Here is a 52,780-nt window from a genome sequence, read left to right on the forward strand (position 1 = left end):
CTATTTTTAAGGATATTACCGGAAAAACATTACTTGAATACGTAACTCAGATCCGAATAGATAACGCTTGCATTATGCTGCAGGAAACGAATATTAGGATTCACGAGATTGCCAAACGAGTCGGCTTTGAAAGCCCCTCCTATTTCGGCGCTACCTTTTTCAAACGCACCGGGCTCACTCCTAACCAATATCGTACGCACGCGAAAAAGGGATCACTATCATGAATACGCTGAAGAAGTTTTTCAAAAATTTATCCTTGCTGCAGAAGTTATTACTCATGTTTCTTACGGTAACGATAACCCCTCTATTGTTCATTACGATATTCTTCTACGATCGTACAGAGCAACGGCTGTTGGAATTGACATACGAAAATATGTCGAGCAGCAACCAACAAATCAACAGCAACGTAAATGCTCAACTGGATAGTCTTCGCCAAATTTCATCTCTGATTTATACGGATGAAGCCCTACAAGTTTATCTAACGCAAACCTACACAACCGACTATTCTACCGTCGAAGCCTACCGATATATCGATGGACTCTTATACAGCATGCTGACCGCGAACAACAACCTTGCTAGCATCAACCTTTATGTCTACAATAAAACACTCCCGGAGGATGGTCTGTTTCTCAAACATATCACTCCTGAGAATCTGCCGATTCAGTATCTCACTCAATTGCTTGAAACCTATGGCAACAATATATTCAGCAACGTAATCCAGGACAAAAGCGGGAAAAACGTGATTTATCTTGGGCGAATTCTCAACTTTAATAATCAAAACCAACATTACGGGATGTTGACGATCGGTCTCTATGAAGAACTGCTCTACAGGTTAATCGAAAAAGAAGAGCAAAACAAAAGCGTCTACTTGCTCAATGAAAAAAATCAAATTATCTCCGCATCCGATAAATCGCTCTTAAACCTACCGTTCAGCGAAGCCATCGGCCCTGACCTGTCTAGCAATCAAAAAGTCGTCACCATCAATGGACATCCCAATTTGCTCGTATATAACACCATGCAGCATGGTTGGAAAACAGTCTCTCTCACGCCAATTGACGAAATCATGCGTTCATCTCGTAAAACGGCTATGCAAATCGTCGTCATTGCGTCTTTTAGTCTCGGCCTTTCTCTCTTAATGATCGTTGTCATCGCCAAATATTTCTCGCACCGTCTGCGTAAGTTAAACCGTCAAGCATTGAGAGTAGAGCAAGGAAATTTCATCATCTTGGCCGATGATTTCAGCAAGGATGAAATCGGTCAATTAGGCACGGCTTTCAATAAGATGAGCGCACGTCTCAAAGAGTTGATCGATACGCTGTACGTCAAGGAAATTGCCAAGCGCGACGCGGAACTTTATGCCTTGCAAAGTCAGATCAATCCGCATTTTCTTTATAATACGCTGTCGGGTATTTCCTCTCTGGCGATCCAAAACAGCGATATTGAAGTAAGCAAAATCGTGAACCATCTCGCAAGATTCTATCAAACCTCGCTGAATATGGGGCATCAATATATTACGTTGGATAAAGAACTTGCCCTTACCAAACACTATCTTGCCATCCAGCATATGCGCTTTGATGATAGCTTTATCGAACACTGGGAAATTGACCAAAGCTTATCATCCCATGAAACGTTAAAATTGTTGTTACAACCTTTTGTGGAAAACGCTATTAATCACGCCATAGTTGATGATCATACATGCTTGAACATTACCATTCGGGTTTATCAATCCATACAAGTCGCCGGTGTTCCAGCGCTTTTCCTTGAAATAGAAGACGATGGTTGCGGTATGTCTTCCGATCAAGTAGGAACACTGTTATCCAAAGAATCGAAAGCCGGTTATGGGATAAAAAACGTACATGAACGCGTACAGCTTGCTTACGGAAAAAGCTATGGTGTTACCATTCGCAGTCAAGTCGGAAGCGGCACGAAAATTATCATCATGCTGCCTTTGCAACATAGGATCTAAACAATTGTACGCAACAAACAACCCCTAGCGCTCGAACGTTGCGTTCAAGTCTAGGGGTTTATTTACAAGTTCGAAGATGTATCGCATCATCACTTACGGGTCTTACTGTCCAAGTCCTCGCGTTTCACTGGATTGACGCGGCTGATCCAATGATCCCTATTCATAAATTTTACTGTGTTTATGCGAGATGAAATATTGTCCTTTGTTAGCCCGGATGGCTCTACTTCCTGGCCCCCTGCGTTATTACCACTCGGATTATCAGGTCCCTTATTTTCTTTACGAGGAGGAAGGCCTCTACCATTGTGCTTACCTCTGTTCCATACTCTGCCTTTACTCATTTCGCATCTCCATCTATTTAGAATTCTTTGTTTATTATGCTTTCTAACAAGTATACCCCATCTGCCGCATGCCCTACTTATGTTTATTTTCAATTAGACGACCGTTCTCTAAATAAAGAACACGATCACACAGCGGCAGTACCCGTTCGTCGTGCGTAACCATAATTCCGCTCTTACCCCGTTCCTTTGCCTCTCTGGCAATCATCCGTACGATGTCCATTCCTCTTGAGGCATCCAGACTCGCCGTCGGCTCGTCCGCCATTAGCACGGCCGGATCATTCATGAGTGCTCTTGCGATTGCGACGCGCTGACGCTCACCACCTGATAATTTGTGAGGATAAGCACTTCTACGGTGGTCTAAACCCAGCTTATGAAGCAGCTTCTTGATGCGTTCATTCGCCTTCACTTTGTTCATGTTCCCTAACTTTGCGACCAGCATCAACTGTTCTTCCACCTTCAAGTATGGAATCAAGTTGGCACTTTGAAAAATAAATCCAATCTTGTTCAGGCGTATATCGGACAGCGCCTGCTTCTGTTTACCGGCTATCGCCTCTCCATCCAGCAATACTCCACCGCTCGTAGGCTCAAGGAGTGCGCCAGCAATCGATAGAAACGTGCTCTTGCCGGATCCGGACGGTCCCATAACTGCCACAAGTTCCCCTTCCGAAACTTGCAAATTCAGGCGATCGAGTACCGTTCGCTGCATACCGCCATCCTCGAAGGTATGCGTAATATTGTCCAGGATAAGTCTGTGTCTCATGCTGCACTCCTCCCTATCGCATCCACGGCGTCAATTCTGGTTACTTTCCAAACGGAAAGCAGTGATCCGGCAAGCGACATCACAATAAACGCACCGCCAGTAAACGCCAATGTGGAGGGTTGAAGCAGAAAAGGCATGCCGCCAGGCAAGAGAGCTTTAATTACTTGGATAAGCAGTATGCTGATAATTAGACTCCCTGTCGATAAAAGCAACACTTGAAGGGAAACGCTTCGCACAAGGTAAACAGTTCGTGTTCCGATCGCCTTCAAAACACCAAATTGACTACTCTTCTGGATCGTGATGACATAGAAGAACACTGCTAGGACAAAGGAAGAAATCAGAAACAAGAAGATGATCATCATCCAAAGCGAGCCCTGCTCCTCCTTGTAACCCGGAATGGCCATAACGGCTTGTGATTGGGTAACGATCTCTGAGTCCGGCAAGGTTGCAGCAAGCTGCTTTGCTTGGTGCTTATTCGCCTTTACGGCTATCGCATTATAGGTCTTGCCGTCTCCGGATTCTCCTGACTCCGTTCGCGCTGCAGTCTCCAACTGAAGCTGCTGCCAGTCGTGCTCATTCAGAAATACCGCCGGCGAATGGCTGTAAGATTCATGGCTGACAAAACCGCTAACCGTCCATTTCAAGCCTGAAGCCTGATCTACTAGAACAGTACCGAGGCCAATCCCTGAATCCTTCAGTTTGTGATCTACAAGTACACTTCCAGCCCCGCCCGATGTGATAGGCTCGCCTTCGGTCGCCTTGGGCATCAGCCAGCCCACCGGATTTATTCCAAGAAGCGTCACGTCTAGCTTCCCAGTTGTCCCCTCCGCCGTCATGGTAGTCATCTTGACGCCAAGTGGCTGCACGTTCTCTTGTCCTGTGATTAAGCCCGCTTGTATCCGTACTTGTTCGCTGAGACGTGACCGGGTGAAGCGATGATTCGAATCCTTCTCCATAATAAAATGTGTAGCGTCCATATTTTGAATCGATGCCGCGTTATCATAGGCGAGCCCTCTCGCAAGCCCGGTAACGAACAGAACCAGGAACGTGACAAGCAGCATAATAATCGCGATTAGCGAATAACGGACTTTAGCGAACCTCATTTCTCGAATGGCCAGATACATGTTGCTTCCCTCCTCTTGGATGTCTCCAGTTTAGGAAGCGAATATAAATGGCGCATAAATAACAAATTACAATTTGGGAATCGTCACCGTAAAGCTGGTGCCTGCCCCTTGCATGCTGCTCACTTCGATAGTTCCCTCGTGCAGCTGCACAATCCTCTTCACAATGGCCAGCCCCAAGCCTGTTCGACCCGAAGTACGTTCCCGAGCGCGATCGACACGGTAGAACCGATCGAATAGAAAGGGTAAATGCTCGGAAGCAATCCCTTCTCCATTATCCGAAATAACCACATGGATATGCGACTGCATTTCCTCAGCACGCACTTCGATGCTTCGGCCCAATGGAATATGGTTTACCGCATTACTCAGCAAATTTGTCCATACTTGCATCAGAAGCACTTCATCGCCATAAACCGAAATGGATTCCGGAACGGATAGCTTTAGTAATAATTCCTTCCCATCCAGCTGCCATTGCAACATTTCCACGCCTTGACGGATATGTCGGCGTAAGGAGAAGTGCTTCTTGTTCAGCGCCTCTTCTCCTTGTTCTAGCGTAGAGAGCAGCAACAGCTGTTTGCTCAGCATGGAGAGGTGGCGGCTTTCAGCCTCAACAATGGAAGCGTATTGTTGGCGTTCTTCTTCCGGCAAATCCCCTTGCGCTAATACCTTAGCAAATCCTTGGATGGAGGTAAGCGGCGATTGGATTTCATGCGATACATTGGATACAAATTGCTGGCGTGCCAGATCGACCCGCTCCAGTTCCCGGCTCATCGTCATAAAATGCTCAGCTAGCTGACCAATTTCATCACGTCTTCCCGTCGTTAGACGAAGATTGTAGTTTCCTTGTGCAAGACGTTTGGTCGCTTCGGTTAACCTCGTAATTGGATTGACAATATAGCGAGTGCTCGCCAAGAAGAATAATAGGCTGATGATGATGGTCAGCAATCCGACTAAGGCAAAGAAGGTACGGAGCTCTCCGAACTGCAGCAGTACATCCGGTCGCATGAACAAAGCGTAAGTCTTTCCCGATGCTTGGATGGGCACGCCTACCGTATTGCTTAAGCGGTTATCGAAGAAGCCCGTGATGAACGGCTTATTTGGAAACTGCGCCACACCGTGGTAGATGCCACCTCCAAGAACGATTCTGATGTCTTGCTTGTCTAGATTCTGCTCCCGGAAGGTTCTCCCATAAAAACGAGACTCTTCTTGCCCATCCGTCACATAGATCTCGTACCCTAAAGCGGCCGCATTACCAAGATATCGCTCCATATCCTCCGGATCAGATTCAATAAAGTTTTTCATATGCTCGGCAATGGATACAAGCTTCTCATCGTTAAACGGTTTGAGCTTTATATGGTAATAAATATTAGAAGCGATGAATCCCAACATACTGCTGGCTAAGATAACAGCTAATATAATCAGAAACACGCGAGAGTACAGACTTTTCATTTGGCTGTCACCACAATTTTGTAGCCGATGCCTCGAACCGTCTGAATAACAAAATCATCCGCGTAATCGGCAAAACGCTGGCGTAGTCTGTTGATATGTACATTAACCGTGTTGTCGTCTCCTTCATAATCCTGACCCCATACGAGACGGATCAACTCGTCACGGGAAAATAGACGCCCTGGGTACTGGGCCAGCTGGGCCAGCAGCTCAAATTCTTTCATCGGCAGTAAAATAATAGATTGACCGTCGTTCACTTCAACGTTTTTGCGATCTATGGTAATACGATGCATTCGAATGATGTCATTCGCCGCCCGGTTATAGCGGCGGAACAGCGCCTTAACCCGGAAGTACAGCTCTTCCGGCTCGAATGGCTTGGTCACGTAGTCATCCGTTCCTTTTAGATAGCCTTGTTCTTTATCTGATAGCTGGTCCTTGGCAGTGAGCAAAATAATCGGGATGTCGTAATGCTGCCGAATATGCTCACACAACTCAAACCCGTCCATATGCGGCATCATCACATCTATGATAGCGATATCTATCGTTGAACGTTCCATAACCTCTACCGCCTCGGCCCAGTCGCGAGCTTCATGCACGCTATATCCTTCACGGGTCATGACGTAACGCACCAGCGCTCTAATATTTGGATCATCGTCTGCCAGCAGCAGGTGGTTCAACGTGATAACCTCCCATTTCAAAAGAATTCGCCCTACTTGTGGTACGGTTCTCCCCGGTTAATCTTCACCGCCCGATACACCTGCTCCAGAAGCACCAACCGCATGAGCTGGTGCGGCAAGGTCATGCGCCCGAAGCTGAGCTTCTGCTGGGCGCGCTTCAGCACGGCGGGCGCGAGGCCGTTGCTCCCGCCAATAACAAAAGCCACGTGGCTCCGCCCATACGTGGCTAAATGATCGAGCTGGCCGGCGAGGTCCTCGCTCGACCATAGCTCCCCGTCCAGCGCCAGCGCGACAACATGCGCGTCTGGCTTAATAACCGCGAGCAAGCGCTCACCCTCGCGCTCGCGAACAATGGCTTCCTCGGCGGCGCTCATCGTCTCGGGCGCCCGCTCGTCCGCTACTTCCGTGAGCGTGAGCTTCACGTACGGGCCAAGACGCTTCGCGTATTCGGCGATGCCGAGCACGAGATATTTTTCCTTCAGCTTCCCGACAGCAGCGATTTGAATATGCACCGGCTACACCACCAAATACTCGGCAATGTGATCGCACAGCTCGCAAGTGGCTGGCGCTTCCCATTCCGTGAACTTCGTCGTCACCAAATCCACGATATCCGGTGCATCCTCGTATTCATCCACAAATTTATCAATCGCCAGCTCCACATGCTCTTTACACACACAATACATCTGCCAGATCCCCCAATTGTAGTCTGTATCCTATTATGCCCTTGCCCTATACTCGGTTAATGCCTTGTTCTTTCCCTATTCTCGGTTCGTGCCTTGTTCTTGCCTTGTTCTTTCCCTATTCTCCGCCTAATGCTCGGTTATTGCCCCATATCCACGCAAAGAGATCAGCCCGTCGTAACGCAAGCCCGCACTTCCGAGCTTGCACGAGCTGATCCGCTTCGCGACTATACCGTTATTCTTCCGTCTTCTCCGCCAGCTTAAACGTTGTCGTTTGCTTCTTACCGTCTCGGTAGAAGGTCACTTCAATGTTATCGCCGATCGTCTTCTTGCCGTACAAATATTTACGCAGCTCCATCGTGCTGCTGATCGACTCATTGTCCAGCTTCACGATGACATCGTTGAACGCAAGACCCGCTTCCTCCGCCGGACCGACCGCTTGCAGAACAATAACGCCCTGCTTCACTTCGTCCGGAAGCTTCAGATCGCCTTGCGGCAGCATCACGCCTTCGTCTTCTCCGCCCGCAGCAGCACCATCGCCGGACTCAGAACCTTCCGTAGACGGCTCCTGATCCGCGCCGCCTGCACTGTCATCAGCATCGCCATTACCCTGAGCTACAGCCGACTGCTGTGCCATGTACAAGCCCAGATCCATCGTATATACGCCTAAGTAAGGACGCTTCACTTTGCCATACTCCAGTAAGCTTTGCACAATCGGCATCGCAATATGCGAAGGAATCGCAAAACCGACGCCTTCCACACCGTACTCCGCAATCTTCATGCTGTTGATGCCGACTACGTTGCCGTCCAGATCAATCAATGGACCGCCACTGTTGCCCTGATTAATGGACGCGTCAATTTGAATAACTTCCTGTTCCCAGTCATAGTTGCCGTCTTGGCTGAGCGACACGGGAATAATCCGTTTCGTCTTGCTCACAATGCCCATCGTCAATGAATCGCTGAGTCCAAGCGGATTTCCAATTGCCATGACCCATTGACCGGCGCGCAAGCCTTCGGATTCCCCGAACTCCGCTACCGTATCAATGCCGTCCGCATCAATCTCCAGCACAGCCAGATCCGTAATCGCATCGGTACCGACAACCTTCGCATTCCGCGTTTCGCCATTGCTCAGCACGGCTTTTACCGCAACCGCATCTTCAATAACGTGATTGTTCGTAATGATATGCGCCTTGCCTTTGACCTTCTCGAAAATAAACCCAGAGCCCAGTGCTGCTTGCTGCAGTTGAGCAGAGCCATCTCCGCCATCAGTCCCTGCCGCATCATTGCCGTCTGAAGTACCGCCGGGCGCATCGCTTTCAGGCTGAGCCTGCTCATTAATAATACTAACGACAGCCGGCCGCATCTTCGCCGCAGCCGAGATCGTCTTCTCAAGCGGATCATTGCTCATGCCCACATTAGTCACGCCTGCTACCGCCGATATCGAACCTTCACTGCGATCAAAGCCCGTAAACAAACCAAATACCAGCACCGCAGCCAGTGCACTAACCACCGAAGAAGCTACGGCCACACGCACAGGCGTCCAACGGATGCCGCTCCCACGCTTGCTAAACGAAACGTCGCGGCTCGTAGACCGAATTCGACGCGATACACGTGTTGAATAGAAATCATCATCAAACAAGCTCATCTATAATCGCTCCTCTCGATGTCATCCTGACATCAAGACCATTATTTTACGAATCTAGGAATGATATCGGTAGAACGGTCTACAATAATAATAGAACAAGGTGAAACGGCTGCTGCCGTCCGTTAATTGTTAATAAACGAATAGATGAAGGAGCGAATCTCATGAAATCCAGAAGTTCCTCAGCCCTTGACCATCTCAATCTGGTAGCCAAGCTTGCCGACCTCAAAGAAGATCATTACCGCACCCTGCTTACCCTCAGTGCGATGACAGAGCTGCTCATGGATAAAGGCATACTCACCCAAGACGAACTTGAACGTAAAATCACTTCGCTCGATTCCGAGCTGGACGAGCTTATCGTCGGCGCACTTCATCCCATGCCGTAGGCCGGTCATGGTACGTCTCACGCAGCGGATGTTCATCCCGTTTGAAGAAGAAGCCGTTGTTCTCCAAGATGCCGTTTACCGTCAGCTTAGCCAGGTCCATCAAATTATGGTCCAAGCTCAGATGCGCCAGATAAACCCGCTTCGTTCGATCCGTCATCAGCTGGCATAACGCTTCTCCGGCCGCTTCATTGGACAAATGTCCGATATCGCTTAGGATCCGCCGCTTAATGTTCCATGGGTAACGCCCCATCCGCAGCATGTTGACATCATGGTTCGACTCTAGCACTAGCACATCGGAATCTTCTATCATCCGTCTTACCTTATCGCTGACATAGCCAAGGTCTGTTGCCAGACTCAGCTTCACATCATCATCTTGGAAAACATACCCGACCGGCTCGGCCGCATCATGCGAAATCGCATACGATGTCGTTCGCATTGCGCCGAACTTCGCGGTTTCACCTGTTTCCATAATGACACGCTGTTCGCTTGTTATGGTACCGACATGGCGCTCAAGTGCCCCCCATGTCGCTTCATTCGCATAGATTGGCACATTGTGCTTCCTAGCAAATGCACCAAGCCCTTTTATATGATCGGAATGCTCATGCGTAACGAGAATCGCATCGATTTCATGACCGGCGACACCCCGCTCCCGCATGAGCTCCTCGAGCTTCTTCGCACTTAAACCTGCATCAATAAGCACGGTAGCATCTTCGCACTGCACAATCGTGGCATTTCCTGTCGAACCGCTCCCAAGTACCGTAAATCGAAGTCCCATACTTCTTCTAAACCTGCCCTTTCCCCTGCTCCCCAAACCCGCCGAAGTTTCGACGAGGCACTGCGAAACCCCACTTATTCCGTCACAACTTCCCCACTGATCGCATTCATGTAGTACTGTCCGCCATCTTCCAGCAGCACGCGCCAAGTCGGCGCCGAAACCTGTGTATTGGAGTCAAAAATCTGTCCGTGATAGCCCAGCTTGATCTCCCCAATGACGGCCCCGTTCTGCAGCTGATTCTCAATTAAGCTTGTCACCACTTTAGTGGCCGACAAAACCGACTGTGAAGTCGAATTCTGTGGCGGCAGCAGCTCGACAAGGTCCTGCCTGTAAGCCGTAATCTTCTGATTCCTGTAGTCGTAATAGAGCTCAAGCTTAGCATCGAACATCGGTCGCCCTTCAACCATCCGGTACAAAATAAACTCATCCTCATGAACCGTTCCAAGCGCATAATTCTCAAGCTCCGGAATGATGCCTCCCAGGCTCGCTTGCAGCTCTTTCTCCTCGAAGACGACTTTACTGTCCACCGGTTTCTTCAGTTCATGACGCTCGCCTTTACCGAGCTTTGTTTGGATCTGGTACGTCAAATCCCGCAGCTCAGGTGTCTCCGACGGGATACTTGTGGCAAGCTTAATCTTCTTCTCTTCCATAAGAGCCTGCGTTTCCTGCCGCAAATCACTCACATCCGCGCTCGTTCGCAGCCCTTCCCGGATGTTGGACCAGAGCTGGTACCCAAGCACGAGATTCAGCAGCAAAAATGCAAAAATCAACACACTTTTCGCCCTGCCCCAGTCCATTCCTTCATCTCCTTCAACTACGATCCTAATAAGCTCTCGATATGATCTTAGCCTCGCTTAGGGGTTCTCCGCAGAACTGCCGACATTACTGCCGACATTACTCGCATTCCCTCCGCCGCTAGCCTTATTATCTGCAGCACCCGGCATACCTGCTATATCATCATGCGCTGGGACGGCGCTACCGCTTCCTGCACTTGCGTCCGTGACTTCACCGGCAGCACCCGCTCCCACTTCACTTCCATCTTGTCCATCGCTTGCTTTCGTGCCTTCAAGACTGATTAAGCTGCTGATATGTCCGGATAATGGTCCGTCACTCAGTTGTGCAATACCGCTCGAAGCGGCATTATCAACCGGTTCATCCAATCTGCCGCCGGCACCGCCGGCATTGCTCGTCTTCTGTAGCGGCGCACCGCCCGGCTCACCGGGCTTCGGCTTGTAACCGCCGGGAATCGCTTGAAGCAGGTTCTCTTGGGTGCCGTCTACGAGACGGACAGCCCAGATAGGTTCCAGCTTCATCACATTCTTCTCGGTTGATATAGCCAGCAGCGCAGGGTAGATCGCAGTCACTTCCAATCTGCGTTTGTAGTTCTTAAACGCATTCTCCAGCATATCGCCGCCCGGCAGCCAGCGGATATCCCGCTGTTGCGCTTTCTTCTGCAGAGTGAGCAGTGAGCGTTCATACTCCGAAACGACACCTTGCTGCAACCGCAGCCTCATGCTGCCGAACATGAACGGCTCCTGTGGGATAATCGGATACGAGCCATAATACTGCTGGAATCGCAGCACCTGTACACTCTCGAATGTGCCCGCATGCGTGAAGCGATGCATACCATCCCAGCCGCCATGCTTGTTAATGAACTGAATGGCCGCATATACGTTCTGACTCTCGTTATCGTCTTGACCTTGCACCGATACGGGGTCCGTAAAGCTAATCCATCGTCCATTCTGCTCCACCTGCAGCCCGCGTTTGCCATCTGTATAGATCTGCGACCCGCCTTGGTCACTGATTACCCGCGTAACGCCGGGATCAACGAACAAATACCGCTGCATTTGCTCCGGTGAATACGTTTCATAGCCCACGATCTGCTGCATCGACTCCACAGGTCCATCCGGCGTATAGAGATCATCGCCGACTTTCCTGTAGTTCGTCTGATACTCGCCGTAACCGACATACATCTGTACGTCTTGTGCCGTTAAATCCGCTTTCACCGACTCATAGACGGTCAAGTTATCGCTGCTGAAGAAATACGTTCGGATTTCATCCCGATCACTGCTTTTATAAATCCAGATCCGGTTGACGACATCATCCATAAATGTCGCATCGCCTTCCAGCTTCAATACTTTGCTTAACAGCTCAACGGGAACGCCGCGCCCGAACCGCAGTTCAAGCCCCTCATCGCGATTGCGGATTTCATCCCAATCGACAACGACAGCCGCGCTCCGCTGGAAGCCTTTAAACTCACGGCTTTTGATCTTGCCGAAGATCAAGTTATAGAAATTCGAGGCCGGGTACAGAAGCGTATGTTTCCCTTTGCCCAGATGCAGCACCATGTCTTCCGGAAAAATAACGTTCTCGATCTTCTCCTCTTGCCCCATAGGCTCGGCCGGCACGTAATCCTGCTGCGGCGAAGTGGTTACACCGAGGCCGGGCATGCTGTATGCAAGCATATAACTTTGAATCAGACTGAGAATAACGAGCGCTGTGAGCAACGCGGTCTTCAGCTTGTCCATCATGCGCTCTCACCTCCGCCGGCCTGCACAGGCAGGATGACCGTTACCGTCGTGCCTTCATTAAGCTCAGAATCAAGCGCAATGGAGCCGCCATGTGCCTTCACAATTTCCCGGGCAATGGACAAGCCCAGACCGGTACCGCCCATGTTGCGCGAGCGGGCTTTGTCGACCCGATAGAACCGATCGAAGATTCGGCCAAGATCCCGTTTCGGGATACCGATTCCCGTATCCTTCACGCTAATTGCAATAGATGCCGGCTCAAGTCGGCGTGCCATAATTTCAATGCGTCCACCGTCGAGCGTATATTTAATCGCGTTTGAAACGAGATTATCAAGCACTTGATCGATCTGGTCACGATCGAGCCAGATGGACGTGATCGCATCTTCTACGCGAACCGACGCCTTAATCGTCTTCTTCCGCAGCTGGAAGGAGAAACGGTCAGCCACTTCCTCCAGCATATCCGGCACATTCGTCTGCTGCCGCCGCAAGGGAGCTTGATTGGAATCCAGCCGCGAGAGATGCAGCAGGTCCGTTACGAGCCGAATCATCCGCTCTGTCTCATTCCGGATAACGCCGACGAATCGCTGACCAAGCTCTCGCTCATCCATCGCGCCATCGTCAAGCGCCTCCGCATAACTCTTGATTGTCGTGAGCGGTGTTCGCAGCTCATGCGATACATTCGCTACGAACTCGCGCCGCGATTGCTCAAGCCGTTCCTGCTCCGTGACATCCTGCAGCACCGCAATCGTACCGCTTATGCCTTGATCTCGGCGATGAATCGGCGTCAGCGTCACACGCATCAGCTCTTCCTCGTCGCCTTCGGTCTCCAGATGATAGAGAATAGCCGACGGCTCATTCCCCTTCTGCAATCCCGTAAGCTGCGCTTCGTCCATACCGAACAAGTCGGTCAGGCGAATGCCTTCGCAATCATCCCGGCGCAGCATTTCCTGAGCTCGCCGATTCGTGATAATAACAATACCGCGTTCATCGGCGGCCACAACCCCGTCGCTCATATTGGCCAGAATCGAAGAAATCTTCTCTTTCTCTTCTTCCGTTGCCGATAGCGCATCGCGTAAGCGCATCGTCATATCGTTAAACACTTCGCTTAATCGGCCGATCTCGTCATTGCCGAGTACAGGTACCTGCTGATCGAACCGACCTTCCGCAACTGCCGCAGCCTGGCGGGTCAGTGCTTTAATCGGATTCGTAATCGTATGGGCGAGCAGAATGCCGAGTACGCCTGTCAATCCAAGCGCGAAGAGCATCCCGGACATGAAGATGCGGTTAATCCGGTCAACCGTCGAATAGAGCTCTTTCATCGAAGCGACCAGATAAATCGCGCCTACCGTTTTCTCCCCGTCTACAATCGGCTTGGCAATAATTTTCTTGCGCAAACCATCCTCATCGATAATTTCCTCTTCGTTATCGCGAATCCCCTGCAGCGCCCGGCTGACAGCAAGCGACGTATTCTTCTTGCCGATATAGGACTGATGCGACTGCATGGAGGTGGCCAGCACCTTCCCGCTCGCATCTAAGATTTGAATTTCAGCTTCGCTAATGCTGAACAAGCTGCTAACAAGCACCCTGAGATACTCCTCAGTCGAGTTCTCTTCGGAGCTGCCTGTTTTGTCCAACCGATTGGACAGCGTTTGCGCCGATAATTTCGAGAGCAGATTCGCCTGCTCGTTCATGTTATTCGTAAATGTCGATGTCAGCGAGGTCTTCATCGTGCTGATAAAATAAACACCGATCAGCTGCATGGCTATGAGAATCAGCAGCACATAAATAATAATCAGTTTAACTTGAATGGTTCGGAAAAACCGTATCCCGTTCATCCGTACCCGAACCCTCCGGATTTCGGATTACGCATCAAGTAACCGAGTCCACGTCGGGTCAAAATATATTCCGGCCGGCTCGGATCATCCTCGATCTTCTCCCGAAGTCTCCGAATCGTAACATCCACGGTACGGACATCGCCGAAATACTCAAATCCCCATACCGCCTGCAGCAAATGCTCGCGCGTCATCACCTTCCCGCAGTTGCGGGCCAAATAATAAACGAGCTCGTACTCGCGATGTGTCAGATCGAGCGGTTCATTGTCTTTATAGACGACATACATATCGGTATCGATAAACAAGTTGAAAATCCCCAGCCCCTGCTTGTCCTCAGCAGCAGCCGAAGCGCCGTTACCTGCCGCAGCAGCCGCAGATGAAGAAGCATCATTCTTCTGACGCCGCAAATGCGCTTTCACTCGGGCAAGCAGCTCACGTGTACTGAACGGCTTCGTTACATAATCGTCCGCCCCAAGCTCAAGGCCAAGCACCTTATCCAGCTCGGTATCTTTGGCTGTCAGCATAATGATCGGCGTTTGCAGACGCGCGCGCACTTCTCGGCACACGTCCATGCCATCCTTTACGGGCAGCATCAAATCAAGCAATATTAAATCCGGCAGCTCTTCGAACGCGAGCCTTACCGCTTCACCACCGTCGAAGGCGCAAATGACTTGATAGCCTTCCTTCTCGAGGTTGAATTTTATAATGTCCGCAATCGGTTGTTCATCATCAACGACTAATATTTTTCCGTGCATCGCTACACCGCCTGTCGCTTAGCAATCTCCTTCTATTCTACCATAGGAACTGTCTTAGTTCCCAATGAAAGTTCCCTCATATGAGGGGAGAATTGGTCGATTTTCCGCGGATTTTGTGACTTTCCTCTGAACGCAAAAACACTGCCGGACCATAAAGGCCGAGCAGTGTTTCGTATGGTCTGCGATTGCTTCGCTTACAGGTACTTAAGCGGGTTTTGCAATGCGCCGTTCTTATGAACCTCAAAGTGCAAATGCGTGCCGAAGGAGTGCCCTGTATTACCCATAATGCCGATCCGTTGACCCTTCTCAACCGTCTGACCACGCTTGACGGAAATTTTGCTAAGATGGCCGTAAACTGTTTCATAGCCGTTATGGTGATTGATAATGATACAGTTGCCAAGCCCCGGACGTTGACCGGTGAAGCTGACTGTACCGTTGTCTGCTGCCATAATGTTTTTGTTTCCTACCATATCAACGCCGCGGTGTAACGCGCCCCAACGCTGACCGAAGCTGCTAGTGAGACGCGCGCCGGTTACCGGCCAGCTGAAGCGACCGCTGCCTTCGCTAAGCATAACCTTCGTTCCTTTCATGACAATCGCCGGAACGGATGGCTTCAGAACAACTTCACTGATCAGCTCTTCACTCATCAAGTAGCCATTCTGCTTCACTAAGCGGTACACCAATTGCTTCTTCCCGCTCTGGCCTTGGCGTATGACCTTCGACTGGCCTGCTTTCATATTGCTGTTCTTCTGCACGACCGTAGCCGGTTCAATCGATTCGGTTTCCGTGACATTCTCGACCGTTTCGACCGTCACCTGCGGCTGAAGCACCGTAAGATCAAGCACGTCCCCGACTTTAATCATATCATCTTTAATCCATTTGTTACGTTCGTAGATGACCTGAGGCGAAATATCGAACTTGTGTGCGATACACCCTACACAGTCACCATCTTGGACCGTATACGAAGTCGGTTTCACAGTTCCTTTAATAAGCTGCAAATACAACTGCTCAGGATCCGCAATGTCCGTCGGCTGCACTTCTGCTTCTTTAGTCGCAACCTTCTCGACAAATTTCACAGATTTCAATGCCGATTTGGACTTCAAGCTGCCGTCAGCGGAGTAGGCTAATGCGGTCACTTCCGCCTTACCGGCTTTCACTTTCGGCGAATATTTACCTTCTACCCGCTTGAGCAGCGCAGTAGCCGTAGCCTTGTCCTTCACAACGCCGATTCGTTTGCCGTCTACAACGAGCTCTACGCCCGTAGCATGTGAAGCAAGCAGCCCTTCAAGCTTCTGCAAAGTCGCCGCTGAATCCGGTTTGGCATTGTAAGCGCTTTTATCGCTGTATGTGATCGTACCTGCATCAAGCACCATATGTATGCCTGTGTTTTTCTCCTGAATCTGCTTCTCTTTGTTGCTAATCCACTCTTCAACCTGGGTCTCTGAGCCTACTTCTCCAATCAGCTTGCCATTATGATAAACTTCGACATAATCTACGGTGTGTGCTTGTACATAATGACTGCCGCTAAAGCCTGCAATCGTCAATAAAGCTACTGCGCTTACCGCTAGAAATAACGGTTTCTTGCTCAGTAATCGGTGTTTCGTATTGCCTTGCGTGCTATTTGGGTTGACGGTCCGAAAAGTCTGTCGGAATGAGTTCCATACCTTCCGGATGCGACCCCTCTCATTAAAAAAGGCCATGATCGTCTCCTTTTCGCGTTATGGTCCATAACTTTGTTGGGATCGGGCAATGTAAAACCTACATTGCCAGGGTACGAATTCTACTTTATCATAACGCTGCATTCCGATTCAACCAAACGACCCTGGGCTTGACATTAATATTTGCTCAGAATTGCCAGCATTGCGTCGTATTCTGTCCGATCTAGGTATTGCGCCATGAGCTGTTGGACCTGGGTCATTTCTGCGTCTGTCAGCCCATCCTCCATCAACTTCGATATGTTCTGCCATGCGTCCTGCGGGAGCTTCGTCAATGTATCGAACAGCTTCTCCTTATCGGAATCGCTGATTTGCGATTTCGCTGAGTTAATCTCATCTGTCGACATTGCAACCTCGTCATCCGATGAAGAAGCAACGCCGCTGCCTGCTTTCGTCCCGCTCCCGCCACCGATATCACTAAGTTCACCGCTCGGAGTCTGCTCAAACGCATCGACCGAAGCAGGTGAATCGCTATTCTTTGACGTCGAATCATCGTTCTTATCCGAGCTGCTTCCTGTTTTCACATCTGCATCTTTATCCTTCGCTGAAGAATCCGTATCCGCTGAGTTTCCTTTCTGCTTCACGACGGGGTCCGCTCCCCATAACCCGCCCCAAACGCCGTTCAGCGCAAAAGGCTTCTGTTCGAGCGGCACATTAAACTGCTTCAGCAGCGTCTCGACATAGCTGTTAACGATATAGCCTGTCGTCCAGATCGATAGAAAACTGATCAGCAGTCCCGCTGCGATCGTTTTCGCCAGCCACCCTGTCATTTTCCACATGATTATCACCCTCCTATGCAAAGGCATTTTCGCCCATACTTCTTAGTATGGGCACCTGGTACAGGAACCATTCACATTCGCAGCCCCCAATTAGGCAAAAAAAGAAGAGGACCGCGATTTCTCGCAGTCCTCTGAATAGGTAATTAATTAAACGTAGATCGGTACAACCGGATTCGTTTGCTCCCGGTTACGTCCCACGGAGAAGATCGCAATCGGAATACCTGTAAGCTCGGATACCCGCTCCACGTAGCGGCGCGTGTTCTCTGGCAGATCAGCCAAGGTCTTCGCATTAGTGATATCTTCGCTCCAGCCTGGCAATTCTTCGTACACCGCTTCACACTCGGAGACCAGCTTCAAGCTCGCAGGATAATGATTAATGATTTCGCCGCGCAGTTTGTAGCCCGTGCAAATTTTAACCGTTTCCAGACCCGAAAGCACGTCAAGCGAGTTCAAGGATAAGCCTGTAATTCCGCTAACGCGGCGTGCATGGCGGACAACAACTGTGTCGAACCAGCCTACGCGGCGCGGACGGCCTGTAACCGTACCGTATTCAAAACCTTTCTCACGGATCCAATCGCCGGTCTCATTGCTGAGCTCGGTTGGGAATGGGCCGTCACCCACACGCGTCGTGTACGCTTTGGCAACACCAATAACTTGTTGGATCTTCGAAGGTCCAACGCCGGAACCGATACAAACGCCGCCAGCTGTCGGGTTCGAAGACGTAACGTACGGATAAGTACCTTGGTCGATATCAAGCATTACGCCTTGTGCACCTTCGAACAGAATACGTTTGCCTTCGTCGATTGCATCGTTCAGCACAACGGAAGTGTCTGTTACGTAAGAACGAAGCGTCTCGGCATAACCCAAGTACTCAGCAAGAATCGTGTCAACGTCCAGCTTCTCGCCGTTGTAAACTTGCTCGATGACTTGGTTCTTCTCGATAACCATACGGCGAAGCTTCGTTTCGAACTCTTCTGCATCAAGCAGGTCGGCGACACGAATACCGTTACGCGCTGCTTTGTCCATGTAGCAAGGGCCGATGCCTTTGCGAGTCGTTCCGATCTTGTTATCGCCTTTACGCTCTTCTTCAAGGCCGTCAAGCACAAGGTGATACGGCATGATCAGATGCGCGCGGTCACTGATTTTCAAATTCTCCGAGGAGAATCCATTGTCATGTATATAGTTAATTTCATCAATCAGTGCGGACGGATTGATAACCATACCGTTACCGATGACGCACACTTTATTTTCATTGAAAATGCCCGATGGAATCATCGTGAGCTTATATTTCTTATTGCCGATCATAATGGTATGACCTGCGTTGTTTCCCCCCTGGTACCGGGCTACAACATCAGCACCGTCCGCCAGAAAGTCGGTGATTTTTCCTTTGCCTTCGTCTCCCCACTGGGTTCCGACTACAACTACCGTTGACATGGATATACCCCCATTACAAGTTTTGCACGCACTGCCGAGGTGAAATTATAAAAACAACATAATAGCTACCAGCTTTAGACAGCATGATTAGTTTAGCAGTCTGCAGTGGTAAAGTCAACGAAAAGCGAACAATTGTAAGGTCCTATATCGCATTGTTCGGAATTTCGATAAATGTGGGACAGAACCCTTCCTTATTAGGAGGCGTGGCCCGGTTCTTGGTGCGAACGGTCTAAACCAACGAATTTATTGAAGTTCTTCAAGAAGGCCAGTTCGACGGTTCCTACGGGACCGTTACGCTGTTTAGCAATGATGATCTCGATGATATTCTTCTTCTCGGATTCCTTATCATAGTAGTCATCCCGGTATAGGAACGCTACAATATCGGCATCTTGCTCGATTGATCCGGATTCCCGAAGGTCAGACATCATCGGACGCTTGTCCTGCCGCTGCTCAACACCCCGGCTGAGCTGTGACAGTGCGATAACCGGCACTTCAAGCTCACGGGCGATTTGCTTCAATGTACGGGAGATCTCGGATACTTCCTGTTGACGGTTCTCGCCGGCTTTGCCGCGCCCTTGAATGAGCTGCAAGTAGTCGATCAGAATCATGCCAAGTCCGCGCTCTTTCTTAAGTCGACGGCATTTCGCCCGAATATCCGATACGGTAATACCCGGCGTATCATCAATGAAGATTTGCGCTTCAGATAATGAACCGATCGCCATCGTTAGCTTTTCCCAATCGTCGCCTTCCAAATACCCGGTACGCAATCGGCCCGCATCTACGTTGGATTCCGCACAAATCATACGCTGCACCAGCTGGGCAGCCGACATCTCAAGACTGAAGATGGCGACTGTTTCCCGCGCCCGTACACCGACGTTCTGCGCAATATTAAGGGCGAAAGCCGTCTTACCTACGGATGGCCGTGCCGCCACAATAATAAGGTCATTTTTCTGGAAGCCCGCGGTCATCTTGTCCAAGTCGGTAAATCCGGACGGAATGCCTGTTGAGCCGCCTTTATTCGAATATAGCTGCTCCACTTTCTCGAATACTTCCATGAGCACGTCGCGAATGGATATGAATCCGGTGCTTGAACGACGGTTCGACAGCTCCATGATGCGGGCTTCCGCTTCACTAAGCATCGCTCCGACATTCTCAGCCGCGGCATAGCCTTCCGAAACGATGTTCGTCGCTGTCCGAATGAGGCGGCGAAGCATCGATTTCTCTTCAACGATCTGCGCATAGTAATCGACATTTGCAGCTGTTGGAACCGCGTTACCCAGCTTGGCCAGATAACTGACGCCGCCGATTTCCTCCAGCTGCTGTCGATCTTGCAAATAAGCAGTCAAGGTTACCAAGTCAATCGGCTGGCTCGCTTCACCAAGCTCCACCATCGCTTCAAACAGCAGCTGATGCGACGGCAAGTAGAAGTCTTCGCTGCGCAGCCGCTCCATCGCCGTTATTAAAGCTTCCGTTTGCAATAAGACAGCACCGAGTACCGCTTGCTCTGCTTCCATATTCTGCGGCGGTATTCGGTCAAAACTCATCTCATTACTCATTGGTTCGCATGACTCCCCTTTTGATTGCTTTTATTCCTCTGTAGCATGTACACTAAGCTTCGCTTTCACTTCTGGATGGAGCTTTAGCAAAACTTGCGTAACGCCAAGCGTGCGAATTGGTTCTTCCAGTTCAATCTTACGTTTGTCTACTTTGACGCCTTGCGCCTCAAGCGACTCCGCGATTTGTTTGCTTGTAATAGCGCCGAACAAACGGCCGCCTTCTCCGGCTTTCGTTTTCACAATAATTTTCATCGCTTCCAGACGTTCTGCAAGCGCCTTGGCATCTTCTTTTTCTTTCTCTTTCTTCTTCTGCTCGGACGCCTTCTGCACATCAAGCGTCTTCAGGTTGCCATCGGAAGCCAGCTTCGCCAAGTTCTTCGGAAATAGGAAGTTGCGTACATACCCTTCCGACACCTCTTTAACCTCACCCTTCTTACCTTGCCCCTTCACATCTTGCAGAAAAATTACTTTCATTCGAATAACCCCTCTTCCTTATCAAGTTCTTGCAGCACCTGCTTCAGTCGCTGTGCTACTTCCACTACAGTTCCTTCTTGCTGCGCGGCTGCGTTCGTTAAATGTCCGCCTCCGCCCATGCGCTCCATGACCACTTGCACATTCATGTGGCCCAGTGAACGGGCACTGATGCCAATCAAACCGTCCGGCCGCTCTCCTATGACGAAAGATGCGAGCACATCGGTCATATTAAGCAGCGTATCCGCCGTCTGAGCAATGAGCAGCTGCGAATACTGCCGGCCTTGCTCAGTCATAGCGATGGCGATATGGTCATATACGATTTCAGCCTGCTTAATAATCTCTGCCTTCTTAATGTATTCGGTCAAGTCTTCTTTCAGCATCCGCTGAATCAAGGTTGAATCCGCTCCATTGCGGCGCAGGAACGATGCCGCTTCAAAGGTACGCGAGCCTGTGCGAAGCGAGAAGCTCTTCGTGTCCACGGTGATTCCCGCGAGCAGCGCTGTCGCTTCTCTAACATCTAGGAGCACACGATCGTTAATATATTGCAGCAGCTCCGTGATAAGCTCGCAAGTCGAGGATGCATAGGGCTCCATATAGACCAGAATCGCATTCGCGATAAATTCTTCTCCGCGTCTATGGTGATCGACCACTACGATTTTGTCGGTTTGCGTGAGCAGCTTCGGCTCTTTCACCATCGATGCTTTATGCGTATCGACGACGACGACGAGCGTGTTTCCGTTAATCAGCTCTTTGGCCTGTTCAGGCGTTATGAACCTCTTTGCAATCCGCTCTTCTTCTCTCAGCATCTCCATCATTTTCTGGATGGAAGGATTAACGCCCTCCAGCACGATGTACGCTTCTTTATTAAAGAGCATAGCAGCCTTCAGTACGCCAATGGAAGCGCCGATCGCATCCATATCCGGCATTTTATGCCCCATAATGACGACACGGTCGCTGTCCTTGATCAAATCACGCAGCGCATGCGCGACAACCCTCGCCCGAACGCGCGTCCGTTTCTCAACGGCGTTGGACTTCCCGCCATAGAATGACTGCCGCTGTCCGACCTTCACAGCGGCCTGGTCGCCACCGCGTCCAAGCGCATAGTCGAGGCTCGTTTGCGCCCAGTGCCCGAGCTCCACAACGCTTTCAGCGCCTGCAGCGAAGCCGATGCTGAGCGTCATCGGAATCTTATTCTCCGCGGTAATCTCCCGCACCTCATCGAGAAGGACAAACCGCGACAGCTCCAGCTGCTTGAGCGTACGCATGTCGGTAATAACCAAGTATCGGTCAGACGTGAGCCGTTTCAAATACACATGGAACTTGTTCGCCCAATCCGTAATTTCCGCAGTCGCCTTCGAAAGCAGCGTGCTGCGCTGTTGATCGTCCATGCCTTGCGTAACCTCATCGAGGTTATCCATCATCACGATGCCAAGCGCAAGCTTCTCTTCTTCATACCGCTTAGCCAGCTGCCAGCGCTGCGTCATATCACGAATGTAGAGCAGGCGCTCATCGAATCTGAACTGCAGCTCGTACACCGAGTTGCCGACATGCGCTTCTACTGTGCCTTCGCGTTCTTTGGCCTGCGACAGCGTCGGGAACAGATCTTCCAATGACTCCCCGACAACAGATTCCCGCTCCAGCATGTGCGTAACAAACGCATTGTGCCATTCTACGGTCTTGTCTTCGTTATAGAGAATAATACCGAATGGTAAATCGCTGATAACCTCATTGCCGGCCTTCTTCACCCGATACGACAGTGTCCCCAGATAGACCTTTAAATCGCGGCGAAAGGCCCGCTCGGCCATTACGGAGTAGAAGCCGATCGCGCCGCAGAGCAGCAATCCCAGCATGCCGAGCTTCCATTCATAGAAAGCAAGTGTGACCGTCAGCAAAATCATAAGCACGAATGCCCACAAATGGTGCATCCCGTGCCAGCGATTAATTAAAAACTTTGGCATCGTTTCATTCGCCTCCGTATCACGATTTCTTAAACGCTTTACGGATTGGGAAGGCTGCGTCAATGACCCCAATCAAGCTTAAAGGTTGGAAAATCGCGACAACTACCGAGAGAAGCACCGGTATCGCTTTGTTCCATTTGCGTTCATGCGCCACGAAGAAGAAGAAACCCATCGCCTGAATGGAGAAAGCAAGCTGCATCAGCGGTACCAAATTATGAAGCGTCACCGTCATGAACGAAGAGCCCGTGTTCGGTGTAGCCATATCCGCTATGAGTACGACCAGGTAGTAAAACACAAAAATCCGCGGTAATCTCCACTCACGAGCCGCTTGCAAACGCGAAATCGTTAAACCGCTGGAACGCAGAGCCGGCGCTGCAATCGCATGCGTGATAATCGCTAGCAGGAATGAAACGGTAATAAGCGCCATTGGAATGGAATGAATCAAGCTCTGCACATACGATTCCGTGACGGTTGCCGTCCACACACTAGGCATAAGTCCTTGTTCCCGTAAATTGTCCACTGTTTTCGTAATCATTTCACGGATTTCATGCATTAAGGAGAAATCGAATGCGAGGTCAAACACAACCAGCTCAAGCAGAAGCTGAGCAAGCACCGTTAATACGGTAGCGGTTAGAACTTTCCGGGCAGGAGCCCCTTTCCGGTAGAAATGCCCCATCACAAGCGATGGAACTAAGAAAAACAGTCCCACGATTAGGGCGGGCAGTCCCATAATGATGACGCCAATTCCATATACGACTGCCATATGCAGCGTAAATGCCCGTTTAGACAAGGTCGTGTACAAGATTACCGTTGGCACCATTAATACTGCCGCAGCCAGCGCATTCAATACGGGGACTGCTACCATAAGCAGTAGAATTAACGCTGAGAAGCTCCATAAAATTGACTTTAAGCCGGTTTTCAAACCGTTCACCTCTTGCTGATTTACTAGTACAGAACTAATGATTTACTCCCCATTATAGCATAAAACAATTCCGGCAACACAGGGGACCTTGTCCAGTAGGAGCTCTAGAATCCCGCTCTGCAAGTAAGACAAAACGCCGCCCTCTTGGATCGAGGACGGCGTCTGATTTAGCCGGCTGCCATTTCTGTGCTGGCTTGTTTATGTTGGTTTAGGATAATGGCTTCACAATAGTCGATGATGTCGCTTCGACGAACAATGCCGATAAACCGGTTCATGTCATCCACCACAGGCACAAAGTTCTGCACCTTCGCCAGTGAAATCAAATCCTCCATATTGGCATCAATTTGAACGGCCTTATTGGCCATGCGCATTTGGACATCCGTCAACTTCACTTTGTTCGTCTGATCAAAGGTCACTTGGGGGTTGTTCTTCATATACCACAGCAGATCGCCCTCAGTTAATGTGCCTGCATAGCCGCCCTGACTGTCGAGAATCGGTACTGCTGTATAACGATGATGCTCCATCTTCTCGAGTGTTTGACGCAGTGTTGCATCGAGCGTCAACCATACCACCTCTTGCTTAGGCAGTAGAAAAAAAGCAATATTCATGTTGATGTTCCCATTCCCTTCTACTTTGTCTTTCCTGTGTTCGTGAAGAGCTCCGGGCCTAGCTGCAGCTTGACGTGCTTGACGTGCGCCTATGAGTTGCTCTAAGCGCCGCATTGCCGTTAATGCTTCTCTGATGCTGCTTTCGTTTTGGACGACAACGACTGCACAGGCTTCTGATCTTTAACCTGGTATTCCTCCGGAAGCGGCAGCTCTGCTTTCGTTTTCGCTGGATCCAGCCATGCCTTAATCAACTGTTGCGTTGCAGCTAAATCTTCTTCATCCGCAAAATAGTACCAAGCACCGTGATTTACTTTACGATGTCCATTGCCCTTCAGCGTATGACTATAGATCGTGCGGTTGTCGCTTTGCAGCATGCTCTTCGCCAAATCAATCATATGCTGCGGTGTTAGATCGGTTGTGAAATTCTCGCCCATAATGGAAATAAGTTCAGGAATCTTCGTCCACTGCTGGACATGCGAAGCTTTGGTCATGATCGCATTTAAGAACTGCTGGTGACGTCCTGCACGACTTGTATCGCCGCCTGCATCTTCGCGGTACCGAACAAAGTTGAGCGCCTCAGTGCCATTGTAGAGCTCTTTACCGGCCTTAACAACGAACTTCTCGTGATCCGGGTCGTCATTGACCAGATCCTCCGTAATCGGAAGCGCAATCCCGCCCATAGCGTCGATTACTTCACGGAAGCCGGTAAAGTTTATTGTAGCATAATGATCGATAGTATTGCTGAATAACCTTTCGACGGTTTCAACCGACATTTTCGCGCCGCCAAAAGCATATGCATGTGTAATTTTATCTTCCCATTGTTTCCCGGATTTCGTTGTTTTGCCTACGATATCGACATACGTATCACGGGGGATGGATACCATTAGAATGGCGCCATCTTTCGGTCTGATGACGGTATAGATCATCGTATCTGAACGACCTACCTCTTTATCCCGTTGATCGACGCCGAGCAGCAGCATAGAGAATGGCTCCTCCGGCTTATAAGTTGTCTTAACCGGTTCGTGGCCCTCCAGAGGCTGATACGAATTCTCCAGCCTGTCCTTGACCGATCCGGATAAGAACACATCAAAGCCCCACATCGCCAGTGCATTTCGATTCAAATAGCCGGCTGTCCCTGCAAGTACTACGATAACGAGAATAGCTGCCAGCCATTTATACGATCGTCGTGTTTTTCTCGGTTGCATTTTCGTTGTAACGCCCCATTCTCTACAAATCTATTTACACGTGATTTCCTAATTCTAAACGATTATGCGGAGCCGAAAGTTACAAATGGTTAACGATTTTCCTTTGTTAATTCTGGTGAATTCAACCAAGCATAGTTTGAACCAAGCTTGAATACATACCTACAAAGGGAGGGAGCGTCATTATGCAAGCACCGTTATTTGGACCTGATCCATCATCAACAGGTATTGACCCTAAGATTGTGGGGTTGCTTTGCTATTTAGGCAGCTTTGTAACCGGCATCTTGTTTCTCGTGCTGGAGAAGCGAAGCAGCTACGTGAAATTCCATGCCATGCAATCGATCCTTGTGTCTGTCGTACTGGTTGTCATTAATATTGTGCTCGGCTTTATCCCGTTTATCGGCTGGCTGCTTGGCATTTTACTTGCTCCGCTGTCATTTATATTATGGGTTGCATTAATGCTCCTCGCCTTGCAGGGCAAAAGGTTCAAGCTGCCTGTTATCGGCGATTATGCAGAGCAGCAAGCAAGTAAGTTTTAAAGGACCTGTTTATATGAACGCAAAAAAAGGCAGCCGTATTGGCTGCCTCTTCGTTACGTCCTATTCCGTTGTGTAAGGCAACAACGCTACTTGACGGGAGCGTTTGATCGCTACAGTCAGAAGACGTTGATACTTTGCACTTGTTCCAGTTACACGACGTGGCAAGATCTTGCCGCGCTCGCTGATAAATTTACGAAGCAGGTCCGTATCTTTATAGTCAATGTGCGTAATTTTGTTAGCTGTGAAGAAACATACTTTACGGCGTTTGTTACGGCCTTTACGACCGCCGAATTTGCGTTCTGGACGCTCGTCGCCACCATCTCTTTGCTTAAAGCTCATGTTCATCCGTCCTTTCAGTTAGAATGGCAAATCATCTTCCGATATATCGATCGGGCGTCCGTCATCTGAGAACGGATCACGACTATTGTTGTTCCTTGGTGTGCCTCCCGAACGACCTCCACCTTGTGGATTACCACCATTGGAGCCACCTTGTGGGTTGCCTCCACCGTAGTTACCGTTTCCGCTTCCGTAACTTGCTGCACCTTCATCACGCGGACCATTCTCGCGGTTACCGGATTCCAAGAAACGCACGTTATCGGCAATAATTTCAGTCACGTAGACCCGCTTGCCTTCGTTGTTCTCGTAATTCCGCACCTGAATACGGCCTTCAACCGCTGTTAGGCGGCCTTTGCGCAAGTAGTTCGCACAAGTTTCAGCAAGCTGACGCCAAGTAACGATCGGAATAAAATCCGCTTCCCGTTCGTTCTGACCACCGCTCGTAAACGGACGATCCACCGCAAGTGTAAATTGCGTTACCGCAACACCTGCAGGCGTATAGCGCATTTCAGGATCCTTTGTTAATCTACCGATGAGAATAACACGGTTCAACATCGTTTATCGCCTCCAATCGAAACATCCTTGCGTTGATGAGACTAAGCTACATCTTTAACAACTAAGAAACGGATAACTTCATCCGTAATTTTCATGACGCGGTCAAGTTCAGCAACAACATCAGGAGTTGCATTGAAATGTACCAGTACGTAGATACCGTCACGAATCTTGTTGATTTCATACGCAAGGCGGCGTTTACCCATCACGTCATGCTTTGTGACTTCTCCACCGTTTCCGATGATTGCTTGGAACTTGTCAGTCAAAGCTTGTACCGACTCTTGTTCCACATCCGGACGAATAATGTACATCACTTCGTATTTGCGCATATGTTTCACCTCCTCTTGGACTATGCGGCCCCCTTAAAGGGAGCAAGGAGCGAGTTAATTTCTCGCATACCCGAATACTATACCAAACTTAGTCCCTTCTTGACAAGTGTTAATTATGGTTGTTCGCCTACCTCTTTCTTCCGTTCATGTTCCTCCTTCATTTGTTGCACACTAATGATCAGGACGGAATCTCTGCGTCGTCCTCATTTGTGCAACCGCACTGGAGGTGTAATTCATTAATGGGTGAATGGACAGAATTTCGAGAAGGCGACCGTGCGCCAAACGACGGGATGTATATTGAAATCGGCGAAGCTTCTTTTCATATGGGTGTAAACAATCCGCAGAAGGTCAGACTGGCGAAAGGCGACAAGTTCCCGTCCCTTTCGAATAAGGATCGCAAGTGGAAACGAATGTATTGATTTTTACAAACCAGTTGTATAGAAGATAAGCAAGCTGCGCATTATAGTTGTGACGGTGTAAAGAGAGGTGTGGTTCCGTTGAACCCATACATGTACGAACCTCAAGGAGATTTTGTCCACTCAGCATAGAAGCGGAGGGATGTGCCAAAGACCAGTGTCTGTAACACACGCACACCGACTAAAGACCGGTGAACCGAGGTTTCTTACGAAGAGCTTGTAGTGATGACTGTTTTCTAAATCAAACGCCGTCGGAGAAGGGCTCGCGAGAGCCCTTTTTTCCTTTGTTAATGAGTAACTGAATATGGCGTTGCATGACCTAAATTAACCGGCAGCCTTATCAGTGTTGACTCTATTAGTCCTACATATGGGCACTTCGTAATGTTGATTCGTTGAAGCTGCACATGCCCTAACGCAAGCCTTTCAAACAACCTCTTGTGTATAAACAAAAAAACGACCCTAAGGGTCGTTGATTGATTAAATATGGCGGAGAGGGTGGGATTCGAACCCACGCACGCTTTGACACGCCTAACTGATTTCGAGTCAGCCCCCTTGGGCCTCTTGGGTACCTCTCCATAAAGGTGAATCAGCAGAACAGAATTTATCTTACCATGGTGCTCGTCCAATTGCAAGCATTAATTGCTTGATATTCCATTGGCGCTTTCTCCCCCATTTAAGCCTTCTTCGGCTTTCGATCGGAGCACCTTTTTCAAGTTTTTCTCAAACTTCGCACGTGGTATGAGAACACTGTGTTTACAGCCGACGCATTTGATTCGGATATCCATCCCCATACGAATGATCTCCATCTCATTTGTTCCACAAGGATGCTGCTTCTTCATTTGCACAACATCGCCAAGTTCAAACTGTTTCCTCTCCATAACAGTCCGCCCCTTTCCCCTAAAGCTGTTTCTACTTTCTATCGTATCCCTTTAAGCCTCATAACTCAATGGGCTCGTACCGATCCTCAATCTGTTTAAATATTCCCCTTATCTCAACACTCTCTTGGCTTATGACATCCTTCACAATTAGCAAATCACTCTCGGGAAAATGAATGGATAATGCGCAGCCGGCTGTTATTTGCTTCGGCGTTGGACAGATGTCTATTTCAATATCCGCATATTCTAATAGCATTTCCGCCCGCAGAGCCTGCTGGGTGGAATCAAAGGCAATAAGCATGCATCTGCACCTCCTACTTGTATTTATTGCAGGTTCATTAGTTAAGCAAGGTGAAACGGCTGTAACCTTATACAGCGAAACTCAACCTTTCTTATATTCCAAGTATAAAATGGTTGTCCCATCCATATACTAGTAACCAAGTGATAACAACGTTTCTCTATCGATTGTGTTGTTGGAATTCATAGAGTTGGCGGGAGGAGAATCTATGAAATTGCCGGGAATGAAAGAAACACCGCTCAAAGTACCGTACACAGAACCTAACATTACAGGACTTCTGATGAACCGCATTACGTACCTTTTGGACAACGTCCCCGCTGATCGTAGGCTTGTTGTTGTATGTGTAGGTACTGACCGTTCCACAGGCGATTCACTCGGCCCTCTTGTCGGCACTTCTCTCAGCAAATATCGGAGTCCCTTCTTCGATCTTTATGGCACCCTCGAGGAACCTGTCCATGCGATGAACTTGGACGAAACGTTAATCGACATCAATAAGTTTGTCCGCAAACCATTTGTCATTGGTATCGATGCCTGCTTGGGTCAAGCCGCTAGTGTTGGCTGTATTCAAGTCGGTTCTGGTCCTGTCCGTCCGGGTGCCGGTGTGAATAAAGATCTACCGCCCGTCGGTGACATCCACATCACGGGCATCGTAAATGTCGGCGGCTTTATGGAGTATTTTGTTTTGCAGAATACTCGTCTTCATCTTGTTATGCGAATGTCTGATATTATTGCGCACAGTCTCTTCTTATCGATCATGAAATGCGTACGCCCTACTTCGATTCCCGCTGCGACGCAAGACTGATCGCTTCTTTTTCTTCCGGGGTTAGCGGATACTTCGATTGACCTTCTTGCACCGGCTTGGCGTAGACGAAGGTGTTCTCTCGACCGTGAATGCCGCTTAGCACCATTCCGTCTTCAGCATCATCAATCACTGCTATTGAGAAGCTCAGATCATTGCCTCGTTCTGCAAAAGCGTTATAACGATGAATACCGACATTGCCTTTCTTCTTCTTCAACGTATCATTCAGCGTATGAACGCTTTGCTTTAATTTGTTCTGTTCTTCTTCCTGAGCATTAAGGCGTTGCTTCAGTTCCACAATTACACTTTCCAGTTCTTCTACTCCTGCGCCGCTCATAAACTGCGTATAACTCTTACGTAGTCGTTTCAGCTTACTGCTGATGACGAGACTGCGTATTAACAAGATCAGAACAACAATAAGCAGTCCAACCGTTACCCAATCGGACGGTCTTTCGATCAGTTCATTCATGATGTCTTACTCTCCCCCGTTTAAAGCCCATTAGCTGTAGTGCTGCTTTATTTCCTTTACAGCCGCTATAAGCGCATCAACCTCTTGTTTCGTTGTGAAGCAGCCGACGCTTGCGCGTATTGCCCCTGTTTCTTTCGTCCCTGCAATTTCATGTGCGAGTGGAGTACAATGGAATCCTGTGCGGACTGCAATCTGATAATGCTGATCCAGAATAAATCCAATCTCCGACGGATCTGCCCCCGGCAAAACGAAGGACACGATTCCTGTCCGAGGTTTACCGAACTCCGGGCCCAGGATATGAACGCCATTCAAAGCATGAAGCCCCTCCATCAAATGCTGTGTCAGCATCCATTCTCTAGTATGGATATTTTGCACCGTCTCATGCAGAACATACTGCACGCCAGCCTTCAGCCCGTTAATTCCTGCTGCATTCTGAGTACCCGACTCATAGCGGTCTGGCCGCACCGTTGGCTGCTCAATCGCCTCGGACTGACTGCCCGTACCGCCGTGCAGGAGAGGCTCTAGCTCCAAGTTGGGGTGAATGTATAAACCACCGGTTCCTTGCGGCCCCAACAGCCCTTTATGGCCCGGAAACGCGAGCATATCAATACCCATTCGCTCCACATTAATCTCCAACAGCCCAGCAGTTTGCGCAGCATCAACTAGCAGCTTTATTCCGTGTTTGCGTGTAATTTCTCCAATATCAGCTACAGGCAGTATCGACCCTAACAAGTTCGAGCTGTGATTTACAACAACAAGCTTGGTGTTAGGTTGCATTGCAGCTTCAATTTGCTTCGCATCCAGTTCACCTGCTTCATTCGGCTCAACATAACTCACCTCAATGCCATTTACACGCTTCAGGTATTCCAGTGGTCTACGTACGGAATTATGTTCAACAGCAGTGGCTATCACATGATCGCCTTTGTTTAACATTCCTTTTATTGCGGTGTTAAGTGCCATGGTTGTGTTTAATGCAAATGCAATATCATTAGGGTTTGATACGGCGAACAGCTTAGCCAGCGCTTTTCTCGTATTGAATAGAATCCTGCTCGCCCGAACAGCCATCGCGTGACTACCTCTCCCTGGGTTTGCCCCGTCATGTTCCATCGCTTCCACAACAGCTTGAATTACTTCAGCCGGTTTAGGCCATGACGTCGCTGCATGATCGAGATAGATCAATCCCTTATCCGTTGTCTGCTGCATCATTACTCCCCCTCTAGCCAACGAGCCGAAATACCTTTTATTCTAACAATAGCATACTCGATTGGCACCCCTACTTCAAACGGGGATTCCCAATCGAGTATGCTATTTAAGTTTGGTATTAAGATAGCTGTTGCAACAATTCCAGTAACCGTTCTAGGTCCTGCTTATTATAATAGAGAAGCTCAATACGACCTTTATCCTTCTGTTGCTTAATTTTCACCGTCGTCTTGAATTGTTCACGCAGCGTTTCTTCCAGTTGATCAATATATGGATCGCGTTTTTTAGAAGACTGCGGCTTCGTTTTCTCAGCTGATGGCTGATCCAAGTTTTTAATCGCCTCTTCTAATTGACGTACACTCCACTCATTGGTAATGGTCAATTCAGCAAGTTCCTTTTTGCGTGCATCTTCCTTCACACCCACAATTGCCCTTGCATGTCCCATTGAAATTGTTCCACGTGAAACATTATCTTTGATTTGCTCCGGCAATGACAACAATCGCAGGAAGTTTGCGATGTGCGATCTCGACTTGCCTACCTTCATGGAGAGTTCTTCTTGAGTCAACTCGAATTTATCCATGAGTGCTTGATAAGCAATTGCGAGCTCCATTGCATTGAGATCTTCACGTTGAAGATTCTCTATTAACGCAATCTCCATTACCTGTTGGTCAGAGAAGTTGCGAATTACTGCAGGTATAGTCGGATTGCCACATAGCTGGGATGCACGGAATCGTCTCTCGCCGGCGATGATTTCATACCCTTTAAGGACGGTACGTACAATGATCGGTTGAATGACACCGTGCTGTTTGATTGATTCGGCGAGTTCTTTTATCGCATCATCATCAAACGTTTTACGCGGTTGATATGGGTTGGGACGAAGCTGCGTTAACGAAACTTCTACAACTTTATCATCTTCGCTTACAGATAGCGATGGGATAAGCGCATCAAGTCCTCTACCTAGCCGCTTGCTCATACATAATCACTTCCTTCGCGAGTTCAAGATACACCTCTGCCCCTTTGGATCTTGGATCGTAAGTAATGATGGATTGTCCATGTGAAGGAGCTTCGCTTAAACGGACGTTCCTTGGAATAATGGTTTGGTAAACCTTTTGTTGAAAATACTTCTTCACTTCTTCGATAACTTGAATGCCCAGATTTGTTCTGGCATCAAACATCGTTAGCAAAACACCTTCAATTTGAAGCGTAGTATTTAGATGTTTCTGAACAAGACGTACTGTATTTAACAGCTGGCTTAAGCCTTCCAGCGCGTAATATTCACATTGAATAGGGATAATAACAGAATCAGAAGCAGTTAAAGAATTAATTGTTAGAATACCCAAAGACGGCGGGCAGTCAATAAGAATGTAGTCATATTGGTTCTTCACCAGGGCAAGTGACTTCTTCAAGCGCTGCTCACGAGAAATCGTTGGAACAAGCTCGATCTCCGCTCCGGCCAACTGAATCGTAGCTGGAATAATATTAAGTCCTTCAATATTAGTAGAACAAGTAGCATCTTTAGGGTGAACATCATTAATAAGCACATCGTAAATACAATGCGCGACATCTGCTTTATTAATTCCAATTCCGCTCGTCGTATTACCCTGCGGGTCAATATCTACGAGCAATACTTTCTTGCCAAGCGACGCTAGACAAGCACCCAGATTAACGGACGTGGTCGTTTTTCCGACACCGCCCTTCTGGTTCGTTATTGCTATCGTTTTAGACAAACCGTTCACCTCTATGCTGATTACTTTAATGATGCCATATGAAACGATTAAATGACGATGCCGTCCCAGGTTCGGACGGCTGTTTGAATCGCTATTATCGTTTCGGAATTTTAATTACGATTTCGTAATGATCCTCGTAATCTTGTTCATTGGTCTTAATTTGCAAGCCCGATCCCGAAACCATATCAATAGATTGTCTTATTGTATTCAGCGCCAAACGTACATCCTTCGTAAAGGAAATCCGCTTTGGCTTCTTAGACTTAGTAGCTTCTTTATAGAACGCTACACGAGCTTCCGTTTGTTTCACGTTGAGCTCTTTCGTTATAATGTCGTCTAGCACTTTCAGCTGCAGTGCTTCTGTATCAAGTGATAACAAGGCTCTTGCATGACGTTCCGTAATTTTGCGTTCCATCAGCGCATTCTTAATTGTATCACCCAGACCAAGAAGTCTGATCTTGTTTGCTATTGTAGATTGGCTCTTTCCTAAACGCTGAGCTAAGCTTTCTTGCGTAAGATTATGAAGATCAATGAGCTTCTGATACGCGACCGCTTCTTCAATTGAAGTGAGTCCTTCACGTTGAAGGTTCTCAATTAGAGCAATTGAAGCGGCTTGAGAATCATTAAATTCACGAACGATAGCCGGAATCGTCTCAAGACCGAGTTTTTTAACTGCACGATAGCGCCGTTCACCTGCGATGATTTCATACCTTCCACCACGTATCCTTACAACAATCGGTTGTATGATGCCGTGTGTACGGATGGTTTGACTGAGTTCTTCAATACGATCATCATCGAAGACAGTCCGCGGTTGATAAGGACTTGTATCCACATCTTCAATTGGAAGCTGCTTCACTTCATCTTGACTAGTGCTTTTAGTTTCACTCAATCCGAATAAACGAGAGAACTGTTCTTTCATATCGTCAACTACCACCCGATTTCAAAGTGCCGAGTATTGTCGTTCTTACTATAATTCGCCGGCTGTAAGTTGATTTCCTGCTTGACAGGCATTTATTATCGAAACAATTGTGACTGCCTGTAAAATGTTCCACGTGAAACAAAATCAATCGATAATCACTACATAATAGGCTGTTTCAGAGGTAAACCCGCTTTTCTTGGATACTTCGCTGGTGTACTGCTGAGTTTCTCCATCAGGAGGATGTGCCGATCTGATTGTTCGAAAGGCAGCTTCAAATGTTCAACAGAAGTAAGTTTTGCTTTCAGCTCGATCATACTGCGTTTTGATTCATTCGCTTCCTCAGCAGGGTCGGAACCCTTCATTGCAGCGAACACTCCACCCTTACGAGCAAAAGGGAGACATAATTCATTTAATCCACTAAGCCTTGCAACTGCCCTTGCGGTAACAACATCATAGGCATCGCGGTGACTAGCCAGGCGCGCAATATCTTCAGCACGACCATGAACACATTGTACGTTCTGAAGACCAAGCGATTGCACGACATGCTGCAGAAATTGAATCCGTTTGTTCAAGGAATCTACAATCGTAATTTTAAGATGAGGGAAACAAATTTTCAATGGCAGGCTTGGAAATCCGGCACCTGAACCTATATCGGCCAACGATGACACCTTGTCCATTTTGACAAAGAAAGAGAGAGTCACGGAATCGTAGAAATGTTTCTCATACACCGCTTCTCTCTCCGTAATGCCTGTTAAATTCATTTTCTCGTTCCATTCTACAAGCAGTTCATAATACGTTTGGAACTGCTCAAGCTGGAGCGGCGAAAGTGCCACTCCTTGCTCTTGCAATAAATCAGTAAACCAAGTTTCGGTAGCGTTCATCATTACCCCCGTGCTGCAATAACCTTATTGTAGTGTTCTAAATAAACAAGAAGAATGGAAATGTCAGCCGGCGTTACACCGCCAATTCGTGATGCTTGCCCAATCGACAAAGGCCGAATGTTAGACAAATTTGTTTTCGCTTCCTTAGAGAGATTGTTGACCACCATGTAATCAATATCGTCTGGAATGCGCTTCTTCTCCATCTTAGCAAGACGCTCAACTTGTTGCTGCTGCTTCTCAATGTAACCAGCGTATTTAATTTGAATTTCAACTTGCTCTTTCATATCATCCGTAAGCACTTCCGGCGATGGAGACAGTCGATCTATGATATCATAGGATACTTCCGGACGTCTTAATATGGAAAGTCCGTCTGTCGTCTGTTGAATCGGAGTAGACTGTGCTTCCTCCAGCAGTTGAAGCGTTAATTCATCAGGTCTAATCTTGACTGTTTTCAGACGCTCAATTTCCTGCTCCACCAGCAGCTTCTTCTGTGTAAACTTCTGATAACGCGCTTCTGAGATTAACCCGATCTCATAACCGGTTGGTGTCAAACGCATATCGGCATTGTCATGTCTCAATAACAACCGATATTCTGCACGCGAAGTTAGTAGGCGGTACGGCTCTGTAGTACCCTTCGTCACCAAATCATCAATGAGTACTCCGATATAGCCTTGCGAACGTTCGATGATAACCGGTGGTTTTCCCTGCGCTTTTCGTGCGGCATTAATACCAGCCATAACACCTTGCCCTGCTGCTTCCTCATAACCGGATGTACCATTGATTTGTCCAGCTGTGAATAACCCCGGAACAACCTTCGTTTCAAGCGATGGCCACAGTTGTGTTGGCACAACTGCATCGTACTCAATCGCATAGCCCGTACGCATCATCTCAACTTTTTCCAAACCTGGAATAGATCGGAGAATACTGAGCTGCACATCCTCAGGCATACTAGTGGAGAGTCCTTGCACATAATACTCCGACGTGTTCTTTCCTTCCGGCTCTAGGAAGATTTGATGCTTCGGTTTATCAGCGAAACGCACAATTTTATCTTCAATAGACGGGCAATATCTTGGACCTGTTCCCTCAATAGCACCGGAGAACATAGGAGCGCGATGGAGATTATCGTTAATAATCTTATGCGTTTCCTCCGAAGTATACGTCAGCCAGCAAGGCAGCTGCTCATTATCGGAATACTCCGTTTCGTAAGAGAAAAATTTCGGCTTCTCGTCACCGGGCTGAATCTCTGTTTTGGAGAAATCAATCGTATCCTTATGCACGCGTGGCGGCGTGCCTGTTTTGAAACGTACGAGCTGCAGACCAAGTGAGCGCAAGCTCTCCGACAGCTTAACGGAAGGCTGTTGGTTGTTAGGCCCGCTCTCGTACATCAGCTCACCCATAATCACTTTTCCGCGCAGATAAGTTCCCGTCGTCACAACGACGGTTTTTGCCCGATACGCTGCACCGGTCTTCGTAATAATCCCTACACAAGCGCCATCCTCAATAATGAGCTCCTCCGCCATCCCTTGGCGAAGCGTCAGATGATCGGTTTCTTCAATCGTTTGCTTCATGAAATGCTGATACAGGAACTTATCCGCTTGCGCACGCAGTGCGTGAACAGCCGGGCCTTTACCTGTGTTAAGCATCCTCATTTGGATAAACGTTTTATCAATGTTTCGTCCCATTTCTCCGCCAAGCGCATCGATTTCACGCACGACGTGGCCCTTTGCCGGGCCGCCGATCGATGGATTACATGGCATGAATGCCACCATATCCAAGTTAATCGTAAGCAACAGCGTCTCGCAGCCCATTCTCGCAGCAGCAAGTGCAGCTTCTACACCTGCATGACCGGCACCGACTACAATGACATCAAAATCTCCTGCATGATATTCCATTACTTTATCCCTCCTTGCCTTTACAATTACAATTATTTACCTAAACAGAACTGTGAGAAAATTTGATCGATAAGCGAATCGGATACCGAATCCCCTATTAATTCACCTAATTGCTCCCAAGCGGTACGCACATCAATTTGCACAATATCAATCGGGATCCCGATATCTGTCGCTTCCATCGCATCTACAAGCGACTGTCGGGCATGACCGAGCAGCGTAATATGTCGAACATTGCTGACATAAGTCAAATCCGCGGATTCCAGCTCACCACCGAAGAACATACGCTTAATGACATCCTCCAGTGTTTCTAGCCCCTGTTCGTGCAGAACCGACAAACGAACGATTTGTTCCGGGGAGAATATCGCCTCAACTTCAGAGGTGTCCATCACTACCGGCAAATCCGTCTTATTCAATAATACGACAACAGGTCGATTTCGAAACTGCTCCATCAGCAAACGGTCATCCGGATGAAGCTCCTCGTTCACATTAAGCACGAACAAGATCAAATCCGCTTCCTCAAGCGCCGAGCGTGAGCGTTCCACCCCGATTCGTTCCACCACATCCGCAGTATCGCGGATACCTGCCGTATCCAGCAATCGCAGTGGAATTCCGCCAAGGGTCACATACTCTTCAATAACATCGCGTGTCGTACCCGGAATGTCCGTCACAATCGCTTTGTTTTCCTGTACGAGCGCATTAAGCAGCGAGGATTTACCGACATTCGGCCGGCCCACAATTGCCGTCATAATGCCTTCTCTTAATATCTTGCCTTCGCTTGCCGTTTTTAACAATCGATCGATTTCGGCGCATGACTCACCACAGCGCTCACGAATATAATCACTCGTCATGGAAGCCACATCATGCTCTGGATAATCGATATTCACTTCAATATGTGCAAGCAGCTCAATCAAATTATGACGAAGCGCTTTAACCTTCTTCGACAACATCCCTTCAGCCTGCTTCATCGCAACCGAGAAAGCGCGATCCGACTTCGAGCGAATCAAATCAATGACTGCCTCAGCTTGCGTCAAATCGATTCTCCCGTTTAGGAATGCACGCTTCGTAAACTCACCGGGCTCTGCAATTCGAATGTCCCCAGAGCGAAGCAGCAGCTCCAGGACGCGTTTCACCGCGACAACACCGCCGTGCGTGCTAAGCTCAACGACATCTTCCGCTGTAAACGAACGCGGCCCTCTCATAATCGTCAGCAAAATCTCTTCTACAACTTCGCCACTGATCGGATCCACAATATGGCCATAATGGACGGTATGCGAATCAGCCGTGACAATATTCGATTTGGATCGGAAATATTTTGCACTTTCGGCAATTGCCCCAGGCCCACTTACCCGTATAACGGCAATGCCGCCCTCTCCGACAGCAGTCGAAATGGCGGCAATCGTGTCTTGAATCATCATGTTATTTTCCCTCATATTTAAAAAAATGAGCAATGACCATTAAAGAGCCATTGCTGAAAAAGAGCTGTATGCTTCTTACTTAAGCGTAATCACGACACGGCGATTCGGTTCATCGCCTTTACTGAATGTTTTAACCTTAGCGTGGTTCTGTAATTGCGAGTGAATGATCTTCCGCTCGTGCGGGGACATCGGCTCCAGTACAACTTCCTTACGTGTACGGATAACATGTCCCGCCAACCGATCGGATAAATCCTCAAGCGTCTTCCGGCGACGCTCGCGAAAATCTTCCGCATCAAGCACAATGCGAAGATGGCTGTTGGAATAACGGTTGGCCACAATGTTGACCAGGTATTGCAAAGCGTCAAGCGTTTGGCCTCGACGTCCGATCAGCATGCCAAGATCGCCGCTTCCCGATAACGCGAGAGTTAAACCGTCTTTCGAATCGTTACGAGCAATCGTAATGTCAAGCCCCATCGTTCTTGCCACTTCGGTGATGAATCGTTCCGTTTCAAGGAGCGGATCTTTGGCTGCTGCAGCAGTAACCGATGGCGTCTTCGCCTGCTCGACCACCAGAGGTACAAGCACGAGCTCCACTTTCGCAGCTCGCGCGCCGATCAAGCCGAATAAACCTTTGGACGGTTTCTCCAGAACAGTTACATTAACGCGATCCGCTGACACTTGCAATTCCGTTAAACCATTTTGTACAGCATCTTCGATCGTTTTGCCCGATGCTACGATTTTCTTCATTTCGCAGGTACACTCTCCTTGCCCTTAGGTGAGTTGCGTACATATAGGAAATAGTTTTGCACAATGGTGTAGATATTGCTGAATACCCAGTAAAGCGGCAATGCAGCCGGGAATGACAACGCCATAACGAAGATCAAAACCGGGAAGATCATCATAATCCCTTGCATCGCTGGCATTGTTTTCTGCTGCGAAGACATCATCTTAGATTGAATGAACGTTGTAATAGCAGCCAGGATAGGCAGCACGTACGTATGATCCTTCTCTCCAAGCTCCAGCCACAGGAATGTATGCTCACGAATGTTTTCATTCATATAAATCGCATTGTAAAGCGCAATGAAAATCGGCATTTGCACGAGCAGCGGCAGACAGCCGGCTAGCGGGTTAACTTTGTGCTGTTGGAACAGCTTCATCGTTTCTTCCTGCTGCTTTTGCGGATTGTCTTTATGCTTCTCTTTCAATTTCGCAAGCTCCGGCTGCAATGCCTGCATCGCCTTTGAACTGCGGTATTGTTTAATCGTAAGCGGGAGAATCAAAGTTCTGACGATGATAACCATTAGCAAGATCGCAATGCCATACTCGCCGCCGAACCATTTGGCAAAATTCTCGAGCACTAATGAGAAATAATAGACTACGTTTCTCTGCCAGAAATTGCCGTGTTCCAGGTCAGTCATTGATACCGTGTGAGTAGCTGAAGAACAGCCGCTCAGAAAAAGCATGACCGCAATTAATGCAATTGCCGTCAGCCATGTTCGTTTCGAAATACGGGACAACATGTAAATCTCCTCTCTGCATACCGATAGCGTAAGGTCCGGATAAAGAAGGACCAGTTGCATTTTCATATTCACGTAAACTATATCACATTTTATGGCACAAAGAAACAAGCCTCCTGCTCACGTAAAAGCGATTACACGCCTTAACGCGAAGTCTTCAGAAGCCCTGCTCGTTTCAATACATGAAGCATGCTTTTTTCGAGTTCCTTGAGCTCCAGACCAACTGCCGGTTTCCTCACAATGACGATCAGATCCAGCTGCCCAGTTATACGGTCCTTCTGCCCTCGGACAATTTCCTTCACAAGACGCCGCATTCGATTGCGAACGACGGCATTCCCGATCTTCTTGCTCGCCGAAACACCAAGACGTAATGGATCCGCCTGCAGCTGGCGCGACCAATAGACGACAAATTGGCTGTTTGCGAATGATTTGCCGTTTCGATAAATCCGGCTGAAATCTTCGCGGTTACGCAATCGCAATTTTCTTTGCACGGGTACACCTTCACCGGACCTTTATTTATATATCAGTAAGAACAAGATTCTCTATCCCACACAATTCTCCTAAGATTATCATGCGACCGACCGTCTCTTCCTCATTAAGGAAGCGCACAATACGTTTCTTCTACCTCTATTCTTGCCGTAAAAAAGAAAAAAAGACCACGTAATGTGGTCTTAAGGTTTACGCGCTCAATACTTTTCTTCCACGTTGACGGCGGGCGCTAAGCACTTTACGTCCGTTTGCGGAAGCCATGCGTTTACGGAAACCATGAACTTTCTTGCGTTTGCTAACGTTCGGTCTGAATGTCGGTCTCATTATCAATGCACCTCCTATACCTTACTCAAATCACCTTGCATATTTACTATTTCTATCGTCTGGCGCGATTAGCGATCATCAGTTTTTTCTAAGCGTGAACAGCTGCGCAGCCGAGATAGTCAAACCACGAGCGTCCATCGGTGAAAAAACGCCTTTTTCAATTAAACCATGCAGGTGGCCAAAAGTCAACCAGAAACAGCTGTGGGAAGAGTCTCCAAAGCCAGGCTGTGGATAAAAGTATATTAAAAGTATAAACAGGGCCTTTAGGTTGATAATTTAATAACATGTGGATGAATTTATCGGAGTTTCCCGCATTATGTCGAATTGGTAACAAGATATAAACAATATCTAGTGTTGTCGATAACTCTTATACACAACCTATAGAATTTGTGGATAAAATCAGCGGAATCGTTGAATATCAAGGGTTATTTTGCTATGATGATTATGTTTTCTGTGTGGATGACTCCAACTCCCCCTCAACATTATCAACACCCTGTGGATAACAATGTGAACAACATTCATCCCCTTTTGATAATTTTTATGCACCCATCCTTAATAATGTGGATGAAATGGATCAGAAAGCCCGATGTTTCGACATCAACAGCATGACCGCGCCGTTTTCGGTGAATTGGATAAGGAGTGACAATCTGTGGATAGCCATACGCACGAAATGTGGCAACAGGTGCTGTCGATCATTCAAACGAAGCTCAGCAAGCCAAGTTTCGACACTTGGTTTAAAGCGACTAAAGCTTCGTTTAGTGGTGATTCTACTGTCATTGTGACAGCGCCGACGACTTTTGCAGCCGAATGGCTCGAAAGCCGGTATACAAAGCTTGTGCGGACCACACTGCAGGAATATATGGGGCGCCAGTATGACATTAAATTTGTCATTGAAGAGAATAAGCCGCCTGAGCCAGCAGAAATCCAACCAATCATAATGCCAACCGTGCATGTCGGGCCGGAAGAGCCCTACACGCATATGCTTAATCCCAAATATATGTTCGACACGTTCGTCATCGGCGCCAATAACCGGTTTGCACATGCCGCTTCTTTAGCTGTGGCCGAAGCACCGGCGAAGGCATACAATCCGCTGTTTCTATACGGCGGCGTTGGACTAGGCAAGACGCATTTAATGCATGCAATCGGGCATTATATTTTGGAACATAACCCGAATACACGAGTTCTGTATTTATCCTCCGAGAAATTTACGAATGAGTTCATCAATGCCATTCGGGACAACAGGGGCGAGAGCTTCCGCAACAAATACCGAAACATTGACGTGCTGCTCATTGACGATATACAGTTCCTGGCCGGCAAAGAACAAACGCAAGAAGAGTTTTTCCATACCTTTAATGCGCTGCATGAGGAACGGAAACAAATCGTCATTTCGAGTGACCGACCGCCGAAAGAAATTCCAACCTTAGAGGAACGGCTTCGTTCCCGGTTCGAATGGGGCTTAATAACGGATATTCAGCCGCCGGACTTAGAGACGCGGATCGCGATTCTGCGGAAGAAAGCGAAGGCCGAGAACCTGGACATCCCGAACGAAGCCATGGTCTACATCGCCAGCCAAATCGATACGAACATTCGCGAACTGGAAGGCGCATTAATACGCGTCGTAGCCTATTCATCGCTCATTAATGAAGACATCTCGTCGCATTTGGCAGCCGAAGCACTTAAAGATATTATTCCATCAAGCCGGCCAAAAATGATCACGATGCAGGATATCCAGCAAAAAGTTGGGGAGTTATACGGACTCAAGCTGGAGGAATTTAAAGCGCGTAAACGTACGAAGGCAGTTGCGTTCCCAAGACAGATCGCGATGTATCTGTCTAGGGAGTTAACGGACTACTCGCTTCCTAAGATCGGGGAGGCATTCGGCGGACGCGACCATACAACCGTCATCCATGCGCACGAGAAAATTACGCAGCAGCTGAAAGTGGATTCGGAGCTCTACAAAATCGTCCAAACGTTAACGGATAAAATTAAAAACCATACGTAAATACGAAGACTGTGGATATAGCCCAAAAAGTTATACACGTCTTCAACATTTCATCAGCAAGCCTATGCACACGCTATACACATGTGGATAGGCTTGCTTTATCCGTGTTTGAACCACTTATCCACATATTCAGGGCCCCTACTACGACTTCTACTAATATTTATTAATAAACATCATCAAATATAGGTGACAACGCAGCCTCCTCATTCGCCGCCTTGATCCCTGCAATATAGGAGTGACAATCATGAAATTAACCATTCGAAAAGATCAATTGAACGACGCGATTCAACAAGTTTCCAAAGCAACTTCCAGCAGACCGGCAATTCCCATTCTCGGTGGTATCAAAATCGACGTTACACACCAAGGTGTAACACTTACCGCCAGCGATACCGATATTTCGATTCAAAGCTTTATTCCCGTTGAGAACGGTGAATTTGTCATTGCTAAAGTACAGAAACCGGGCAGTGTTGTATTGCCGGCTAAGTTCTTTGTAGAAATCGTGAAGAAACTTCCGTCGGATGAACTCGAAATTGAAGTGAAAGAACATCACCAAACGATGATTCGCTCTGGTTCAACGGATATCCAAATGGTTGGCCTGGATCCCGAAGAATTCCCGATTCTTCCGACAATCGAACAAAGTGAGAACATCTCAGTTCCCGGTGATCTGCTGAAATCGATGATCCGCCAAACCGTTTTCGCAGCTTCTACGAGCGAACAAACGCCGATTTTGACCGGAGCGCTCTGGAATTTACAAGAAGGTCAACTAAAATTCGTGGCTACAGACCGCCATCGTCTGGCTAGCCGCACAGCTGCTGTCGAAACACCTGAGAACTACCGTTTTTCCAATGTTGTTATTTCAGGAAAAACACTGAATGAGTTATCCAAGCTCGTTCCGGATGATCATACACATGTGGATATCGTTGTGGCGGATAACCAAGTGCTCTTCAAAGTGGGTAACGTATTGTTCTACTCGCGAATTTTGGACGGGACTTACCCGGACACTTCTAAAATTATTCCGCAGCAGTTCAAAACAGAACTCGTGCTTCACACAAAAAAATTGACGGATGCGATCGATCGCGCTTATTTGATGTCACGTGAAGAGAAAACGAACATTGTTCGCCTTATTTCGGATGAAGACGGCACCATTGAAATTTCCTCGAGCTCCACGGAACTCGGTCGCGTAACGGAGAAGCTCGATGCCAAAGAAATGAACGGTGAGCAGCTTCGCATCGCCTTTAACTCCAAATATATGCTTGATGCATTGAAAGTTATCGATAGCGAGTATTTGTTTATCGGATTTAACGGTGCGATGAGCCCGATCATCATTAAGCCGACTGATCACCCGCACAGCCTGCATCTCATCTTGCCATACCGGACGACAGGCTAAAGAAGGAGAATGAAACGATGAAAGAAATAGGGATTTCGACAGAATATATTGCACTTGGACAGTTCCTGAAGCTGTCGGACTGTATTGATTCAGGCGGTGCAGCCAAATTCTTCTTGCAGGAGAACGAGGTACTGATTAACGGGGAGCCGGACGACCGCCGCGGCCGCAAATTGTACACCGGCGATAAGATTGATGTGAAAGGCTTCGGCAGCTTTACGATTGTGAAACGGTAATGCAGCAAGCCAAACAGCTTGTCAGCAGTGACCGGGGGGCATCCAAGTGCGATTAACATCTATACAATTGCAGCATTATCGCAATTACGAGCATATTGAGCTTGCGACTGACAGTCAGGTCAACTTGTTTGTCGGACGCAATGCACAAGGTAAAACCAATCTGCTGGAAGCGATTTTCGTGCTGGCTTTGACGAAGTCTCACCGTACGAGCAAGGACAAAGAGCTAATCGGCTGGCAATCTACTGAAGCGCGGATCCGGGGTGTAGTGGAGAAACGATATGGTCCGCTCACGCTGGATCTCTCTTTGTCTACTCAGGGGAAGAAAGCGAAGATAAACGGTCTGGAGCAGCGCAAGCTTAGCGAGTTTGTCGGATCGCTTAATGTCGTCATGTTCGCTCCCGAGGATCTGGAAATCGTAAAAGGCACGCCGGGCATCCGAAGACGGTTTCTGGATATGGAAATCGGCCAGGTTCAGCCCGGTTATTTGCATGCACTGGGTCAATACAGCAAAGTGCTTGTGCAGCGCAATAATTACTTGAAAACAGCATCGCCCGGCAACGCCAATCAGGCCATGATGGATGTCTGGAATATGCAGCTTGCAGAGTATGGTGTTAAAATTGTGAAAAAAAGGCAAAACTTCATAGAGAAGCTTCAGAAATGGGCGCAGCAGATTCATGCGGGCATAACAGCCGGCACTGAGGAGCTGACAATTGTATATCGCCCCTCGTTTGAAAGTGACGGGGCCGAAGATGAATCTATATTATTTGAGCAATTTATGATAAAGTTAACACAAGTAAAGGATCAGGAGCTTCGTCGTGGTATGACGCTCGTTGGTCCTCATCGTGATGACATGGCCTTTTTTATAAATGGCAAAGAAGCCTCTGTTTATGGGTCACAGGGCCAGCAGCGAACGACAGCCTTATCGCTGAAATTAGCTGAGATTGAACTTATCCATGAAGAAATAGGCGAGTACCCTTTGCTGCTGCTCGATGATGTTTTATCCGAGCTGGACCAGCACCGGCAAACGCAGCTTATAGAAACTTTTCAAAGTAAAGTGCAGACCTTTATTACGACGACCGGGCTTGAAAGCGTTAATATCAGCAAGCTCCATGATTCCCGTGTGTACCAGGTGAAGGACGGTCATGTCGAACAGTAAGCCTTAAGGCGTTGCCTATGAGAGGTGGAGGCTATGTACATTCATTTGGGCGGAGAAAAAATTATTCGTGCTACGGAACTCGTAGCTATATTTGATATCTCAATCGAGCAGTCCTCCAAGCTGTCCAAGCAATTCGTCGCACAGGCTCGGAAGCGCAAAGACGTTGAAGTTATAGGAGAAGAAGAAGCGAAATCCATCGTAGTGACAGAGCACAAGATCTACTATTCGCCGATTTCATCCTCAACGCTGAAGAAACGATCGCACCATTTTGCGACCAACTAAGGGTCGTACAACGGGAATTGATTTGCAGCATTAGATGCGGCAAGTAGTTGAGAGGAGCAGTGAAATTGAGCATGTCGTCGAATCAGAACACGTATGATGAAAGTCAGATTCAAGTACTTGAAGGTTTAGAGGCGGTACGTAAACGCCCCGGTATGTATATTGGCTCCACCAGCAGCAAAGGGCTTCACCATCTGGTATGGGAAGTCGTTGACAATAGTATTGACGAAGCACTGGCTGGCTACTGCACACGCATTGAAGTCACCATTCATGAAGATAACAGTATCACTGTCGTCGATAACGGCCGCGGCATCCCGGTCGGAGAGAACGTGAAACTGAAGAAGTCTACGCTCGAAGTGGTTATGACGGTTCTTCATGCCGGCGGTAAGTTTGGCGGCGAAGGCTACAAGGTGTCCGGCGGTTTGCATGGCGTCGGTATTTCCGTCGTGAATGCGTTATCTGAGCATGTAGAGGTTACCGTTAAGCGGGAAGGTCATATCCACAGACAAGAGTACCGTCGCGGCGCACCGCAATACGATCTCAAAGTGATCGGTGATACCGAAGAAACGGGAACAACGACTCGTTTCAAACCGGATCCGGAGATTTTCACGGAGACGTTGGTTTATGAGTATGAGATCCTTCAATCTCGTATTCGCGAGCTGGCGTTCTTGAACAAAGGGATTGAAATTGCGCTGCTTGATGAGCGGACAGGCGCAACCAACACCTTCAAGTACGATGGTGGTATCAACGAATTCGTTAAGTATTTGAACCGTAAACGCGAGGTATTACACGAACAGCCGATTTACGTTGAGGGCATGAAGGACAACATCCAGGTGGAAGTAGCCTTGCAGTATAACGACAGCTATACAGAGAATATCTACTCGTTCGCTAACAACATCAATACGCATGAGGGCGGTACGCATGAGTCCGGCTTCAAGAGCGCACTGACACGTATTATTAACGAGTATTCCCGCAAAATGAATGCAATCAAAGAAAGCGACTCCAACCTGTCCGGTGACGATGTTCGTGAAGGCTTGACGGCGATTATTTCCGTTAAGATTCCGGAGCCTCAGTTTGAAGGTCAAACGAAAACAAAGCTTGGCAACAGTGAAGTGCGGGGGATTGTTGAATCCTTCTTCGCGGAGAAGTTCCAGGAGTTCTTGAATGAGAATCCGGCTGTTTCGAAGAAAATCATCGAGAAGGGCCTTCAAGCAGCACGTGCGCGTGAAGCAGCCCGTAAAGCCCGTGAGTTAACTCGTCGCAAGAGCGCACTGGAAGTCAGCGCACTACCGGGTAAATTGGCGGATTGCTCCTCGAAAGATGCTTCGATCAGTGAAATCTATATCGTAGAAGGTGACTCCGCGGGTGGATCGGCTAAACAAGGCCGTGATCGTCATTACCAGGCGATTTTGCCGCTACGGGGTAAAATTTTGAACGTTGAGCGCGCGCGTCTGGACCGTATTTTATCCAACACGGAAATTCGTGCAATCATCACCGCGCTTGGTACGAGCATTGCCGATGATTTCGATATCGCCAAGGCTCGTTATCACAAAGTTATCATCATGACCGATGCTGACGTCGACGGCGCACATATTCGTACGCTGCTGCTGACCTTCTTCTTCCGCTACATGCGCAAAATTATCGAAGCCGGCTTTATCTACATCGCACAGCCGCCGCTCTTTAAGATCGAACGCAATAAAGTCATTCGTTATGCGCAAAGCGAGAAAGAACGTGATGCCATCATCAGCGAATTCGGTGAAGGCGTTAAAGTGAATGTACAGCGTTATAAAGGTCTCGGAGAAATGAACGCATCGCAGCTGTGGGAAACAACAATGGATCCGGAGAGCCGTACGATGCTTCAAGTTACAATCGAGGATGCCATTGAGGCTGATAATATTTTCGAAACCCTTATGGGGGATAACGTCGAACCACGACGTGAATTCATTCAAGAATTTGCGAAGTACGTGAAGAACCTCGATGTATAGAGCGTGAACAAATAACAAGCCGTCCGGCGATTCGGGCGGCTTGTGTTATTTCTTCTTGCGGTTATTTGCTGCGTGGTAGCGATAAATGCGACGAAAGATGTCTTTATCCGGCAGCTTTCGGAAGATATAAGGGTCAGGCATTGTGTTGACCTCAAGGATCCATGGTCTGAAGGATTGATCAATGGCCAGATCCAGACCTATTTCCTTAATCCCCTTATACGTAGTCTGCATTTGATGAGCGGTGGCTACACCTAGTTCCGCTAACCATTCTTGATAGCTGGCAATTTGCGCAATAGAAAGATGGGCACGCATCAGCTTCTCAAAAGGCATTGCAGTGCCGCCGTTATGACAGTTGGTTACGATTTTAGTGGGATCACTGACTCTGCCGATGACACCGGTCGTTATCCATTGCTGCTTCAGGTTACGCTGAACCATGACGCGGACATCGAATCTTCTTTTGTCATAGGTAAGTAAATGTATGCCCTGCTGGATCAAATATTTCCGTCCCTTAATGACTTGCCCCAGGGAACGCGCCATCGTTTCAAACGAAGCAAAGCTTTGCAGTTTAGTTCCAAGCTGATAAGTGTACGTATGATCGGCTGTTTTCTCCACTCGAATGACGCCGTTGCCGAATGTGCCGTGATCGGGTTTTACATATACCATTTCAAACTCATTGAGCATCTGCTCAAGGTCGGACGTGCTCCACACTTGTGTGACCGGAATACGTTGACGTAATTCGTCCGAATGCAGCAGTACGTTTGTTTTCTCCAATTTGCTTCTCACGCGTTGAATGGCCAACAAGGTCCCGCCTTCCAGAGGGGTAATAGGTAGTGTATGAAAGCCCCAGCCTGCAGGAGACAGAGGTTGAAAACGATGTTATAATAGGGATAATGCCTATTTTTGCTTCTGTGCAAGAAGCCTTAATAAATGCACTTGGAATGAAACATGCTTCTTCGCCCACAAGGACGGCTACAGCCGTTTCACCTCGCTTGTTAGATTATGGCGGAGAACGGTCCATGGAGTGGGCGAATACCTACGTTTTGCGAAAGTTTGTTGCAGGGCGGATGCCTGAAACAACTTTATTGACGGTAAACGTTTAAGGTTGGCCGGATTGAGAAAAAACTATAATGGATTCTAGTATTCTGTTATACGAATTATCCCTGCTTTCGTAATGCGGACAACCCTGTAATCGTATTCGAAGGCTCATGTTATAAGCAACCTAGGAGGTCAACGATGGCGGAAGAGAACAATCTGCAAGTAAGGGATCGCGATATCGGTACTGAGATGCGCGAATCGTTTATGGATTATGCAATGAGTATCATCGTTAGCCGCGCACTTCCGGATGTACGAGACGGACTGAAACCGGTTCACCGTCGGATTCTCTTTGCCATGTCCGAGCTAGGCATGTCTCCGGACAAGCCATACAAGAAGTCGGCCAGAATCGTCGGCGAAGTTATCGGTAAGTACCATCCGCATGGTGACTCTGCCGTTTACGAGACCATGGTCCGGATGGCGCAAGATTTCTCGCTGCGTTATATGCTCATAGACGGTCATGGTAACTTCGGTTCCATTGACGGTGATATGGCGGCAGCAATGCGTTATACAGAAGCACGTTTGTCCAAGATTGCGATGGAGATGCTTCGCGATATCAATAAAGAAACGGTCGATTACATTCCAAACTATGACGGCGAAGAGCATGAACCGAAAGTACTTCCTGCCCGTTTCCCGAATCTCTTGGTAAATGGTTTGACAGGAATTGCAGTAGGTATGGCTACCAACATTCCGCCGCATAACTTGACTGAAGTTATCAATGGGGTACAAGCGCTTATTCAGAACCCTGATATCACTCCGATCGAGCTGATGGATTATATCAAGGGGCCGGACTTCCCAACTGCCGGGTTCGTAATGGGACGCGAAGGGATGCGTCAAGCTTATACAACAGGCCGCGGATCCGTCACAATGCGTGCTCGTGCAACAATTGAGGAGAATGGCGGTAAAGCTCGGATTATCGTGCATGAGCTGCCTTACCAAGTTGTTAAAGCAAGACTTGTTGAGAAGATTGCAGAGCTGGTTCGCGAGAAGAAGATCGAAGGTATCACCGATCTTCGTGATGAGTCCGACCGTAACGGTATGCGTGTTGTCATTGAACTTCGCCGCGATGTGACACCAACAGTTGTACTAAACAATTTATACAAACAAACGCAGATGCAGATGAATTTCGGCTTCAATATGCTTGCACTAGTTAAAGGCGAGCCGCGTACACTCAACCTGCGTGATATTTTGTATTACTACTTAGAGCACCAAATTGAAGTCATTCGCCGTCGTACGGAGTTTGACCTGAAGAAAGCACAAGCACGTGCGCACATTCTGGAAGGCTTGCGTATTGCGCTTGATAATCTTGATGAAGTCATCAAGTTGATTCGCGCGTCGCAAACAACAGAAGAAGCTAGAGAAGGTTTGATCTCACGCTTTAGCCTAAGCCTCGATCAAGCACAAGCCATACTCGACATGCGTTTGCAGCGTCTGACAGGACTCGAGCGCGACAAAATCGAAGCCGAGTATGCGGAACTGCTTCGTAAAATCGCGGAATTCGAAGCGATCCTTGCTGATGAGCAGCTTGTTCTGCAAATCATCAACGATGAGCTTGAAGAAGTGAAAGAGAAGTTCGGTGATGAGCGTCGTACTGAACTGATGGCGAGCGAAGAGGAGATCCTGGATGAAGATCTGATTCCACGCGAGGACGTCATCATTTCGATTACGCACTCCGGCTATGTGAAGCGTCTGCCGGTTACCACTTACCGCAGCCAGAAGCGTGGCGGCAAAGGTGTTATCGGAATGGATACGAAGGATACCGACTTCGTCGAGCATCTGTTTGTATCGAATACGCATCACTTCCTCCTCTTCTTTACGAATAAAGGGAAAGTGTACCGCCTGAAGGCTTACGAGATTCCGGATCTCAGCCGTACGGCACGTGGGACTCCGATCATTAACTTGATTCAAATCGAGCAAGGAGAAACCGTTAATGCGGTTATCCCGGTTGAATCGTTCGAGCCGGATCGTTTCTTGTTCTTTGCAACGAAACAGGGCATCGTGAAGAAAACGCCTCTTGATGACTACTCGAACATCCGTAAAGTTGGACTTATCGCGATTAATCTGCGCGATGACGATGATCTGATCGGCGTGAAGCTGACGGACGGCACGAAAGAAATCATTATGGGCACGAGCCAAGGGATGTCCATCCGATTCCCAGAGACAGATGTTCGTCCAATGGGACGTTCGGCGACAGGGGTTAAAGGGATTAGCTCCGATGACGATGATCAGGTAATCGGCATGGATGTCGTAGAGCCGGAGAATGAAATATTGATCGTTACATCCAACGGTTACGGTAAACGTACACCGGTTAGTGAGTACCGGAGCCAGAGCCGTGGCGGTAAAGGAATCAAGACGCTCAACGTAACGGAGAGAAACGGATCGATTGTCAGCTTGAAAGTCGTACAAAACGATGAGGATCTGATGATCATGACCTCTGGAGGCACGCTCATTCGTATGAGCATGGCCGGCATCTCTACAATGGGTCGTAATACGCAAGGGGTTCGACTCATCAACATTCGTGAGGATGACGCTGTTGCGACGGTTACGCGTGTGGCGCGCAATGACGAGTCTGACAATACGGATGAAGAGCTAGAGGGCGAGGAGACAGAAGGAACGTCCTCCACTGAAGAACAGTCATAAAAGAGAAGATAATCGCAGGCATCGTGGAGGAGAGCTATGGGGACAGTAGCGATTTCGCAAGTAAAGCTTGGGGACAAAATTGCACAAGACGTTCTCACCCCGCTTGGCAGTGTGCTTTTGCATAAAGGTAAAGTGGTAACTCCACGTGAGTATGATATCTTGCATGCCTTCCTTGTACCCACTGTATGTATCGACACGCCTGGGGAGAAGAAGGAAGCAGAGGAAGCGGCACAAGAGAAATATTTAGAATCAGTCAAAGAAAATTCGAGCAAATCGGGATTGATGGAGCAGTATGACCTAACGGTTGTGCTGCTCAAAAAAGTGTTCAATCAGATGATGAGCGGAATGGCACTGCCGATTCTTGATTTGCGTAATCAGCTGGAAGCACTGCTTGCGCATAGTCATGATTATAAGATGATGACTTTCTCTCCGCAGAATGTCCCGAATGAGGATTATCTGTTTCACAAAAGCGTCATGTCGGCATTAAGCTGCTACATGCTCGCTCAGTGGAATAACCTCCCTAAGAAGGATTGGATGCAATCGGCGTTCGCTGGGCTGCTTCATGATATCGGCAACGCCAAGGTAGACCGTAACATCCTCAATAAACCTACGAAGCTGACGGCTGAGGAAGTGGAGGATATGAAACGACATACTGTTCTTGGTTATCAGCTGCTCAAGAACGCTGCAGCAATCAATGAAGGTGTGAAGCTGGCAGCGCTTCAGCATCATGAACGATATGACGGAAGCGGTTATCCTCTTGGTATCGGGTCGGAGAAAATCCATCCTTATGCTAAGTTTGTAGCGATCTCGGATATCTTCAATGCCATGACGATGAAACGCGCCTACCGTAAAGCGACTTCGCCTTACTTAGTGCTTGAGCAGCTGCTGCAGGACTCATTCGGTAAGTTGGACCCTGCCTACGTAAGGATCTTTATCGATAAGGCTACTCAGTTTAATAATGGAACAGTCGTACGACTGAATGACGATCGTATCGGTGAGATTGTTTTCTCAGACCGGAATCATCCAACAAGGCCGTGGGTATCTGTATCCGGAACGATCGTGAATCTCATTACCGAACGACAGCTCTATATAGAAGAAGTAATGACGAGAAACCATAAATAAAATGATTTCGAAATAATGGTTGACCTAGTTTGATGAACTGTGTTATATTACTTCTTGCCGCTTTTGAGGCAAAGGAATATAACACAGTTTTTTATTTGAAAGAATAAAAAAAAGCTTGCAATCAGGTAAGTGAATGTGATATATTAATCAAGTCGCCGCTGAGACATGGGCGCACAAACATGAAGTACTTGTTCCTTGAAAACTGAACAATGAGCGACCAGTCAAATGGTCATAAATCGCGAAATTAACGTTTCGCAAAGCTAGTTTTTTGAATGAGCTAACAAGCGAATTCTTAAAAATGGCCAAGCCTTCGGGCTTACCACTTTTATGGAGAGTTTGATCCTGGCTCAGGACGA

General features: G+C 48.2%; 53 protein-coding genes and 1 tRNA gene (1 of these 54 cut by a window edge). 14 read left to right on the forward strand and 40 right to left on the reverse strand.

Annotation, left to right across the window (positions count from 1 at the left end; all coding sequences use genetic code 11):
* Together AC0YNS_RS22965 and AC0YNS_RS22970 are read left to right on the forward strand one after the other, a co-directional pair.
* Nucleotides 1-224, forward strand: the 3' end of a protein-coding gene (locus AC0YNS_RS22965; RefSeq protein ID WP_475783277.1) for a response regulator. It extends 1,342 nt beyond the left edge of the window; only the last 224 of its 1,566 coding nucleotides appear in the window; the start codon falls outside the window, past its left edge; its stop codon occupies nt 222-224.
* Complete coding sequence (locus AC0YNS_RS22970; RefSeq protein ID WP_475783278.1) at nt 221-1,966, forward strand: sensor histidine kinase; 1,746 nt, start codon at nt 221-223, stop codon at nt 1,964-1,966. The genes AC0YNS_RS22965 and AC0YNS_RS22970 overlap by 4 nt, the downstream gene beginning before the upstream one ends.
* Before the next feature lie 411 nt (nt 1,967-2,377).
* On the opposite strand, the gene AC0YNS_RS22975 is transcribed toward AC0YNS_RS22970, so the two are convergent.
* From AC0YNS_RS22975 to AC0YNS_RS23005, 7 genes are all read right to left on the reverse strand, one after another.
* Nucleotides 2,378-3,064: an ABC transporter ATP-binding protein gene (locus tag AC0YNS_RS22975; protein WP_475783279.1), complete on the reverse strand. Its 687-nt coding sequence runs from the start codon at nt 3,062-3,064 to the stop codon at nt 2,378-2,380.
* Nucleotides 3,061-4,188, reverse strand: a complete 1,128-nt coding sequence (locus AC0YNS_RS22980) for an ABC transporter permease (protein ID WP_475783280.1) — start codon at nt 4,186-4,188, stop codon at nt 3,061-3,063. Before AC0YNS_RS22980 ends, AC0YNS_RS22975 begins: the two co-directional genes overlap by 4 nt.
* A gap of 66 nt (nt 4,189-4,254) precedes the next feature.
* Nucleotides 4,255-5,634, reverse strand: a complete 1,380-nt coding sequence (locus AC0YNS_RS22985) for a sensor histidine kinase (RefSeq protein ID WP_475783281.1) — start codon at nt 5,632-5,634, stop codon at nt 4,255-4,257.
* Nucleotides 5,631-6,314: a response regulator transcription factor gene (locus tag AC0YNS_RS22990; RefSeq protein WP_475783334.1), complete on the reverse strand. Its 684-nt coding sequence runs from the start codon at nt 6,312-6,314 to the stop codon at nt 5,631-5,633. The genes AC0YNS_RS22985 and AC0YNS_RS22990 overlap by 4 nt, the downstream gene beginning before the upstream one ends.
* A 26-nt stretch (nt 6,315-6,340) precedes the next feature.
* Nucleotides 6,341-6,820 (reverse strand): 23S rRNA (pseudouridine(1915)-N(3))-methyltransferase RlmH, encoded by a 480-nt coding sequence (gene rlmH, locus AC0YNS_RS22995; RefSeq protein ID WP_475783282.1) that lies wholly within the window; start codon nt 6,818-6,820, stop codon nt 6,341-6,343.
* A gap of 3 nt (nt 6,821-6,823) precedes the next feature.
* Entirely contained in the window at nt 6,824-6,991 is a 168-nt protein-coding gene (locus tag AC0YNS_RS23000; protein ID WP_090980575.1) for a CxxH/CxxC protein, read from the reverse strand.
* A gap of 232 nt (nt 6,992-7,223) precedes the next feature.
* Nucleotides 7,224-8,633 (reverse strand): S1C family serine protease, encoded by a 1,410-nt coding sequence (locus AC0YNS_RS23005; protein ID WP_475783283.1) that lies wholly within the window; start codon nt 8,631-8,633, stop codon nt 7,224-7,226.
* A 161-nt stretch (nt 8,634-8,794) separates the two neighbouring features.
* Between AC0YNS_RS23005 and AC0YNS_RS23010 the strand changes: the two genes are divergently transcribed.
* Nucleotides 8,795-9,016 carry a hypothetical protein gene (locus tag AC0YNS_RS23010; protein ID WP_475783284.1) on the forward strand — a complete coding sequence of 74 codons (222 nt, stop codon included), beginning with the start codon at nt 8,795-8,797 and terminating at the stop codon, nt 9,014-9,016.
* Here the strand turns inward: AC0YNS_RS23010 and AC0YNS_RS23015 are convergent.
* From AC0YNS_RS23015 to AC0YNS_RS23080, 14 genes are all read right to left on the reverse strand, one after another.
* Nucleotides 8,985-9,791, reverse strand: a complete 807-nt coding sequence (locus tag AC0YNS_RS23015) for an MBL fold metallo-hydrolase (RefSeq protein ID WP_475783285.1) — start codon at nt 9,789-9,791, stop codon at nt 8,985-8,987. The genes AC0YNS_RS23010 and AC0YNS_RS23015 overlap by 32 nt on opposite strands.
* A 74-nt stretch (nt 9,792-9,865) precedes the next feature.
* Entirely contained in the window at nt 9,866-10,588 is a 723-nt protein-coding gene (gene yycI, locus AC0YNS_RS23020) for a two-component system regulatory protein YycI (RefSeq protein ID WP_475783286.1), read from the reverse strand.
* Nucleotides 10,589-10,645: 57 nt separating this feature from the next.
* Nucleotides 10,646-12,322 (reverse strand): YycH family regulatory protein, encoded by a 1,677-nt coding sequence (locus tag AC0YNS_RS23025; RefSeq protein ID WP_475783287.1) that lies wholly within the window; start codon nt 12,320-12,322, stop codon nt 10,646-10,648.
* Nucleotides 12,319-14,154, reverse strand: a complete 1,836-nt coding sequence (gene walK / locus AC0YNS_RS23030; protein ID WP_475783288.1) for a cell wall metabolism sensor histidine kinase WalK — start codon at nt 14,152-14,154, stop codon at nt 12,319-12,321. The genes AC0YNS_RS23025 and walK overlap by 4 nt, the downstream gene beginning before the upstream one ends.
* The gene (gene yycF, locus AC0YNS_RS23035) at nt 14,151-14,906 is read right to left on the reverse strand and encodes a response regulator YycF (RefSeq protein ID WP_475783289.1); all 756 of its coding nucleotides are present in this window, start codon (nt 14,904-14,906) and stop codon (nt 14,151-14,153) included. The genes walK and yycF overlap by 4 nt, the downstream gene beginning before the upstream one ends.
* Before the next feature lie 194 nt (nt 14,907-15,100).
* Nucleotides 15,101-16,606 (reverse strand): peptidoglycan DD-metalloendopeptidase family protein, encoded by a 1,506-nt coding sequence (locus AC0YNS_RS23040; protein WP_475783290.1) that lies wholly within the window; start codon nt 16,604-16,606, stop codon nt 15,101-15,103.
* 134 nt (nt 16,607-16,740) lie between these two features.
* On the reverse strand, nt 16,741-17,400 hold the full coding sequence (locus AC0YNS_RS23045; RefSeq protein WP_475783291.1) for a hypothetical protein: 660 nt from the start codon (nt 17,398-17,400) through the stop codon (nt 16,741-16,743).
* Nucleotides 17,401-17,547: 147 nt separating this feature from the next.
* Nucleotides 17,548-18,834, reverse strand: coding sequence for an adenylosuccinate synthase (locus AC0YNS_RS23050; RefSeq protein WP_475783292.1), 1,287 nt, complete (start codon nt 18,832-18,834; stop codon nt 17,548-17,550).
* A gap of 194 nt (nt 18,835-19,028) precedes the next feature.
* Nucleotides 19,029-20,390, reverse strand: a complete 1,362-nt coding sequence (dnaB, locus tag AC0YNS_RS23055) for a replicative DNA helicase (protein WP_475783293.1) — start codon at nt 20,388-20,390, stop codon at nt 19,029-19,031.
* A gap of 30 nt (nt 20,391-20,420) precedes the next feature.
* Nucleotides 20,421-20,864 carry a 50S ribosomal protein L9 gene (gene rplI / locus AC0YNS_RS23060; RefSeq protein WP_475783294.1) on the reverse strand — a complete coding sequence of 148 codons (444 nt, stop codon included), beginning with the start codon at nt 20,862-20,864 and terminating at the stop codon, nt 20,421-20,423.
* The gene (locus AC0YNS_RS23065; protein ID WP_475783295.1) at nt 20,861-22,822 is read right to left on the reverse strand and encodes a DHH family phosphoesterase; all 1,962 of its coding nucleotides are present in this window, start codon (nt 22,820-22,822) and stop codon (nt 20,861-20,863) included. Before AC0YNS_RS23065 ends, rplI begins: the two co-directional genes overlap by 4 nt.
* Before the next feature lie 19 nt (nt 22,823-22,841).
* Nucleotides 22,842-23,744 carry a DUF2232 domain-containing protein gene (locus AC0YNS_RS23070; RefSeq protein ID WP_475783296.1) on the reverse strand — a complete coding sequence of 301 codons (903 nt, stop codon included), beginning with the start codon at nt 23,742-23,744 and terminating at the stop codon, nt 22,842-22,844.
* 167 nt (nt 23,745-23,911) lie between these two features.
* Nucleotides 23,912-24,352, reverse strand: coding sequence for a CBS domain-containing protein (locus AC0YNS_RS23075; protein WP_475783297.1), 441 nt, complete (start codon nt 24,350-24,352; stop codon nt 23,912-23,914).
* Nucleotides 24,353-24,471: 119 nt separating this feature from the next.
* Nucleotides 24,472-25,557, reverse strand: a complete 1,086-nt coding sequence (locus tag AC0YNS_RS23080) for an LCP family protein (RefSeq protein WP_475783298.1) — start codon at nt 25,555-25,557, stop codon at nt 24,472-24,474.
* A 182-nt stretch (nt 25,558-25,739) separates the two neighbouring features.
* Between AC0YNS_RS23080 and AC0YNS_RS23085 the strand changes: the two genes are divergently transcribed.
* Nucleotides 25,740-26,093 (forward strand): DUF4870 domain-containing protein, encoded by a 354-nt coding sequence (locus AC0YNS_RS23085; protein ID WP_475783299.1) that lies wholly within the window; start codon nt 25,740-25,742, stop codon nt 26,091-26,093.
* A 60-nt stretch (nt 26,094-26,153) separates the two neighbouring features.
* Here AC0YNS_RS23085 and rpsR read toward each other — a convergent pair whose 3' ends face one another.
* Genes rpsR through rpsF form a run of 3 tightly spaced genes read right to left on the reverse strand, consistent with a single transcriptional unit; the run spans nt 26,154 to nt 27,310 of the window.
* A complete protein-coding gene (gene rpsR, locus AC0YNS_RS23090) occupies nt 26,154-26,432 on the reverse strand; it encodes a 30S ribosomal protein S18 (protein ID WP_090574546.1) in 279 nt (92 codons plus the stop codon).
* An 18-nt stretch (nt 26,433-26,450) separates the two neighbouring features.
* Nucleotides 26,451-26,984, reverse strand: a complete 534-nt coding sequence (gene ssb / locus AC0YNS_RS23095) for a single-stranded DNA-binding protein (protein ID WP_475783300.1) — start codon at nt 26,982-26,984, stop codon at nt 26,451-26,453.
* A gap of 41 nt (nt 26,985-27,025) precedes the next feature.
* Nucleotides 27,026-27,310 carry a 30S ribosomal protein S6 gene (gene rpsF, locus AC0YNS_RS23100; RefSeq protein WP_475783301.1) on the reverse strand — a complete coding sequence of 95 codons (285 nt, stop codon included), beginning with the start codon at nt 27,308-27,310 and terminating at the stop codon, nt 27,026-27,028.
* A gap of 239 nt (nt 27,311-27,549) precedes the next feature.
* Here rpsF and AC0YNS_RS23105 point away from each other — a divergent pair, with 239 nt between their 5' ends.
* Nucleotides 27,550-27,729 carry a YjzC family protein gene (locus AC0YNS_RS23105; protein WP_090980611.1) on the forward strand — a complete coding sequence of 60 codons (180 nt, stop codon included), beginning with the start codon at nt 27,550-27,552 and terminating at the stop codon, nt 27,727-27,729.
* A gap of 481 nt (nt 27,730-28,210) precedes the next feature.
* Here AC0YNS_RS23105 and AC0YNS_RS23110 read toward each other — a convergent pair.
* The 3 genes from AC0YNS_RS23110 to AC0YNS_RS23120 all read right to left on the reverse strand — a co-directional run bounded on the left by AC0YNS_RS23110 (nt 28,211) and on the right by AC0YNS_RS23120 (nt 28,902).
* Nucleotides 28,211-28,301, reverse strand: a tRNA-Ser gene (locus AC0YNS_RS23110).
* Nucleotides 28,302-28,361: 60 nt separating this feature from the next.
* Nucleotides 28,362-28,604: a DUF951 domain-containing protein gene (locus AC0YNS_RS23115; protein ID WP_475783302.1), complete on the reverse strand. Its 243-nt coding sequence runs from the start codon at nt 28,602-28,604 to the stop codon at nt 28,362-28,364.
* A 58-nt stretch (nt 28,605-28,662) separates the two neighbouring features.
* Nucleotides 28,663-28,902 carry a putative Se/S carrier protein gene (locus AC0YNS_RS23120; RefSeq protein ID WP_475783303.1) on the reverse strand — a complete coding sequence of 80 codons (240 nt, stop codon included), beginning with the start codon at nt 28,900-28,902 and terminating at the stop codon, nt 28,663-28,665.
* Nucleotides 28,903-29,107: 205 nt separating this feature from the next.
* Here AC0YNS_RS23120 and yyaC point away from each other — a divergent pair, with 205 nt between their 5' ends.
* Entirely contained in the window at nt 29,108-29,701 is a 594-nt protein-coding gene (yyaC, locus tag AC0YNS_RS23125; RefSeq protein ID WP_090980616.1) for a spore protease YyaC, read from the forward strand.
* On the opposite strand, the gene AC0YNS_RS23130 is transcribed toward yyaC, so the two are convergent.
* The 12 genes from AC0YNS_RS23130 to rpmH all read right to left on the reverse strand — a co-directional run bounded on the left by AC0YNS_RS23130 (nt 29,670) and on the right by rpmH (nt 40,528).
* Entirely contained in the window at nt 29,670-30,167 is a 498-nt protein-coding gene (locus AC0YNS_RS23130) for a DUF4446 family protein (RefSeq protein ID WP_475783304.1), read from the reverse strand. The two genes, yyaC and AC0YNS_RS23130, sit on opposite strands and share 32 nt — an antisense overlap.
* A gap of 30 nt (nt 30,168-30,197) precedes the next feature.
* Complete coding sequence (locus tag AC0YNS_RS23135) at nt 30,198-31,370, reverse strand: aminotransferase class V-fold PLP-dependent enzyme (protein WP_475783335.1); 1,173 nt, start codon at nt 31,368-31,370, stop codon at nt 30,198-30,200.
* A gap of 118 nt (nt 31,371-31,488) precedes the next feature.
* On the reverse strand, nt 31,489-32,340 hold the full coding sequence (locus tag AC0YNS_RS23140; protein ID WP_475783305.1) for a ParB/RepB/Spo0J family partition protein: 852 nt from the start codon (nt 32,338-32,340) through the stop codon (nt 31,489-31,491).
* Nucleotides 32,321-33,094: a ParA family protein gene (locus AC0YNS_RS23145; protein ID WP_091224667.1), complete on the reverse strand. Its 774-nt coding sequence runs from the start codon at nt 33,092-33,094 to the stop codon at nt 32,321-32,323. Before AC0YNS_RS23145 ends, AC0YNS_RS23140 begins: the two co-directional genes overlap by 20 nt.
* A gap of 94 nt (nt 33,095-33,188) precedes the next feature.
* Nucleotides 33,189-34,010, reverse strand: a complete 822-nt coding sequence (noc, locus tag AC0YNS_RS23150) for a nucleoid occlusion protein (RefSeq protein ID WP_475783306.1) — start codon at nt 34,008-34,010, stop codon at nt 33,189-33,191.
* Between the two features lie 158 nt (nt 34,011-34,168).
* Nucleotides 34,169-34,891, reverse strand: coding sequence for a 16S rRNA (guanine(527)-N(7))-methyltransferase RsmG (gene rsmG / locus AC0YNS_RS23155; RefSeq protein WP_475783336.1), 723 nt, complete (start codon nt 34,889-34,891; stop codon nt 34,169-34,171).
* 2 nt (nt 34,892-34,893) lie between these two features.
* Nucleotides 34,894-36,783 carry a tRNA uridine-5-carboxymethylaminomethyl(34) synthesis enzyme MnmG gene (gene mnmG / locus AC0YNS_RS23160; RefSeq protein WP_475783307.1) on the reverse strand — a complete coding sequence of 630 codons (1,890 nt, stop codon included), beginning with the start codon at nt 36,781-36,783 and terminating at the stop codon, nt 34,894-34,896.
* Between the two features lie 32 nt (nt 36,784-36,815).
* Nucleotides 36,816-38,195 carry a tRNA uridine-5-carboxymethylaminomethyl(34) synthesis GTPase MnmE gene (gene mnmE, locus AC0YNS_RS23165; RefSeq protein ID WP_475783337.1) on the reverse strand — a complete coding sequence of 460 codons (1,380 nt, stop codon included), beginning with the start codon at nt 38,193-38,195 and terminating at the stop codon, nt 36,816-36,818.
* Between the two features lie 78 nt (nt 38,196-38,273).
* The gene (gene jag, locus AC0YNS_RS23170; RefSeq protein ID WP_475783308.1) at nt 38,274-38,945 is read right to left on the reverse strand and encodes an RNA-binding cell elongation regulator Jag/EloR; all 672 of its coding nucleotides are present in this window, start codon (nt 38,943-38,945) and stop codon (nt 38,274-38,276) included.
* Nucleotides 38,942-39,718: a YidC/Oxa1 family membrane protein insertase gene (locus AC0YNS_RS23175; RefSeq protein WP_090980636.1), complete on the reverse strand. Its 777-nt coding sequence runs from the start codon at nt 39,716-39,718 to the stop codon at nt 38,942-38,944. The genes jag and AC0YNS_RS23175 overlap by 4 nt, the downstream gene beginning before the upstream one ends.
* Nucleotides 39,719-39,858: 140 nt before the next feature.
* Nucleotides 39,859-40,206 (reverse strand): ribonuclease P protein component, encoded by a 348-nt coding sequence (gene rnpA / locus AC0YNS_RS23180; RefSeq protein ID WP_091224661.1) that lies wholly within the window; start codon nt 40,204-40,206, stop codon nt 39,859-39,861.
* A gap of 187 nt (nt 40,207-40,393) precedes the next feature.
* Nucleotides 40,394-40,528, reverse strand: a complete 135-nt coding sequence (gene rpmH / locus AC0YNS_RS23185) for a 50S ribosomal protein L34 (RefSeq protein ID WP_090574515.1) — start codon at nt 40,526-40,528, stop codon at nt 40,394-40,396.
* A 649-nt stretch (nt 40,529-41,177) separates the two neighbouring features.
* On the opposite strand from rpmH, the gene dnaA reads away from it, so the two are divergent.
* From dnaA to gyrB, 6 genes are all read left to right on the forward strand, one after another.
* Nucleotides 41,178-42,530 (forward strand): chromosomal replication initiator protein DnaA, encoded by a 1,353-nt coding sequence (gene dnaA, locus AC0YNS_RS23190; protein WP_475783309.1) that lies wholly within the window; start codon nt 41,178-41,180, stop codon nt 42,528-42,530.
* Nucleotides 42,531-42,774: 244 nt separating this feature from the next.
* Nucleotides 42,775-43,917, forward strand: a complete 1,143-nt coding sequence (gene dnaN / locus AC0YNS_RS23195) for a DNA polymerase III subunit beta (protein WP_475783310.1) — start codon at nt 42,775-42,777, stop codon at nt 43,915-43,917.
* A 17-nt stretch (nt 43,918-43,934) separates the two neighbouring features.
* Complete coding sequence (yaaA, locus tag AC0YNS_RS23200) at nt 43,935-44,150, forward strand: S4 domain-containing protein YaaA (protein ID WP_090980644.1); 216 nt, start codon at nt 43,935-43,937, stop codon at nt 44,148-44,150.
* Nucleotides 44,151-44,196: 46 nt separating this feature from the next.
* Nucleotides 44,197-45,306, forward strand: a complete 1,110-nt coding sequence (gene recF, locus AC0YNS_RS23205; RefSeq protein WP_475783311.1) for a DNA replication/repair protein RecF — start codon at nt 44,197-44,199, stop codon at nt 45,304-45,306.
* Between the two features lie 33 nt (nt 45,307-45,339).
* Entirely contained in the window at nt 45,340-45,588 is a 249-nt protein-coding gene (gene remB / locus AC0YNS_RS23210) for an extracellular matrix regulator RemB (protein ID WP_090980648.1), read from the forward strand.
* Between the two features lie 71 nt (nt 45,589-45,659).
* A complete protein-coding gene (gyrB, locus tag AC0YNS_RS23215) occupies nt 45,660-47,570 on the forward strand; it encodes a DNA topoisomerase (ATP-hydrolyzing) subunit B (protein WP_475783312.1) in 1,911 nt (636 codons plus the stop codon).
* 45 nt (nt 47,571-47,615) lie between these two features.
* Here gyrB and AC0YNS_RS23220 read toward each other — a convergent pair whose 3' ends face one another.
* Complete coding sequence (locus AC0YNS_RS23220) at nt 47,616-48,368, reverse strand: YheC/YheD family protein (RefSeq protein ID WP_475783313.1); 753 nt, start codon at nt 48,366-48,368, stop codon at nt 47,616-47,618.
* A gap of 435 nt (nt 48,369-48,803) precedes the next feature.
* Here AC0YNS_RS23220 and gyrA point away from each other — a divergent pair, with 435 nt between their 5' ends.
* Both gyrA and AC0YNS_RS23230 read left to right on the forward strand, forming a co-directional pair.
* Nucleotides 48,804-51,302 carry a DNA gyrase subunit A gene (gene gyrA, locus AC0YNS_RS23225; RefSeq protein WP_475783314.1) on the forward strand — a complete coding sequence of 833 codons (2,499 nt, stop codon included), beginning with the start codon at nt 48,804-48,806 and terminating at the stop codon, nt 51,300-51,302.
* A gap of 36 nt (nt 51,303-51,338) precedes the next feature.
* Complete coding sequence (locus tag AC0YNS_RS23230; RefSeq protein ID WP_475783315.1) at nt 51,339-52,424, forward strand: HD-GYP domain-containing protein; 1,086 nt, start codon at nt 51,339-51,341, stop codon at nt 52,422-52,424.
* Nucleotides 52,425-52,780: the final 356 nt, after the last annotated feature.

It is taken from the genome of Paenibacillus sp. J22FR21 (assembly GCF_056269135.1).

Excerpts from the sequence above, each read along its gene's own strand:
- AC0YNS_RS22970 (WP_475783278.1), top strand. The coding sequence starts at position 221 with ATGAATACGCTGAAGAAGTTTTTCAAAAATTTATCCTTGCTGCAGAAG.
- AC0YNS_RS22975 (WP_475783279.1), bottom strand. The coding sequence starts at position 3,064 with ATGAGACACAGACTTATCCTGGACAATATTACGCATACCTTCGAGGAT.
- AC0YNS_RS22980 (WP_475783280.1), bottom strand. The coding sequence starts at position 4,188 with ATGTATCTGGCCATTCGAGAAATGAGGTTCGCTAAAGTCCGTTATTCG.
- AC0YNS_RS22985 (WP_475783281.1), bottom strand. The coding sequence starts at position 5,634 with ATGAAAAGTCTGTACTCTCGCGTGTTTCTGATTATATTAGCTGTTATC.
- AC0YNS_RS23000 (WP_090980575.1), bottom strand. The coding sequence starts at position 6,991 with ATGTATTGTGTGTGTAAAGAGCATGTGGAGCTGGCGATTGATAAATTT.
- AC0YNS_RS23005 (WP_475783283.1), bottom strand. The coding sequence starts at position 8,633 with ATGAGCTTGTTTGATGATGATTTCTATTCAACACGTGTATCGCGTCGA.
- AC0YNS_RS23010 (WP_475783284.1), top strand. The coding sequence starts at position 8,795 with ATGAAATCCAGAAGTTCCTCAGCCCTTGACCATCTCAATCTGGTAGCC.
- AC0YNS_RS23015 (WP_475783285.1), bottom strand. The coding sequence starts at position 9,791 with ATGGGACTTCGATTTACGGTACTTGGGAGCGGTTCGACAGGAAATGCC.
- yycI (WP_475783286.1), bottom strand. The coding sequence starts at position 10,588 with ATGGACTGGGGCAGGGCGAAAAGTGTGTTGATTTTTGCATTTTTGCTG.
- AC0YNS_RS23025 (WP_475783287.1), bottom strand. The coding sequence starts at position 12,322 with ATGATGGACAAGCTGAAGACCGCGTTGCTCACAGCGCTCGTTATTCTC.
- walK (WP_475783288.1), bottom strand. The coding sequence starts at position 14,154 with ATGAACGGGATACGGTTTTTCCGAACCATTCAAGTTAAACTGATTATT.
- yycF (WP_475783289.1), bottom strand. The coding sequence starts at position 14,906 with ATGCACGGAAAAATATTAGTCGTTGATGATGAACAACCGATTGCGGAC.
- AC0YNS_RS23040 (WP_475783290.1), bottom strand. The coding sequence starts at position 16,606 with ATGGCCTTTTTTAATGAGAGGGGTCGCATCCGGAAGGTATGGAACTCA.
- AC0YNS_RS23045 (WP_475783291.1), bottom strand. The coding sequence starts at position 17,400 with ATGTGGAAAATGACAGGGTGGCTGGCGAAAACGATCGCAGCGGGACTG.
- AC0YNS_RS23050 (WP_475783292.1), bottom strand. The coding sequence starts at position 18,834 with ATGTCAACGGTAGTTGTAGTCGGAACCCAGTGGGGAGACGAAGGCAAA.
- dnaB (WP_475783293.1), bottom strand. The coding sequence starts at position 20,390 with ATGAGTAATGAGATGAGTTTTGACCGAATACCGCCGCAGAATATGGAA.
- rplI (WP_475783294.1), bottom strand. The coding sequence starts at position 20,864 with ATGAAAGTAATTTTTCTGCAAGATGTGAAGGGGCAAGGTAAGAAGGGT.
- AC0YNS_RS23065 (WP_475783295.1), bottom strand. The coding sequence starts at position 22,822 with ATGCCAAAGTTTTTAATTAATCGCTGGCACGGGATGCACCATTTGTGG.
- AC0YNS_RS23075 (WP_475783297.1), bottom strand. The coding sequence starts at position 24,352 with ATGAATATTGCTTTTTTTCTACTGCCTAAGCAAGAGGTGGTATGGTTG.
- AC0YNS_RS23080 (WP_475783298.1), bottom strand. The coding sequence starts at position 25,557 with ATGCAACCGAGAAAAACACGACGATCGTATAAATGGCTGGCAGCTATT.
- AC0YNS_RS23085 (WP_475783299.1), top strand. The coding sequence starts at position 25,740 with ATGCAAGCACCGTTATTTGGACCTGATCCATCATCAACAGGTATTGAC.
- rpsR (WP_090574546.1), bottom strand. The coding sequence starts at position 26,432 with ATGAGCTTTAAGCAAAGAGATGGTGGCGACGAGCGTCCAGAACGCAAA.
- ssb (WP_475783300.1), bottom strand. The coding sequence starts at position 26,984 with ATGTTGAACCGTGTTATTCTCATCGGTAGATTAACAAAGGATCCTGAA.
- rpsF (WP_475783301.1), bottom strand. The coding sequence starts at position 27,310 with ATGCGCAAATACGAAGTGATGTACATTATTCGTCCGGATGTGGAACAA.
- AC0YNS_RS23105 (WP_090980611.1), top strand. The coding sequence starts at position 27,550 with ATGGGTGAATGGACAGAATTTCGAGAAGGCGACCGTGCGCCAAACGAC.
- AC0YNS_RS23115 (WP_475783302.1), bottom strand. The coding sequence starts at position 28,604 with ATGGAGAGGAAACAGTTTGAACTTGGCGATGTTGTGCAAATGAAGAAG.
- AC0YNS_RS23120 (WP_475783303.1), bottom strand. The coding sequence starts at position 28,902 with ATGCTTATTGCCTTTGATTCCACCCAGCAGGCTCTGCGGGCGGAAATG.
- yyaC (WP_090980616.1), top strand. The coding sequence starts at position 29,108 with ATGAAATTGCCGGGAATGAAAGAAACACCGCTCAAAGTACCGTACACA.
- AC0YNS_RS23130 (WP_475783304.1), bottom strand. The coding sequence starts at position 30,167 with ATGAATGAACTGATCGAAAGACCGTCCGATTGGGTAACGGTTGGACTG.
- AC0YNS_RS23135 (WP_475783335.1), bottom strand. The coding sequence starts at position 31,370 with ATGCAGCAGACAACGGATAAGGGATTGATCTATCTCGATCATGCAGCG.
- AC0YNS_RS23140 (WP_475783305.1), bottom strand. The coding sequence starts at position 32,340 with ATGAGCAAGCGGCTAGGTAGAGGACTTGATGCGCTTATCCCATCGCTA.
- noc (WP_475783306.1), bottom strand. The coding sequence starts at position 34,010 with ATGAAAGAACAGTTCTCTCGTTTATTCGGATTGAGTGAAACTAAAAGC.
- rsmG (WP_475783336.1), bottom strand. The coding sequence starts at position 34,891 with ATGAACGCTACCGAAACTTGGTTTACTGATTTATTGCAAGAGCAAGGA.
- mnmG (WP_475783307.1), bottom strand. The coding sequence starts at position 36,783 with ATGGAATATCATGCAGGAGATTTTGATGTCATTGTAGTCGGTGCCGGT.
- mnmE (WP_475783337.1), bottom strand. The coding sequence starts at position 38,195 with ATGATTCAAGACACGATTGCCGCCATTTCGACTGCTGTCGGAGAGGGC.
- jag (WP_475783308.1), bottom strand. The coding sequence starts at position 38,945 with ATGAAGAAAATCGTAGCATCGGGCAAAACGATCGAAGATGCTGTACAA.
- AC0YNS_RS23175 (WP_090980636.1), bottom strand. The coding sequence starts at position 39,718 with ATGTTGTCCCGTATTTCGAAACGAACATGGCTGACGGCAATTGCATTA.
- rpmH (WP_090574515.1), bottom strand. The coding sequence starts at position 40,528 with ATGAGACCGACATTCAGACCGAACGTTAGCAAACGCAAGAAAGTTCAT.
- dnaN (WP_475783310.1), top strand. The coding sequence starts at position 42,775 with ATGAAATTAACCATTCGAAAAGATCAATTGAACGACGCGATTCAACAA.
- yaaA (WP_090980644.1), top strand. The coding sequence starts at position 43,935 with ATGAAAGAAATAGGGATTTCGACAGAATATATTGCACTTGGACAGTTC.
- remB (WP_090980648.1), top strand. The coding sequence starts at position 45,340 with ATGTACATTCATTTGGGCGGAGAAAAAATTATTCGTGCTACGGAACTC.
- gyrB (WP_475783312.1), top strand. The coding sequence starts at position 45,660 with ATGTCGTCGAATCAGAACACGTATGATGAAAGTCAGATTCAAGTACTT.
- gyrA (WP_475783314.1), top strand. The coding sequence starts at position 48,804 with ATGGCGGAAGAGAACAATCTGCAAGTAAGGGATCGCGATATCGGTACT.
- AC0YNS_RS23230 (WP_475783315.1), top strand. The coding sequence starts at position 51,339 with ATGGGGACAGTAGCGATTTCGCAAGTAAAGCTTGGGGACAAAATTGCA.